54 protein-coding genes and 2 tRNA genes (2 of these 56 cut by a window edge) are annotated in these 55,430 nt (G+C 58.8%); 30 read left to right on the forward strand and 26 right to left on the reverse strand.

What is annotated here, in order from left to right; all coding sequences use genetic code 11:
* The 3 genes from PHT20_RS02560 to xdhC form a co-directional block, all read left to right on the forward strand.
* A protein-coding gene (locus tag PHT20_RS02560; RefSeq protein WP_301019291.1) for a UvrD-helicase domain-containing protein crosses the window boundary here: on the forward strand, positions 1 to 107 show its 3' end. It extends 2,302 nt beyond the left edge of the window; 107 of the gene's 2,409 nt are visible here — the last part of the coding sequence; its start codon lies beyond the left edge, outside the window; it ends in the stop codon at positions 105 to 107.
* Between the two features lie 121 nt (positions 108 to 228).
* Positions 229 to 1,284: an adenosine deaminase gene (locus PHT20_RS02565; RefSeq protein ID WP_301019292.1), complete on the forward strand. Its 1,056-nt coding sequence runs from the start codon at positions 229 to 231 to the stop codon at positions 1,282 to 1,284.
* Between the two features lie 81 nt (positions 1,285 to 1,365).
* Positions 1,366 to 2,193 carry a xanthine dehydrogenase accessory protein XdhC gene (gene xdhC, locus PHT20_RS02570; RefSeq protein WP_301019293.1) on the forward strand — a complete coding sequence of 276 codons (828 nt, stop codon included), beginning with the start codon at positions 1,366 to 1,368 and terminating at the stop codon, positions 2,191 to 2,193.
* Between the two features lie 72 nt (positions 2,194 to 2,265).
* Here xdhC and xdhB read toward each other — a convergent pair whose 3' ends face one another.
* Together xdhB and xdhA are read right to left on the reverse strand one after the other, a co-directional pair.
* Complete coding sequence (xdhB, locus tag PHT20_RS02575) at positions 2,266 to 4,575, reverse strand: xanthine dehydrogenase molybdopterin binding subunit (protein WP_301019294.1); 2,310 nt, start codon at positions 4,573 to 4,575, stop codon at positions 2,266 to 2,268.
* Positions 4,572 to 6,038 carry a xanthine dehydrogenase small subunit gene (gene xdhA / locus PHT20_RS02580; RefSeq protein WP_301019295.1) on the reverse strand — a complete coding sequence of 489 codons (1,467 nt, stop codon included), beginning with the start codon at positions 6,036 to 6,038 and terminating at the stop codon, positions 4,572 to 4,574. Before xdhA ends, xdhB begins: the two co-directional genes overlap by 4 nt.
* 93 nt (positions 6,039 to 6,131) lie before the next feature.
* Between xdhA and PHT20_RS02585 the strand changes: the two genes are divergently transcribed.
* The 5 genes from PHT20_RS02585 (at position 6,132) to PHT20_RS02605 (ending at position 11,900) form a co-directional block, all read left to right on the forward strand.
* A complete protein-coding gene (locus PHT20_RS02585; RefSeq protein WP_301019296.1) occupies positions 6,132 to 7,100 on the forward strand; it encodes a LysR family transcriptional regulator in 969 nt (322 codons plus the stop codon).
* Entirely contained in the window at positions 7,097 to 8,692 is a 1,596-nt protein-coding gene (locus PHT20_RS02590) for an ABC transporter ATP-binding protein (protein ID WP_301019297.1), read from the forward strand. Before PHT20_RS02585 ends, PHT20_RS02590 begins: the two co-directional genes overlap by 4 nt.
* Positions 8,679 to 9,746, forward strand: coding sequence for an ABC transporter permease (locus PHT20_RS02595; RefSeq protein WP_301019298.1), 1,068 nt, complete (start codon positions 8,679 to 8,681; stop codon positions 9,744 to 9,746). The genes PHT20_RS02590 and PHT20_RS02595 overlap by 14 nt, the downstream gene beginning before the upstream one ends.
* Positions 9,746 to 10,666, forward strand: a complete 921-nt coding sequence (locus PHT20_RS02600) for an ABC transporter permease (RefSeq protein WP_301019299.1) — start codon at positions 9,746 to 9,748, stop codon at positions 10,664 to 10,666. Before PHT20_RS02595 ends, PHT20_RS02600 begins: the two co-directional genes overlap by 1 nt.
* Before the next feature lie 64 nt (positions 10,667 to 10,730).
* Entirely contained in the window at positions 10,731 to 11,900 is a 1,170-nt protein-coding gene (locus tag PHT20_RS02605; RefSeq protein ID WP_301019300.1) for a BMP family ABC transporter substrate-binding protein, read from the forward strand.
* Between the two features lie 83 nt (positions 11,901 to 11,983).
* On the opposite strand, the gene PHT20_RS02610 is transcribed toward PHT20_RS02605, so the two are convergent.
* Complete coding sequence (locus tag PHT20_RS02610; protein ID WP_300082786.1) at positions 11,984 to 12,529, reverse strand: queuosine precursor transporter; 546 nt, start codon at positions 12,527 to 12,529, stop codon at positions 11,984 to 11,986.
* Positions 12,530 to 12,588: 59 nt separating this feature from the next.
* Between PHT20_RS02610 and guaD the strand changes: the two genes are divergently transcribed.
* From guaD to PHT20_RS02625, 3 genes are all read left to right on the forward strand, one after another.
* The gene (guaD, locus tag PHT20_RS02615; RefSeq protein ID WP_301019301.1) at positions 12,589 to 13,932 is read left to right on the forward strand and encodes a guanine deaminase; all 1,344 of its coding nucleotides are present in this window, start codon (positions 12,589 to 12,591) and stop codon (positions 13,930 to 13,932) included.
* Between the two features lie 121 nt (positions 13,933 to 14,053).
* Positions 14,054 to 14,623 carry a dCTP deaminase gene (gene dcd / locus PHT20_RS02620; protein ID WP_301019302.1) on the forward strand — a complete coding sequence of 190 codons (570 nt, stop codon included), beginning with the start codon at positions 14,054 to 14,056 and terminating at the stop codon, positions 14,621 to 14,623.
* Positions 14,624 to 14,787: 164 nt separating this feature from the next.
* Positions 14,788 to 16,281 (forward strand): DEAD/DEAH box helicase, encoded by a 1,494-nt coding sequence (locus PHT20_RS02625; protein ID WP_301019303.1) that lies wholly within the window; start codon positions 14,788 to 14,790, stop codon positions 16,279 to 16,281.
* A 58-nt stretch (positions 16,282 to 16,339) separates the two neighbouring features.
* On the opposite strand, the gene PHT20_RS02630 is transcribed toward PHT20_RS02625, so the two are convergent.
* Positions 16,340 to 17,185: a symmetrical bis(5'-nucleosyl)-tetraphosphatase gene (locus PHT20_RS02630; protein WP_301019304.1), complete on the reverse strand. Its 846-nt coding sequence runs from the start codon at positions 17,183 to 17,185 to the stop codon at positions 16,340 to 16,342.
* Between the two features lie 24 nt (positions 17,186 to 17,209).
* Here PHT20_RS02630 and PHT20_RS02635 point away from each other — a divergent pair, with 24 nt between their 5' ends.
* Positions 17,210 to 18,517 (forward strand): hemolysin family protein, encoded by a 1,308-nt coding sequence (locus tag PHT20_RS02635; protein ID WP_301019305.1) that lies wholly within the window; start codon positions 17,210 to 17,212, stop codon positions 18,515 to 18,517.
* Positions 18,518 to 18,527: 10 nt separating this feature from the next.
* Here the strand turns inward: PHT20_RS02635 and PHT20_RS02640 are convergent, their stop codons facing one another.
* Positions 18,528 to 19,298: a YdcF family protein gene (locus PHT20_RS02640; RefSeq protein WP_301019306.1), complete on the reverse strand. Its 771-nt coding sequence runs from the start codon at positions 19,296 to 19,298 to the stop codon at positions 18,528 to 18,530.
* Positions 19,299 to 19,316: 18 nt separating this feature from the next.
* Positions 19,317 to 20,063: a leucyl/phenylalanyl-tRNA--protein transferase gene (gene aat / locus PHT20_RS02645; RefSeq protein WP_301019307.1), complete on the reverse strand. Its 747-nt coding sequence runs from the start codon at positions 20,061 to 20,063 to the stop codon at positions 19,317 to 19,319.
* A 167-nt stretch (positions 20,064 to 20,230) separates the two neighbouring features.
* Between aat and PHT20_RS02650 the strand changes: the two genes are divergently transcribed.
* Positions 20,231 to 20,307: transfer RNA gene (locus tag PHT20_RS02650), tRNA-Pro, on the forward strand.
* A 17-nt stretch (positions 20,308 to 20,324) separates the two neighbouring features.
* Positions 20,325 to 20,401, forward strand: a tRNA-Arg gene (locus tag PHT20_RS02655).
* A gap of 51 nt (positions 20,402 to 20,452) precedes the next feature.
* Here PHT20_RS02655 and PHT20_RS02660 read toward each other — a convergent pair.
* Positions 20,453 to 21,100 (reverse strand): GntR family transcriptional regulator, encoded by a 648-nt coding sequence (locus PHT20_RS02660; RefSeq protein ID WP_301019308.1) that lies wholly within the window; start codon positions 21,098 to 21,100, stop codon positions 20,453 to 20,455.
* Positions 21,101 to 21,230: 130 nt separating this feature from the next.
* On the opposite strand from PHT20_RS02660, the gene scpA reads away from it, so the two are divergent.
* From scpA to PHT20_RS02705, 9 genes are all read left to right on the forward strand, one after another.
* Entirely contained in the window at positions 21,231 to 23,390 is a 2,160-nt protein-coding gene (gene scpA / locus PHT20_RS02665; protein ID WP_301019356.1) for a methylmalonyl-CoA mutase, read from the forward strand.
* 47 nt (positions 23,391 to 23,437) lie between these two features.
* Complete coding sequence (locus PHT20_RS02670) at positions 23,438 to 23,758, forward strand: CopG family transcriptional regulator (protein WP_301019309.1); 321 nt, start codon at positions 23,438 to 23,440, stop codon at positions 23,756 to 23,758.
* On the forward strand, positions 23,755 to 24,168 hold the full coding sequence (locus PHT20_RS02675; RefSeq protein WP_301019310.1) for a hypothetical protein: 414 nt from the start codon (positions 23,755 to 23,757) through the stop codon (positions 24,166 to 24,168). Before PHT20_RS02670 ends, PHT20_RS02675 begins: the two co-directional genes overlap by 4 nt.
* A gap of 105 nt (positions 24,169 to 24,273) precedes the next feature.
* On the forward strand, positions 24,274 to 24,582 hold the full coding sequence (gene vapB, locus PHT20_RS02680; protein ID WP_366520879.1) for a type II toxin-antitoxin system VapB family antitoxin: 309 nt from the start codon (positions 24,274 to 24,276) through the stop codon (positions 24,580 to 24,582).
* A gap of 8 nt (positions 24,583 to 24,590) precedes the next feature.
* Positions 24,591 to 24,995: a type II toxin-antitoxin system VapC family toxin gene (locus PHT20_RS02685; protein ID WP_300082752.1), complete on the forward strand. Its 405-nt coding sequence runs from the start codon at positions 24,591 to 24,593 to the stop codon at positions 24,993 to 24,995.
* A gap of 22 nt (positions 24,996 to 25,017) precedes the next feature.
* The gene (meaB, locus tag PHT20_RS02690) at positions 25,018 to 25,986 is read left to right on the forward strand and encodes a methylmalonyl Co-A mutase-associated GTPase MeaB (protein WP_301019358.1); all 969 of its coding nucleotides are present in this window, start codon (positions 25,018 to 25,020) and stop codon (positions 25,984 to 25,986) included.
* Between the two features lie 58 nt (positions 25,987 to 26,044).
* Positions 26,045 to 27,577: an acyl-CoA carboxylase subunit beta gene (locus PHT20_RS02695; RefSeq protein ID WP_301019311.1), complete on the forward strand. Its 1,533-nt coding sequence runs from the start codon at positions 26,045 to 26,047 to the stop codon at positions 27,575 to 27,577.
* Positions 27,578 to 27,647: 70 nt separating this feature from the next.
* Positions 27,648 to 29,696: an acetyl/propionyl/methylcrotonyl-CoA carboxylase subunit alpha gene (locus PHT20_RS02700; RefSeq protein WP_301019312.1), complete on the forward strand. Its 2,049-nt coding sequence runs from the start codon at positions 27,648 to 27,650 to the stop codon at positions 29,694 to 29,696.
* Positions 29,693 to 30,181: a VOC family protein gene (locus PHT20_RS02705; RefSeq protein WP_300082743.1), complete on the forward strand. Its 489-nt coding sequence runs from the start codon at positions 29,693 to 29,695 to the stop codon at positions 30,179 to 30,181. Before PHT20_RS02700 ends, PHT20_RS02705 begins: the two co-directional genes overlap by 4 nt.
* Before the next feature lie 12 nt (positions 30,182 to 30,193).
* Here the strand turns inward: PHT20_RS02705 and PHT20_RS02710 are convergent, their stop codons facing one another.
* Genes PHT20_RS02710 through PHT20_RS02725 form a run of 4 tightly spaced genes read right to left on the reverse strand, consistent with a single transcriptional unit; the run spans position 30,194 to position 33,940 of the window.
* A complete protein-coding gene (locus tag PHT20_RS02710) occupies positions 30,194 to 31,189 on the reverse strand; it encodes a PhzF family phenazine biosynthesis protein (RefSeq protein ID WP_301019313.1) in 996 nt (331 codons plus the stop codon).
* An 18-nt stretch (positions 31,190 to 31,207) separates the two neighbouring features.
* Positions 31,208 to 32,503: a PLP-dependent aminotransferase family protein gene (locus PHT20_RS02715; protein ID WP_301019314.1), complete on the reverse strand. Its 1,296-nt coding sequence runs from the start codon at positions 32,501 to 32,503 to the stop codon at positions 31,208 to 31,210.
* A 58-nt stretch (positions 32,504 to 32,561) separates the two neighbouring features.
* Entirely contained in the window at positions 32,562 to 33,275 is a 714-nt protein-coding gene (locus tag PHT20_RS02720) for an aspartate/glutamate racemase family protein (protein ID WP_301019315.1), read from the reverse strand.
* A 53-nt stretch (positions 33,276 to 33,328) separates the two neighbouring features.
* Positions 33,329 to 33,940: a LysE family translocator gene (locus PHT20_RS02725; RefSeq protein WP_301019316.1), complete on the reverse strand. Its 612-nt coding sequence runs from the start codon at positions 33,938 to 33,940 to the stop codon at positions 33,329 to 33,331.
* 181 nt (positions 33,941 to 34,121) lie between these two features.
* Between PHT20_RS02725 and PHT20_RS02730 the strand changes: the two genes are divergently transcribed.
* The gene (locus PHT20_RS02730; protein WP_301019317.1) at positions 34,122 to 35,612 is read left to right on the forward strand and encodes a PLP-dependent aminotransferase family protein; all 1,491 of its coding nucleotides are present in this window, start codon (positions 34,122 to 34,124) and stop codon (positions 35,610 to 35,612) included.
* Between the two features lie 19 nt (positions 35,613 to 35,631).
* Here the strand turns inward: PHT20_RS02730 and PHT20_RS02735 are convergent, their stop codons facing one another.
* Positions 35,632 to 36,891: an FAD-dependent oxidoreductase gene (locus PHT20_RS02735; RefSeq protein WP_301019318.1), complete on the reverse strand. Its 1,260-nt coding sequence runs from the start codon at positions 36,889 to 36,891 to the stop codon at positions 35,632 to 35,634.
* Positions 36,892 to 36,907: 16 nt separating this feature from the next.
* Positions 36,908 to 37,525 carry a hypothetical protein gene (locus PHT20_RS02740; protein WP_301019319.1) on the reverse strand — a complete coding sequence of 206 codons (618 nt, stop codon included), beginning with the start codon at positions 37,523 to 37,525 and terminating at the stop codon, positions 36,908 to 36,910.
* A 215-nt stretch (positions 37,526 to 37,740) separates the two neighbouring features.
* Here PHT20_RS02740 and PHT20_RS02745 point away from each other — a divergent pair, with 215 nt between their 5' ends.
* The 3 genes from PHT20_RS02745 to PHT20_RS02755 are packed head-to-tail and all read left to right on the forward strand — an operon-like array spanning position 37,741 to position 42,004.
* Positions 37,741 to 39,204, forward strand: a complete 1,464-nt coding sequence (locus PHT20_RS02745) for a pyridoxal-dependent decarboxylase (protein ID WP_301019320.1) — start codon at positions 37,741 to 37,743, stop codon at positions 39,202 to 39,204.
* 29 nt (positions 39,205 to 39,233) lie between these two features.
* Positions 39,234 to 40,439: a RimK family alpha-L-glutamate ligase gene (locus PHT20_RS02750; protein ID WP_301019321.1), complete on the forward strand. Its 1,206-nt coding sequence runs from the start codon at positions 39,234 to 39,236 to the stop codon at positions 40,437 to 40,439.
* Positions 40,440 to 40,453: 14 nt separating this feature from the next.
* Entirely contained in the window at positions 40,454 to 42,004 is a 1,551-nt protein-coding gene (locus PHT20_RS02755; protein WP_301019322.1) for a hypothetical protein, read from the forward strand.
* Between the two features lie 27 nt (positions 42,005 to 42,031).
* Here the strand turns inward: PHT20_RS02755 and PHT20_RS02760 are convergent, their stop codons facing one another.
* From PHT20_RS02760 to flgB, 12 genes are all read right to left on the reverse strand, one after another.
* Entirely contained in the window at positions 42,032 to 42,403 is a 372-nt protein-coding gene (locus PHT20_RS02760; protein WP_301019323.1) for a flagellar protein FlaG, read from the reverse strand.
* 185 nt (positions 42,404 to 42,588) lie between these two features.
* Entirely contained in the window at positions 42,589 to 43,869 is a 1,281-nt protein-coding gene (gene flgL, locus PHT20_RS02765) for a flagellar hook-associated protein FlgL (RefSeq protein ID WP_301019324.1), read from the reverse strand.
* A gap of 27 nt (positions 43,870 to 43,896) precedes the next feature.
* Positions 43,897 to 45,789 carry a flagellar hook-associated protein FlgK gene (gene flgK / locus PHT20_RS02770; RefSeq protein ID WP_301019325.1) on the reverse strand — a complete coding sequence of 631 codons (1,893 nt, stop codon included), beginning with the start codon at positions 45,787 to 45,789 and terminating at the stop codon, positions 43,897 to 43,899.
* The gene (gene flgJ / locus PHT20_RS02775; protein WP_301019326.1) at positions 45,786 to 46,700 is read right to left on the reverse strand and encodes a flagellar assembly peptidoglycan hydrolase FlgJ; all 915 of its coding nucleotides are present in this window, start codon (positions 46,698 to 46,700) and stop codon (positions 45,786 to 45,788) included. The genes flgK and flgJ overlap by 4 nt, the downstream gene beginning before the upstream one ends.
* Complete coding sequence (locus PHT20_RS02780; protein ID WP_301019359.1) at positions 46,700 to 47,788, reverse strand: flagellar basal body P-ring protein FlgI; 1,089 nt, start codon at positions 47,786 to 47,788, stop codon at positions 46,700 to 46,702. Before PHT20_RS02780 ends, flgJ begins: the two co-directional genes overlap by 1 nt.
* 103 nt (positions 47,789 to 47,891) lie before the next feature.
* A complete protein-coding gene (locus tag PHT20_RS02785; protein WP_301019327.1) occupies positions 47,892 to 48,617 on the reverse strand; it encodes a flagellar basal body L-ring protein FlgH in 726 nt (241 codons plus the stop codon).
* Between the two features lie 15 nt (positions 48,618 to 48,632).
* Complete coding sequence (flgG, locus tag PHT20_RS02790) at positions 48,633 to 49,415, reverse strand: flagellar basal-body rod protein FlgG (RefSeq protein WP_301019328.1); 783 nt, start codon at positions 49,413 to 49,415, stop codon at positions 48,633 to 48,635.
* Between the two features lie 18 nt (positions 49,416 to 49,433).
* Complete coding sequence (locus PHT20_RS02795) at positions 49,434 to 50,174, reverse strand: flagellar basal body rod protein FlgF (RefSeq protein ID WP_301019329.1); 741 nt, start codon at positions 50,172 to 50,174, stop codon at positions 49,434 to 49,436.
* 41 nt (positions 50,175 to 50,215) lie between these two features.
* On the reverse strand, positions 50,216 to 51,421 hold the full coding sequence (flgE, locus tag PHT20_RS02800; RefSeq protein WP_301019330.1) for a flagellar hook protein FlgE: 1,206 nt from the start codon (positions 51,419 to 51,421) through the stop codon (positions 50,216 to 50,218).
* Between the two features lie 29 nt (positions 51,422 to 51,450).
* Positions 51,451 to 52,110: a flagellar hook capping FlgD N-terminal domain-containing protein gene (locus PHT20_RS02805; protein ID WP_301019331.1), complete on the reverse strand. Its 660-nt coding sequence runs from the start codon at positions 52,108 to 52,110 to the stop codon at positions 51,451 to 51,453.
* A gap of 18 nt (positions 52,111 to 52,128) precedes the next feature.
* Positions 52,129 to 52,533 (reverse strand): flagellar basal body rod protein FlgC, encoded by a 405-nt coding sequence (gene flgC, locus PHT20_RS02810; RefSeq protein WP_301019332.1) that lies wholly within the window; start codon positions 52,531 to 52,533, stop codon positions 52,129 to 52,131.
* A gap of 1 nt (position 52,534) precedes the next feature.
* Complete coding sequence (gene flgB / locus PHT20_RS02815) at positions 52,535 to 52,993, reverse strand: flagellar basal body rod protein FlgB (protein WP_301019333.1); 459 nt, start codon at positions 52,991 to 52,993, stop codon at positions 52,535 to 52,537.
* Positions 52,994 to 53,173: 180 nt separating this feature from the next.
* On the opposite strand from flgB, the gene flgA reads away from it, so the two are divergent.
* From flgA to PHT20_RS02830, 3 genes are all read left to right on the forward strand, one after another.
* Positions 53,174 to 53,941 carry a flagellar basal body P-ring formation chaperone FlgA gene (flgA, locus tag PHT20_RS02820; protein ID WP_301019334.1) on the forward strand — a complete coding sequence of 256 codons (768 nt, stop codon included), beginning with the start codon at positions 53,174 to 53,176 and terminating at the stop codon, positions 53,939 to 53,941.
* A 96-nt stretch (positions 53,942 to 54,037) separates the two neighbouring features.
* Complete coding sequence (gene flgM, locus PHT20_RS02825) at positions 54,038 to 54,364, forward strand: flagellar biosynthesis anti-sigma factor FlgM (RefSeq protein WP_301019335.1); 327 nt, start codon at positions 54,038 to 54,040, stop codon at positions 54,362 to 54,364.
* A gap of 31 nt (positions 54,365 to 54,395) precedes the next feature.
* On the forward strand, positions 54,396 to 54,791 hold the full coding sequence (locus tag PHT20_RS02830) for a hypothetical protein (RefSeq protein ID WP_301019336.1): 396 nt from the start codon (positions 54,396 to 54,398) through the stop codon (positions 54,789 to 54,791).
* 108 nt (positions 54,792 to 54,899) lie between these two features.
* On the opposite strand, the gene PHT20_RS02835 is transcribed toward PHT20_RS02830, so the two are convergent.
* Positions 54,900 to 55,430, reverse strand: the 3' portion of a protein-coding gene (locus PHT20_RS02835; protein WP_300082675.1) for an RNA polymerase sigma factor FliA. The gene runs 186 nt beyond the window's last position; the window shows 531 of its 717 coding nt (coding positions 187-717); the start codon falls outside the window, past its right edge; its stop codon occupies positions 54,900 to 54,902.

Raw genomic sequence — 55,430 nt, forward strand, 5'->3', positions numbered from 1 at the left:
TGTTGAGCCTGGAAGGTGCGGGGGATGATGCCCGGGCTCAAATCAATTTTCCACGCCATGGCGTCAAGTGGCTGGCTTTGAGCGTGGCCAAACTCACGCCGTTGTGAGGCTATGAGGGGGGTGCAGTCGTTGTGATTTTTCGCAGATTGACAAGTCAAAATCGACCCCAAACCTGCATGACTATTGGGTTTGCATCAAATCAGAACCACATTTACCAGGCCGTCGAGAATGAAACTATTGAAACCTGTCTCTGTTGAACATTTGCCAGAGTTGCTCAGGCGCATGCCCAAGGCCGAATTGCACATGCACATTGAGGGTTCGCTGGAGCCTGAATTGATGTTTGCGCTGGCTGCTCGCAATGGCCTCACTGTGCCGTACCCCGATGTGGAATCACTTCGCCGCGCTTACGTGTTCAACAACCTGCAGGAGTTTCTGGACATTTACCACGCCGGCACCTTGGTGCTGAGAGTCGAGCAAGACTTTTACGACATGGCCTGGGCCTACCTGCAGCGCGCCGCAGCGGACAACGTGTTGCACACCGAGATTTTTTTCGACACCCAAACCCACACCGGCCATGGTGTGGCTGCCGATGTGGTCATCAACGGCCTGCACCGCGCCTGTGTTGATGCCCAGGCCAAACTGGGCTTGAGTGCTTCACTGATCCTGTGCTTCTTGCGCCATTTGAGCGAGGCGCAGGCTTTTGAAGCGCTGGAGCAAGCCCTGCCGCTGCGGGAAAAATTGGTTGGTATTGGCTTGGCATCGAGCGAGCTTGGGCACCCGCCCGAGAAATTCGCCAAGGTGTTTGCCAAAGCGCGTGCACTTGACTTCAGGCTGGTGGCGCATGCGGGTGAAGAGGGGCCGCCAGCCTACATCTGGAGTGCTCTGGATGTTTTGAGGGTTGAGCGCATTGACCATGGCGTGCAAGCCCTTCGCGACCCCGCCTTGATCCAGCGTTTGGTACGAGACAAGGTGCCGCTCACGGTGTGTCCGCTGTCCAACCTGAAGCTGCGTGTGTTCCCCACCTTGGCGCAGCACAACCTGGGTGGCATGCTGGATGCTGGGCTGGTGGCCACCGTCAATTCAGACGATCCGGCGTATTTTGGTGGTTACATCAATGAAAATTTCACCCAGACCTTTGCGGCGCTCGGGCTCACCGCCCAACACGCCTGGCAATTGGCGCACAACAGTTTTGAGGCCAGTTTCATTGACGCATCAGCCAAGCGGGTGTTGCATGACCGGTTGGAGGCGTTTTACGAGACCTTTGATCCTATTTTTCGCAGTTGACCGTTGGCGGATTCAATAGTGAGTGGCCTCAACACAGGCTCAGGTTTGGCTACAAGAGCATCTGTTGTTTTGAAAAGATAAATGTTTGTGAGCACTGAACCCCTGTTTCTGGCGCAGTTGCGCACGCAAGATGCCATCTTGGTCAGTGTGCACAGTCACCGCGGATCGGTACCGCGCGAAGCCGGCGCCTGGATGGCGGTGTTTGCCGAAAGCACCGTGGGCACGGTAGGCGGCGGGCATCTAGAGTGGCAGGCCATGGCCGAAGCCAGCGCGCGCTTGCGTGGCGCGCCGGGTGAACCTCTGGTGCGGTATGTGCTGGGGCCAACGCTGGGCCAGTGTTGCGGTGGAGAGGTGGTGCTGAAGTTCGAGCCGGTCAGCGCCGCAGACATGCCGCGCTTGCAGGCTGCTTTTGCCCAGATCCGTGCCGATTGGCCACACATTGCCCTGTTTGGCGGCGGCCACGTGTCGCGGGCGCTGGTGCACACGCTGGCACCCTTGCCATTGCGTGTGCGCTGGGTAGACAGTCGCGATGAAGTTTTTCCGACATCTTTGCCGACCAATGTGAGCGCCGAGCACGCTGACCCGGTGCAGTCAGCCGTGGCTGATGTGGCTCCGGGTGCGCTGGTGTTGGTGATGAGCTTTAGCCACGCTGAAGACCTTGACGTGGTGACCGCTTGTCTGGCGCGCCAGCGCGCGCAGGCCGATTTGTCTTTTATTGGCTTGATTGGCAGCCGCACCAAATGGGCCAGCTTCAGCCACCGCTTGCTGGCACGCAGCTATACGCCAGCAGAATTGGCGCAGGTGACCTGCCCGATTGGCCTGCCTGGCATCACCGGCAAAGCGCCGGAAGTGATCGCCGTAGCGGTGGCGGCCCAACTCTTGCAAGTCATTTCTCAAAGGACGTCATGATGGAAAGTGACTGGAAAGTGACGGATTGGATGGGTTGAATTTGCTGCTGCGCTGAGCCCATTTGGCGGCATTTTATTTTTTAAGTGCCCATAACACCCGCTCTGACGTGGCGGGTGCATTCAATGACACCGGTTTACCATCCCCACGCGCCTGCGCCACCGCATCACGCAAGGCCTCAAACACACTGATCGCCAGCATGAAAGGTGGCTCACCCACGGCTTTGGAGCCAAACACGTTGTCCTCGGTGTTGGGCTCTGGCCATAAATCAATCTTGAAATGCGCGGGCACATCACCCGAAGTAGGTATTTTGTAGGTGCTGGGGGCGTGGGTTGACGGCACACCCTGGGCGTTCCAGACCAGTTCTTCGGTGGTCAGCCAGCCCATGCCTTGGATAAATCCTCCCTCAATTTGCCCGATGTCAATGGCCGGGTTGATCGAGCGGCCCACGTCGTGCAGGATGTCAACCTTCAGCACCCGGCTTTCGCCGGTGAGGGTGTCAATGGCCACTTCGGTGCAGGCTGCACCATAGGCAAAGTAGTAAAACGGGCGCCCGGTGAGGGTGGTCTTGTCGTAATGGATTTTGGGTGTGCGGTAAAAGCCGTCGCTCCAGAGTTGGATGCGGTTAGCGTAGGCCAGCGCCACCACGGCTTCAAAGCTGCGCGTGGTTTTTGGGGTGATGACCTGTCCGCCTGCAAACTGCACCGCACCAGCGCCCACGCCGTCAAGGCCAGACACAAACGCGGCCAGGTTGTCCCGCACATGGCGTGCCGCAAACTGGGCGGCGCGGCCATTCAAGTCGGTGCCCGCTGAGGCGGCGGTGGCTGAGGCGTTGGGGATTTTGCCGGTGTCGCTGGCACTGGGCAACACCCGGTGCAAGGGCACGCCCAACTCATCGGCCACGATTTGTGCCACTTTGGTGTGCAGGCCTTGCCCCATCTCGGTGCCGCCGTGGTTCACCATGATGCTGCCGTCCAGGTACACATGCACCAAAGCCCCGGCCTGGTTGAACAGCGTGGCGGTGAAGCTGATGCCAAATTTGACTGGTGTGATGGCGATGCCGCGTTTCACTACCGGGTTTTCAGAGTTCCAAGTCAAAATGGCCTCTCGCCTTTTCTGGTAATGCGCAGACAGCTCCAATTTTGAGAGCAATGGGGCGAGGATGTTACCTTCTACCTGCATGCCATAGTGGGTGGTGTTGCGCTTGGAGTTGGCATTGGCATCCACCGGCTCCTCGCTGTACACGTTGCGCCGCCGCACCGCCAAGGGGTCGAGCCCGAGGTAGCGGGCAATGTCACCCAGAATGGCCTCGGTGACGATCATGCCCTGCGGCCCGCCAAAGCCGCGAAACGCGGTGTGGCTCTGGGTGTTGAGCTTGCAGCGGTACGAGGTGATGTCCACGTCTTGCAGAAAGTAGGCGTTGTCGGCGTGAAAAATCGCGCGGTCGGCCACCGGGCCGGACAAATCGGCGCTGAAGCCGCAGGCCACCAGCATGTCCAGACGCAGGCCGCACAGCCTGCCGGTGTCATCAAAACCCGCCGTGTAGTCATAGGTGAAGGGGTGGCGCTTGCCGGTGATCATGAAGTCATCGTCGCGGTCCAGCCGCAGTTTCACGGGTTTTTTGAGCTTGTGCGCGGCCACAGCGGCCCACACGGCCAGATGCCCCGCCTGGGTTTCCTTGCCGCCAAAACCACCGCCCATGCGTCGGCATTCGACCCGCACCGCGTGGTTGTCCAGCCCCAAGGCATGCGCCACCCAGTGTTGCACCTCGCCGGGGTGCTGGGTGCTGCTGTGGATGAGCCACTGGTTCTGTTCTTGCGGCAGGGCGTAGGCGATCTGGCCTTCCAGGTAAAAGTGCTCCTGGCCACCGACCTCCAGCGTGCCTTGCAAGCGGTGCGGCGCACGCGCCAATGCCTGGGCGGCATCACCCCGGCGCACCGTCACCGGCGGCAGCACAAAACTCTGCGCTGCCAGGGCCTGGCGCACGTCCAGCACGGCGGGCAAGGGTTCAATTTGCGCCGTCACATGGCTGGCGGCATGCAGCGCTTGCGCCATGCTGTCAGCCACCACTACGCCCAAAGCCTGGCCGACATACTGCACCGTGTCGATGGCAAACACCGGTTCGTCCCCGGCAAACGCGGCCAGCATCTTGTGGCCAGGCACGTCGGCGGCCAGCAGCACCGCCCGCACGCCGTGCCGGGCCAGAGTGGCCTGGGTGTCGATGCAGATCAATTTGCCGTGCGCCACCTTGGACAAGATGGGGGCGGCGTAGAGTGTGCCGCGCACCTCGGGCAGGTCGTCAATGTAGAGGGCCGCTCCGGCAATTTGGGCGGCGGCACTTTCGTGCGGGTGGGACTGGCCCGCTGCGGTCGTGGTCGATGTCATGGGGCATCTCCTTCCAGGCTCAGGTTCAGCAGGCTGGCTGATGTGGGGTCTTGAATCTCCTGCCAGAAGCGTTCCAGCAGATTGCCCAGCACCTGGGTGCGGTAAGCGGCGCTGGCCCGCATGTCAGAAATCGGCTGGAATTCACCGCGCAGGGTGGAGATGGCCTGGCTCAAGCTGGCATGCGCCCAGGGCTGGCCTTGTAACGCCGTCTCGGTTTGCCGGGCGCGTGCCGGGGTGGCCGCCACGCCGCCTGCGCCGATGCTGGCGTGCGCAATGTGGCCGTTCTGAATCTGCAAGTTGATCACCAGGCAGACGGCTGAAATGTCGTCCTCCATGCGCTTGGAGATTTTGTAAGCCCGCAGCTGTTCGCCAGCTTGCGGGCGGGGCACATGCACATAGGCCAGCACCTCATCGGCAGCCAGCAGGTTTTTGCGGTAACCGGTGTAGAAATCTTCCAGCGGCAGTTCTCTGCTGCCATGCACACTCATCAGCACCACGCTGGCACGCAAGGCAATCAGCAGCGGCATGCTGTCGCCAATCGGGGAGCCGTTGGCAATGTTGCCGACCAGCGTGCCAGAGTTGCGCACCGGCAGCCCGGCAAAGCGGCTGAAGAAGCTGTGCAACTGGGGCCGCTCGGCCTCCAGCGCTGCAAAGGCATCGGTCAAGCGCACCGCTGCGCCAATCACGGTGTGGCTGGTGGTGGCCTCGATCTGCCGCAGCTCTGCCACGCGGGTCACATCCAGCACCTGGGCAAAGTCCATGTGCAACTTGTTGACCCACAGGCCCACATCGGTACAGCCGGCCACGATCTGGGCTTGCGGGTGAGCGGCACGCTGGCTCAGCAAGTTTTCTAGTGTGAGTGGATTTTTATATGAAAAATTGGCCTCTAGACCAGGTGAATCATGCGCAAGAAGCTCTAATTGTTGTAGCAATTGAACTTCATTCAATGACTGCTTGGGCAAGTGCTGCATCTGTTGAGCGGCATCCAGAATGGGCCGGTAACCGGTGCAGCGGCACAGGTTGCCCGACAGCGCTTCTTGCGCCACGCTGCGGGTCACCGGCTGGTCATTCAGCACCTGGTTCTGGTACAGGCCAAACAAGCTCATGGCAAAACCTGGGGTGCAAAAGCCACACTGGCTGGCATGGCACTGGTGCAAGGCTTGTTGCACCGGGTGGGGTGTCTGGTCTGGCGAGCTCAGATCCGCCGCCGTCCACAAGGCCATGCCGTGAATCGAATGCGCCAGGCGGATGCAACTGTTGACTGCCAGATAGCGTATCTGGCCGCCCTGGTTTTCAGCCAGCACCACGGTGCAGGCCCCGCAGTCGCCCTCGTTGCAGCCCTCTTTGGTGGCGCTGTGGCCCAGGTCTTCGCGCAGCAACTGCAGCAGGGTGCGGGTGGGTGGTACATTGCGCAGCGAGACGATCTCGCCACGCCAGACAAACGTAAGTTCAGGGTGATTCATGGGCAGCAATCAGAGGCAGGATATCCACAAGGGTAAGACACACGCCTACCCGCAGCATAAGGTCAAGCATATGGCAGGTATTGGGCCAAGGGTATGAAAGAGCGCGATCTTTTCGGCAGCATTGACATTCATTTGATCAAGGTATTGCACACCGTGTTGTCTGAGCGTAGCGTATCGAAAGCCGCCATCCGTCTGGGCATGCACCAGCCGGCGGTGAGCAGTGCGCTCAAACGGCTGCGCGAGTTTTCGGGCGACCCGCTTTTGGTGCGTTCCGGGGCCTGCATGGTGCCCACCGAGGCCGGGCTGCGCATGCTCGACCCGGCGGCGCGGATTCTGCAAGCTGCCCAGGTGTTGTTCTCCGACGCACGGGGGTTCGATCCGGCGCAAGCCCGGCACACCTTTCGCATTGCCGCCAGTGATTACCTCGACCCGCATTTTTTGCCCCGCCTGATGGCGCAAATCAAGGCGCAGGCCCCGTTGTGCAACGTGGAAATCTGGCCGCTCTCGGCCGCCTCAGACTACCGCACCCAATTGGCGCAGGGCGATGTGGATGTGGTGATCGGCAACTGGGCCACCCCGCCGCAAGACCTGCACTTGGGCCGCCTGTTTGGTGACGACGTGGTGTGCCTGGTGGCCAATAACCACCCGGCGGTGCGCCGTGGCTGGGACAAAGAGGCCTGGCTGGCGGTGGATCACATTGCGCCGGCCGCCATGCATCCTGGAGCCAAGGGCGTGATTGATGACTTTTTGATCAGCCAGGGCTTGCAGCGGCACATTGCGGCGCGTTGCCCGTATTTCGGCTTGATTCCGGCCATGGTGGCATCGACCTTGCTAGTGTTGACCACCGGGCGACAATATTGCGAGCGGTTTGTGGATGTGTTGCCGGTGAAAATACTGCCCTGTCCGATCGAGTTTCCACGCATGATGTACTACCAGCTTTGGCATGAACGCAGCCACACCACCACGTCGGCCAAGTGGTTGCGTGAGCGCGTCAAGTCGGTGGCGGCAGCCCTGAAACGCGAAAAAATCACTCAACCTGCACCATCCGCAAAAACTGCATGAGTACCCCCAGACTTCAACTCACCGGCATCACCAAGCGTTACCCCAGTGTGGTGGCCAACAGCGAGGTGTCGCTGACGGTCATGCCGGGGCAAACCCACGCCGTGCTGGGCGAAAATGGTGCAGGCAAATCCACGCTGATGAAAATCATCTACGGTGCGGTCAAACCTGACGAGGGCACGGTGCTGTTCAACGGGCAGGCAGTGCACATCAAGAACCCGCAAGAGGCGCGGGCCTTGGGTATCAGCATGGTGTTTCAGCATTTCAGCCTGTTTGACACCCTCACCGTGGCCGAGAACGTCTGGCTGGGCCTCAGCAAAAGCCTGAGCCTGCAACAAGTCACCCAGCGCATTGCGGCCAAGGCCATTGAATATGGTTTGGACATTGACCCGCTGCGCCCGGTGCACACCTTGAGCGTGGGCGAAATGCAGCGGGTGGAAATCATCCGCGCCTTGCTGACCAATCCGCAATTGCTGATTCTGGACGAACCCACGTCGGTGCTGACGCCGCAGGCGGTTGAAAAACTCTTTGTGGTGCTGAAAAAGCTGGCCAGCGAGGGCTGCAGCATTTTGTACATCAGCCACAAGCTGCATGAAATCCGCGAACTTTGCAACGCCTGCACTGTGTTGCGTGGCGGCAAGGTCACTGGTGTGTGTGACCCGTCGCAGGAAAGCAATGCGTCCTTGTCCAAACTGATGATTGGCGCCGAGCCGCCGCAGTTGACGCACCGCGCCCAAAAACCCGGTGCCGCCGTGTTGACGCTGAACAAGCTGATCTTGCCGCGTGAAGACCAGTTTGGCGTGGACATTGAAGGCATCAGCCTGCAGGTGCGCACTGGTGAGGTGGTGGGCATTGCCGGGGTCTCGGGCAACGGGCAAAAAGAGCTGCTGTACGCGCTCTCGGGTGAAGACGTGCGGGCCAAGCCGGGCAGTATTTTTATGGGTGCGGTGGACGCCTCACGCCTGCACCCGGGGCAGCGGCGCAAGCTCGGCCTGCATTTTGTGCCTGAAGAACGCCTGGGGCGCGGTGCGGTGCCCACGCTCAGCCTGGCGCAAAACCTGCTGTTGACGCGCCAGGAGGCCATTGCTTTTCCCAAAGTGGGTGGTGGCTGGATTCGCGTCAAACAGCTTGAGCGCCACGCCGCCGACATCATGGCTCGTTTCAAGGTGAAGGCCGGTGGCCCGGGTTCGCTGGCCAGATCACTGTCGGGGGGCAACTTGCAAAAATTCATTGTGGGTCGTGAGATTGATGCCAACCCCAGGCTGTTCATCGTCTCGCAGCCCACCTGGGGTGTTGACGTGGGTGCGGCGGCACAAATCCGGGGGGCGATTCTGGCCCTGCGTGATGCCGGTTGTGCGGTGCTGGTGGTCAGCGAAGAGCTTGACGAATTGTTTGAAGTGTCTGATCGCCTGCATGTGATCTCACGCGGCCAGTTGTCGCCCTCGGTGCCCATTACCGAGGCCACGGTCGAGAAAATTGGCGAGTGGATGAGTGGGCTGTGGGACCAAGACGTGCAGCAGCACCTGGCCGAACTTGAGGGCATCGCCGTCGTCGGTGAGTCCGCCCAGTCAGGAGGCACACATGCTCAAGCTTGAGGCCCGCCCTGAGCCGTCCAAAATCTGGACGTACGGCTCGCCCGTGCTGGCGCTGCTGATCACCGTGCTGATTGGCACGGTGATGTTCACCGCGCTGGGCAAAGACCCCCTCAAGGGCCTGGAGATGTTTTTCTGGCAACCCATTCACAACGCCTACGCCTTGGGCGAATTGCTGGTCAAGGCGACGCCACTGCTGATCATTGCCTTGGGTCTGGCGGTGTGTTTCAGGTCCAACGTGTGGAACATCGGCGCCGAGGGGCAATACATCATCGGTGCCATTTTTGCTGGCGGTGTGGCGCTGCTGGCGGATGCGGGCAGTAGCCGCTGGATTGTGCTGCCCATCCTTCTGGCGGGCGTGCTGGGCGGCATGGTGTGGGCCAGCTTGACGGCGCTGCTGCGTGACCGTTTTCATGCCAATGAGATTCTGGTGAGCCTGATGTTGGTCTACGTGGCGGTGCAGGTGCTGAGCTACCTGGTGGGCGGCCCATGGAAAGATCCGATGGGTTTTAATTTTCCGCAAACCAAAACCTTTGAGGCGGCCACGCGTATTCCGCGTCTGTTTGAGGGCTCACGCGTGAGCATTGGCGCGCTGCTGGCGCTGGTCAGCGTGGCGGGCTTGTGGGTGTTTTTGTTTCGCACACGCGCCGGTTTTGCCTTGCAGGTGGGCGGGCTGGCCCCGGCCGCCGCACGTTACGCCGGGTTTTCATCGCGGCGGGCGCTGTGGACGGCGTTGCTGATCTCGGGCGGTGCAGCAGGCCTGGCCGGTGCGCTGGAGGTGGCCGGGCCGATTGGCCAGCTCACGCCTTACGTGCCGGCGGGTTATGGTTTTGCCGCCATCATCGTGGCCTTTGTCGGGCGGCTGCACCCGGTGGGCATGGTGTTTTCAGCCATTTTGATGAGCATGTTTTACATCGGCGGCGAAATGGCGCAGTCGCGCCTGGGGCTGACCAAGTCGCTCACCGGGGTGTTTCAGGGGCTGCTGTTGTTCAGCCTGCTGGCCTGTGACACGCTGGTCAATTACCGCCTGATGTGGCAAAAAAGGGGAGGGCGCTGATGGAGTCTTATGCACTGCTGCTGGCCGCCACGCTGAACGCGGGCACGGTGCTGGCCATTGCCTCGCTGGGCTTGCTGATCAATGAAAAGGTCGGCATTGTGAATCTGGGGGCCGAAGGCATGATGCTGTGCGCGGCCATTGCCGGTTTTGCCACGGTGGTCACCACTGGCAACGACTGGCTGGGTTTTGCCACCGGTATGGGCGTGGGCGCGTTGCTGGCGGCCATCTTTGGGGTGCTGGTGATCTGGCTCAACACCAACCAATACGCCACCGGCCTGGCGCTCACCCTGTTTGGCACGGGTTTTTCAGCCTTTGTGGGCACCTCTTTTGTGCAGGCCAAAATGCCTGAGCGCAGCAGCTTCGCCGTGCCCTATTTGTCGGACATACCCTGGTTTGGTTCGGCGTTGTTTCGTCATCACCCGCTGGTGTATCTCACCGTGCTGCTGGCGCTGGCGCTCATTTGGTTCATGTATCGCACCCGCAGCGGCCTGGTGCTGCGCAGCGTGGGTGAAAGCCCAGAGTCGGCCCATGCGCTGGGTTACCCGGTGCGCCGCATCCGGCTATTGGCGGTGGTGGCCGGGGGTGCGTTGTGTGGCCTGGCCGGGGCTTACCTGTCCGTCATCTACACGCCGCTGTGGGTCGAGGGCATGGTGGCGGGCAAGGGCTGGATTGCCTTGGCCTTGACGACTTTTGCCACCTGGCGACCGGCGCGGGTGCTGCTGGGGGCCTATTTGTTTGGCGGTGTCACCATGCTGCAGTTTCATTTGCAGGGCATGGGGGTGGATGTGCCTGCCCAGTTTTTGTCGATGCTGCCGTATGTGGCGACCATTGTGGTGCTGGCGCTGATCTCACGTAACCCGCAGTGGATTCGCATCAACATGCCCACCAGCCTGGGCAAGCCGTTTTACCCTGGAGCCTGATTTTTCGGGTTCATAATTCATTTCTCCCCCGTTGTCCAACCCGTTTCATTGATAAGGAATTGACATGACAGATTTGCAAAAACGCGCGCTGCTCAAAGTGGCCGCGCTCACCGCCGTGGCTTCCGCTGCGGTGGTGGGCTGCGGCAAAAAGGAAGAACCGGCACCTGCGCCGGCGCCCGCACCGGTGGCCTCTGCGCCCGCACCAGCGCCCAAACCCGAGCCCCTGAAAATTGCCTTTGCCTATGTCGGCCCGGTGGGTGATGGTGGCTGGACTTTTGCGCATGACAACGGCCGCAAAGCGCTTGAGAAAGAATTTGGCGACAAGATCGCCACGTCTTTTGTCGAAAACGTGCCTGAATCAGCAGATGCCGAACGCGTCCTGCGCGACATGGCAGGCCAGGGCAACAAGCTGATTTTTGGCACCACCTTTGGTTACATGGAACCCATGCTCAAAGTGGCTGCGGATAACGCAGGCGTCAAGTTTGAGCACGCCACTGGCTACAAACAAGCTGACAACATGCGCACCTACGACAGCCGCACCTACGAGGGCGCGTACATGGCCGGTGTGATTGCCGGTGCCATGACCAAGAGCAAAACGCTGGGTGTGGTGGCCTCCATTCCAATCCCTGAAGTGGTGCGCAACATCAACGCCTTCACACTCGGTGCGCAGTCCAGCAACCCCAAAATCAAAACCAAAGTGGTGTGGGTAAACGGCTGGTTTGACCCACCGAAAGAAACCGAAGCGGCCACCAGCCTGATCAATGGCGGCGCCGACGTGTTGTTCCAGAACACCGATTCTCCGGCGGTGTTGAAAACCGCCGAAGCCAAGGGCAAGCGCGCCTTTGGCTGGGATTCCGACATGACTGCCTATGGCCCCAAAGCCCACCTTGCATCAAGCGTGATCAACTGGGGCCCGTACTACATCAAGACTGTTAAAGAAGCGCTCGATGGCAGCTGGAAAGCTGGCGCTGGCACACACGCATGGTGGGGCGTGAAAGAAGGCGCGATTGACATTGTGTCGATTGCAGAAGACGTGCCGGCCGAGACCAAAGCCAAAGTGGAAGAGGTCAAAAAAGGCCTGACGGACGGCAGTTTTGTCATCTGGAAAGGCCCGATTACCGACAACGCTGGCAAGGTACAAGTGGCCAAAGATACGGCCGCTGACGACAAGTTTCTGGGTGGCCTGAACTTCTTTGTCAAGGGTGTTGAAGGCAAGGTGCCGGGTGCGAAATAGACGCAGCAACTCACTATGAAAAAAGCCGCCCAAGGGCGGCTTTTTTACACGTTGATGATGCAGTGCAGACGCATGGGGACGGATTAGTGTGCGGGTACCCACAGCTGCAAGCGTGGCAGCATGGCACGGTACGGCGCCAGCAACACCGCAGCCATCAGCCATTTGATACTGAGGTCGCCAGCGGCCAGCATCAGCCAGTTCATGTCAGAGCCGTAAAAGGCCAAAAAGAAAAAGATGCCGGTGTCTAGCACCGAAGCCACCACAGACCCAATCAATGGCGCTTTCCACCAGCTCATGGTGCGCAGCTTGTTGAACGCCACAATGTCCAGCAATTGCCCCACAATGAACGCCACCCCAGAGGCCACCGCAATGCGCCATGGCGCCAAAGCCAACGACACCAGCACAGCTATTGCAAAACCAGCCCAGGCCACGCGTCTGGCGGCTTGATTGCCCACGGCACGGTTGGTCAGGTCGGTGACCAAAAACGCCACTGGAAAGGTGAACGCACCCCAAGTCAACCAATCATTGATGGGGAATTGGACCAGATAGTTTGATGAAGTGATGACGATCAGCATGGCCAAAATCGGCCGCCACAAGGTCAGTAACGGGAGGGTTTGAGTGTTTTTCATGCCGCAATTATCGCAGGCCATCTGGCCATTTGAGCCCTGAGCTTGGTTAAGCTCTCACCATGAAAGCTTATCGTGCAGCCATTCTTTATTTTTCTGAAATCCCGTCGGCAAGCTCTGCAGCTATGCTTGAGTCTGATGGCTTGCTGGTGGTGGGTACCAATGCGCATGGACGCCAGGTGGTGCAAGCGGTGGGCGCTTACCGCGATTTACAGCCGCGCTTTGCCCATGTGCCCGTGACCCACTGGCCTGGCCGCATCATTGCCCCAGGGTTTGTCGATGTGCACAGCCACTACCCGCAAACGAATGTGATTGGCTCACCTGCCGCAGGCCTGTTGCCGTGGCTTGAAAACTACACTTTTCCAGAAGAAAAACGCTTTCTATCGCCCGAATATGCTGCGCAAGCAGCTAGATTTTTTATAGCAGAACTGTTGCGCCATGGGGTCACCACCGCGTTGACGTTTGCCACCTCGCACCCGGCATCGGTTGAGGCCATGTTTCAAGCGGCACAAGCGCAACACATGCGTTTGATCACTGGCTTGTGTCTGATGGATCGGCATGCGCCCGCTGACTTGCTCAACCAGCCCGCACAAGGTGGCAAGCCAGATGCCACCGCGCAAAGCCTGGTTGACTCAGAAGCCTTGCTGCGCCGTTGGCATGGCGTTGACCGGCTCGGCTATGCCATCACGCCACGCTTTGCACCCACCAGCAGTGATGCCCAGTTGCGCGGTGCAGGTGAACTGGCTGCCCGCTACCCAGCCGTGTGGATTCAATCGCATGTGGCAGAAAACCTGGCTGAAATCGCCTGGGCGCGGGCCTTGTTCCCCGCCTCGCGCAGTTACCTGTCCACCTATGCCGACTTTGGCTTGATGCGCGCGCGTGCGGTGTTTGCGCACTGCATTCATCTGGATGATGAAGACCGTGCCTTGATGCGCCAGACTGGTGCAGCGGCCGCTGTCTGCCCCACCAGCAATTTGTTTTTGGGCAGCGGTTTTTTTGACTATGCCAAGGCCGACGCGGCAGGCATGACCTATGGGTTGGCCAGTGACGTGGGTGGTGGCACCAGCTTCAGCCCGTTTCACACCATGCTGGCCGCCTACTTTGTGGGACGCGAGGGGCAAACCAAGGCAGGCTTGAGCTTAAGCCCGCAGCACTTGTGGTGGCAGCACACGGCCGGTGCGGCTCAGGCGCTGGGTTTAGACGGGGTGGTGGGCAACCTGTTGCCGGGTTGCGAGTCTGATTTTGTGGTGCTCAACCCGCAGGCCACGCCACTTCTGGCGCGCAAGACGGCGCTGGCCAACAGTCTCGATGAGCTGCTGTTTGCCATGATTGTGCTGGGCGATGATCGGCTGGTTGAGAAAACCATCATTTCTCAAGACATTTTGGCTTCTAGCGCCCATGAATAAAGCGTGAGTAGCTATGATTTTTATAATATAATCCCACGCATAATGTGGGCTGTGGGTGGCGGCTTTAGAGGCTCTTTCCCCGGCCTGCCAGGCACTTTTGTTTTTACCCAGGAATCACCCCATGACCATCAAAAGCGACAAATGGATCCGCCGCATGGCGGAGCAGCACGGCATGATCGAGCCCTTTGAGCCCGGACAAATTCGTCAAAACGCTGCTGGCCAAAAAATTGTCAGCTATGGCACCAGCAGCTACGGCTATGACATCCGCTGTGCGCCCGAATTCAAGGTGTTTACCAACATCCACAGCACGGTGGTGGACCCCAAAAACTTTGATGAAAAGAGTTTTGTGGATTTCAATGAAGACGTGTGCATCATCCCGCCCAACAGTTTTGCCCTGGCGCGCACGGTGGAGTACTTTCGCATTCCGCGCAATGTGTTGACCGTTTGCCTGGGCAAGAGCACTTATGCGCGCTGCGGCATCATCGTCAACGTGACCCCGTTCGAGCCTGAGTGGGAAGGTTATGTGACGCTGGAGTTTTCCAACACCACGCCGCTGCCGGCCAAAATCTACGCCGGTGAAGGCTGTGCCCAAGTGCTGTTTTTTGAGAGCGACGAAGTGTGTGAAACCAGTTACAAAGACCGCGGTGGCAAATACCAGGGGCAGCGTGGTGTGACCCTGCCCAAAACCTGAAGGTGCACATTTATTGCTGCAGAGCGGCGCGGCCGCCTGCGGCGGCTGGCTTTTTTAGGGCTTTGAGGTGAATCAACGATAATTGCATGTCTTTGCAAGACTTATGCCCTGATGTGCAGGGCGACACCAGCTATCGGCTTGATAGCAATTGAACCCGAGTTTCAATGACCGACCAGACCCCCGACACCGTTTCCGTATTGAATTCTGATACCCCCATCATGGCCTTTGCCCAGCTGCAATTGGCTGCCCCCTTGGCGCGGGCAGTGGCTGAAATGGGCTACGAGACCATGACTCCCATCCAGGCGCAGGCGATACCTGTGGTGTTGCAAGGCCGTGATGTGATGGGTGCCGCCCAAACTGGCACCGGCAAAACAGCCGCTTTTGCCTTGCCACTGATGCAGCGCATGCTCAAGCACGAAAACGCCTCAACGTCTCCCGCTCGTCACCCGGTGCGTGCGCTGGTGCTGCTGCCCACCCGTGAGTTGGCTGACCAAGTGGCAGAAAACATCAAGCTCTACGGCAAATACACGCATCTGCGCAGCGCGGTGGTGTTTGGCGGTATGGACATGAAGCCGCAAACCCTTGAGTTGAAAAAAGGCGTTGAAGTGCTGGTGGCTACGCCGGGGCGGCTGCTGGATCACATTGAAGCCAAAAACTGTGTGTTGAATCAGGTTGAATATGTGGTGCTGGACGAAGCTGACCGCATGCTCGACATTGGCTTTTTGCCAGACCTGCAACGCATCTTGAGCTATTTGCCCAAAGAGCGCACCACGCTGCTGTTTTCTGCCACGTTCTCACCCGAGATCAAGCGCCTGGCTAACAGCTATTTGCAAGACCCGGTGCTGGTAGAAGTGGCGCGCTCCAATGCCACGGCGTCCACCGTAGAGCAGCACTTTTACAGCGTGGAGGGTGACGACAAACGCCACGCTTTGCACCAAATCTTGAAAGACCGAGGCCTCAAACAAGCCTTTGTGTTTGTCAACAGCAAGCTCGGTTGCGCCCGTTTGGCGCGCTCGCTGGAGCATGAAGGCCTGAAAACCACCGCGCTCCATGGTGACAAAAGTCAAGATGAGCGCTTGAAAGCGCTGGAAGCTTTCAAGAGTGGTGAGGTCGATTTGTTGGTCTGCACGGATGTAGCAGCCCGTGGCTTGGACATCAAAGATGTGCCGGCTGTGTTCAACTTTGACATTCCGTTTCACAGTGAAGACTATGTGCACCGCATTGGCCGAACCGGCCGTGCCGGTGCGGCTGGGCTGGCGGTGACGTTTGTGTCGAAAAGCGATGCGCGGTTGGTGGCTGACGTGGAGCGCTTGCTCAAAATCAAGATCGAGTTGGAGCCGGTGCAGTTTGAAGAAGACTTGCCAGACATTCGCAAACAAGGCCACATCAATGATGGTCGCAGGCTTTACCAGCAAGACGCTGGCGACACCCGGCGAGAAGAGTTTGCCGCACGGGTGCCGCGTGCCCCGCGCAACGACTACCGGCGCGAACCCGCCCGATCGCAAGACCCGTTTTTCTCCAAACCCTATGAGTCACCGGTGTTGCCAGCTGGTGAAGTACCCAGCTGGGAAGCTGCGGCAGTGCGCCCGGGTGCGCGCAGTATTTCCAGCAACATCAAAGCCAAGCGCAAAGTGGCGGCCTTGTTCAAGTCAGTTTGATCCGCTGCTGGACGTCCAGCTGAACCGTTGGAGCAGCTCGGGCGCTGCTTCAGCGCATTTATTTGCCAGGTTTTTGTGCTTGCTCACAGGTCACCTGAATCAGTTCATGCTGACTGGCCTGCGCGCCCAATTTCAGAGCGCTCAAGCAGCCGCCCCAGACGCAGCCTGAATCCAGCGCCAACACATCTGGGCGATTGAGCCAACCTAGGGTTGACCAATGCCCAAAAGCCACCGTGACATCGGCTGTTTGGCGCCCAGGCACGTCAAACCAAGGCATGAAACCAGTGGGTGCGGAATCGGCGCCATCGCTGGTTTCAAACTCCATCTCGCCTTGTGCGGTGCAAAAGCGCAGCCGGGTCAGGGCATTCACAATCAAGCGCAGTCGTTCAGTGCCGCGCAAGCGGGCATCCCAGGCGTTGGGCTGGTTGGCATACATCTGGTGCAAAAAGTCAGGCAACTCCGGGCTTTTCAACAGCTGCTCAACTTCGCTGGCAAGCGCTATAGTTTGAATAGCTGTCCATGCAGGTAATACCCCAGCGTGAACCATTAAATACTGTTTTTTTTGATGTTCCAGATAGATCGCCAAACGCTGCTGGCGCAGCCAATGCAACAGGGCTTCGCGGTCAGGCGCCTGCAGCACGTTGGCCAACGTGTCTTTGCGGCTGGGCTTGCGTGCGCCTTCTGCGGCGGCCAGCAAATGCAAGTCGTGGTTGCCCAACAGGCATTGGGCCGAGGCACCATATCCCATCAGGCGCCGCAGCACGGCCGCTGAATCGGGACCGCGGTTGACCAGATCCCCCAGCATGTAAAGCGTGTCACGGCTGGGTGAGAAAGATATTTTGTTCAATAAACGTTGCAAAGCGCTGTCGCAGCCTTGCACGTCGCCAATCAAGTAAAGTGCCATGGTATTGATTGTCTAATGAGAAACATGGAATTCTTGCTGATTGTTTTTTTAACGTTGCTCAATGGCGTGTTTGCCATGTCTGAGCTGGCGCTGGCCGCCAGCCGCAAGTCGCGCCTGAACGCCATGGCCGATGAGGGCGACAAAGGCGCGCAAGCGGCGCTGCTGTTGCTGGACAACCCCAACCAGTTTTTGTCTACGGTGCAGGTCGGCATCACGTCTATTGGTGTGCTCAACGGCATTGTGGGCGAAGCTGCTTTCAGCGCGGGTTTGGCGGCCTGGTTGGTTGCATTTGGCGTGGCTGACAAAGCCGCTGCCATTTCAGCCACGGCTCTGGTGGTGACCATGATCACCTTCACCACCATCATTTTTGGTGAGCTGGTGCCCAAGCGCATTGGTCAGCTTTACCCTGAAGTGGTCTCACGGGTGGTGGCGCGACCCATGCTGTGGTTGGCCAAAGCGGCCGGCCCTTTTGTCAAATTGCTCTCTGGCGCCACGGCGGCGGTGCTTCAACTGATGCGCATTGACACCCAGGCCTCGCGTGCCATGACTGAAGAGGAAATTAGCGCCAGTCTGGAAGAAGGTGTGGATGCCGGGGTGATTGAAGAGCATGAGCACCAAATGGTGCAAAACGTGTTTGGCCTGGACGACCGGCCTTTGACATCGCTGATGGTGCCACGTGCCGAAGTCGATTGGCTTGACGCCAGCGCCACCGTGGCGCAGGGACTGCAAAAAGTGGCACTTGACGGCGCCTCTCAAGCACATTCTTGGTATCCGGTGTGCCGTGGGTCGCTCGACGAGGTGGTTGGCAAGATCAGCTTGGCGCACATGTTGGAACTGGGTGTAAATGCCACTGCGCAGCTTGAAGCGGTGGTCAGTCCGGTGGTGTTTGTGCCTGAAACCTTGAGTGGCATGGAGTTGCTGGAGCAGTTTCGCGCCAAAGTCGGGCGGTTGGTGTTGGTGGTGGATGAATACGGCGTGGTGCAGGGCATGCTGACCCCGCATGACTTGCTGGAAGCCATCACCGGCGAGCTGCAACCCAGCGTGACCTCTGAAGCCTGGGCTGTGCAGCGAGAAGACGGCAGCTGGCTGCTGGACGGCATGATGCCGGTGAGCGAGCTCAAGGCCAGGTTAGACCTGGATGACCTGCCGCTGGAGGAGCGCGGCCGCTACAACACGGTGGCAGGGCTGCTCATGGCGGTGAGTGGTCACTTGCCCGCTACCGGTGAAAAAATCAACTGCGAAGGCTGGTGTTTTGAGGTGCTTGACCTGGATGGCCGCCGGGTCGACAAGGTGTTAGCCAGCCAACTAGAGGCTGAATCAGACACGTTGTGACTGTCAGGCGTCAAAGCCGCCCTGACAAGCGGTAAGCCAACAACCCCAGCAGCTCGTGCAGCGCTGTTTTCCATTTTTTCACCCCTTGATCCATGGTGTATTGGCTCCATGGCGTGCTTTGACCGGTGCGAAAGTCCACTGGGTAAGCCGTGACCTGCCAGCCCAGGCTTTTGAAGGTGGCCATGGCTCTGGGCATGTGCCAGGCTGATGTCAGCAGCAGCCAAGGCTTGGCCGGGTTCACACCGGGTACAGATTTGCTCAGCAAAGCGTTCTCATACGTGGTGCGCGAGGCTGATTCAAATAAAAACGCATCTGCTGGGAGCCCCTGGCCAGTGAAAAACTGCTTGGCGCGCGCGGCCTCTGGTAAGTGGCTTGCAAACAATTCACCTTCGCCACCGGTGAACAGCACCCGCAGGCTGGGCTGCCTGCGCAGCAATGGCAGCACTTCAGTCATGCGCTCTGCCGCGTCATTGAGGGCGCTTTGCCCCGGCGCCGCCCACACATAACTGGGTTCCAAGGCGCCGCCTAGCACAATCACACCTTCATAGCCGTCAAGGCGTGTGCCAGAGGGTAGGGCAGGATAAACCGATTCAAGTTGGCGTAGCACTGCGTCTGGCAGTGGCTCCCAGCCCAGTGCCACCAGCAGGACAAAGGCCGATGTACCCAGCCATTGGCCACACCGGACGAAGCGCGCGGTGCAAAGACAGGAGCCCAGCACCAGCAAGGCCACCCAGGCCAGGGGTTGGGTGATAAATGCCAAAAATTTTGCAGCAAGGAACATGATGATGTTTGAAGTGGGTTACTGGCTGAGTTGTTGCCACATTGCAGGCTCAAACTGCCAAACTGGTGCAGGTTGAAGGCAAAGCGATTCAAGTTGAGCTGCAAACCTGTGCCTTGGCATCTCACGGGCACCCAGTGAAGCCAGATGGCGCGTGTTTTGTTGGCAATCTATCCAGGGCACATGGTGGGTACGACAAAACGCCACCAACGCCGCCAGGGCAATTTTGGAGGCATCAGTGGCGTGGTGAAACATCGACTCGCCAAACACTGCGTGGCCGATGTTGATGCAATACAGACCGCCCACCAATGCGCCGTTGATCCAGGTTTCTACGCTGTGTGCGTACCCGGCTTGGTGAAACTGGGTGTAGGCAGTCACCATCTCAGGCAATATCCAGGTGCCCGCTTGACCCTGTCTGGCGCTGCCGCTGCAGGCCTGAATCACAGCGCCAAAAGCATGGTCGAAACGGATTTCGCAGAGGGCTGACTGGCTGAATTTTTTAAGCGTTTTTTTCAACGAGGGGTGCAGTCGAAAGTCGTCCACCTGCAGCACCATGCGCGGGTCTGGACTCCACCACAGGGTGGGCTGGCCTTCGCTGTACCATGGAAAAATGCCTTGCGCATAGGCGGCGGCCAGGGTGTCGGCAGACAAGTGGTTACCAGCACACAACAACCCCGGTGCTGGGCTGTCCACACCCCAGGCTTGGGTCAACGGGGGAAAGGGTTCGCCCGGCTCAAGCCAGGTCAGGCGGGGTGAATCATTTGACATTCAAAAATAGCGATGGATTGGGTTGGATGAACTGGGTTGGCTGAATTGGGTTGGACATTGAAACATCTGCAGCTGTGCTGGATGAGCATCAAAAAGGTGCTGAAAAGGTACTAGACCTCACGGTACTGTGTCAAAAACGGGCTTTTCACCCATTACAATAGCAGAGTCGGGGCGTAGCGCAGCCTGGTAGCGCATCTGGTTTGGGACCAGAGGGTCGAAGGTTCGAATCCTTTCGCCCCGACCATTCAATTCTCGTGATCTCTGCCCGTAGCTCAGTTGGATAGAGCAACAGCCTTCTAAGCTGTGGGTCGGGGGTTCGATCCCCTCCGGGCAGACCAGCTTCTTGCCCCCACCCATCTCTTTGCCATCTCTCTATCTGCTTTGGAGCCTTAAACGGCAGCTTCAAGTCCGTTGGCAAAGTGCTCTTGCATGCGCTTTTGGCACATCTGGCTGTCTCTTGTCACCAACGCTTGTATCAGCGCCCGGTGTTCCTTCAAAGACTCTTGAATGCGGCCAGACTTCAGCAACGAGTTGTGGCGGTTGAGCTTCATCACTTTGCGCAAATCTGCCACCATTTGGTCGCGCCAGCGGTTGTTGGCTATTTCAAGCAGGCGCATGTGAAAGCGCTCATTGATCTCGAAAAAGCGTTCACGGTCTGGACTTTCTGACGAACCGGCCAGCTCTAGCTCTTGGTGTAGCTGCTGCAATTCACGCAACTGGCCCTCCGTGGCGGTGCTAGCCACCACACCTGCGGCATCTGACTCAAGCAGGCTAAGCAGGTGGTACACATCGGCCAAATCGCGCTCTGAAACTTCTGTGACATAGGCACCACGACGCACCTTCATGGTCACCAAACCTTCAGCGGCCAGCACTTTCAGTGCTTCACGCATGGGCGTGCGGCTGATGCCGTAGTCTTGCGCAATTTTGAGTTCATCAATCCAGCTCCCAGGCTCCAACTCGCGGTTGAAAATGCGCTGACGCAGCAGTTCTGCCACTTCTTCGTAAAGTGCGCGAGGGGCTAAGGAAAGGGCTGCCATGGTCAGGATTGTAAGCTGGAAGGAATTTTTTGCATCAATAATTATAAATAACGTAAACTCATTGACCTGTTCCGACATGACCCGTCACAAGCAAGTCATGCCCTTGTCCAACCCCATTTGCCGCGCCACCATGACTCAAAACACACCAGAATTTCAGCCCAGTACCCTTGAAGCTTGGGCCAAAGCCGCTGCCAAATCGGCACCAGGTGGCGATGTCAATGCGCTCAACTGGCAAACACCAGACGGGATCAGCGTCAAACCGCTGTACACGTCCGAAGATACCAAAGACCTAGCCTACACGGATACCTTGCCTGGTTTTGAGCCCTACCTGCGCGGCCCGCAGGCCACCATGTACGCCGTTCGCCCGTGGACGATTCGCCAATACGCCGGGTTCTCCACCGCTGAAGAATCCAACGCCTTCTACCGCAAGGCGCTCGCCGCAGGCGGGCAGGGCGTGAGCGTGGCGTTCGACTTGGCCACGCACCGTGGCTATGACAGCGACCACCCGCGCGTAACGGGTGACGTGGGTAAGGCCGGTGTGGCGATTGATTCGGTCGAAGACATGAAGATTCTGTTCAACGAGATCCCGCTGGACAAGGTGAGCGTTTCCATGACCATGAACGGCGCCGTGCTGCCGGTGCTGGCAGGTTACGTGATTGCGGCGGAAGAGCAGGGTGTTTCGCAAGACAAGCTCTCGGGAACGATTCAAAACGACATCCTCAAAGAGTTCATGGTGCGCAACACTTACATCTACCCGCCCGAGCCAAGCATGCGCATCATTGGCGACATCATCGAGTACACAGCCAAGAACATGCCAAAGTTCAACTCGATCAGCATTTCGGGTTACCACATGCAGGAAGCCGGTGCCAACCAGGCACTGGAACTGGCCTTTACCTTGGCCGACGGCAAGGAATACGTCAAAACCGCCATCGCCAAGGGCATGGATGTGGATGACTTTGCGGGCCGCCTGAGCTTTTTCTGGGCCATTGGCATGAACTTTTACCTGGAAGTGGCCAAAATGCGCGCTGCCCGGCTGCTCTGGTGCCGCATCATGAAAGGCTTCAATGCCAAAAAGCCCAAGAGTTTGATGCTGCGCACGCACTGCCAGACCAGTGGCTGGAGCCTGACAGAGCAAGACCCCTACAACAACGTGGTCCGCACCACCATCGAAGCCATGGCGGCGGTGTTTGGTGGCACGCAAAGCCTGCACACCAATTCATTTGACGAGGCCATTGCCTTGCCCACGGAATTCAGCTCGCGCATTGCCCGCAACACCCAGCTCATCATTCAGGAAGAAACCCACATCACCAATGTGATCGACCCCTGGGCGGGTTCGTACATGATGGAAAAGCTGACCCAGGACATGGCGGATGCGGCCTGGGCCATCATCGAAGAGGTTGAAGCCATGGGCGGCATGACCAAAGCCGTGGACAGCGGTTGGGCCAAGCTCAAGATTGAAGCAGCAGCAGCTGAAAAACAAGCTCGCATCGACAGCGGCAAAGATGTCATTGTGGGTGTGAACAAATACAAACTCAAAACCGAAGACACCATTGAAGCCCGCGACATTGACAACGTGGCCGTGCGCGACTCGCAAATTGCGCGACTCAATGCCATCAAGCAAAAACGTGATGCAGACCAGGTGCAGCAAGCGCTAGCAGCTATTGAAAATGCAGCAGAAAACGGCACCGGCAACCTGCTGGACTTGACCATCAAAGCGGTACGTGTGCGCGCCACTGTGGGTGAAATCAGCGATGCCATGGAAAAATCATTTGGTCGCCACCGTGCCGACACCCAAAAAGTGACGGGTGTCTACGCTGCCGCCTACGACAGCGCCGAAGGCTGGGACAAGCTCAAAGAAGAAATTGCCCAATTTGCCACCGACCAGGGTCGCCGCCCGCGGGTGATGATCAGTAAACTGGGTCAAGATGGCCACGACCGCGGAGCCAAAGTGGTGGCCACCGCCTTTGCTGACTTGGGCTTTGACGTGGACATGGGGCCGCTGTTCCAGACCCCTGAGGAATGCGCCCGCCAGGCGATTGAAAACGACGTGCACGCGGTGGGCGTCTCAACCCTTGCCGCCGGTCACAAAACCCTGGTGCCCGCCATCATTGCTGAACTCAAAAAGCAGGGCGCCGATGACATCATCGTGTTTGTGGGTGGCGTGATTCCGCGGCAAGACTACGACATGCTCTATGAAGCCGGTGTCAAAGGCATCTACGGCCCCGGCACGCCGATCCCGGCCAGCGCCAAAGATGTGCTGGAGCAGATCAAAAAAGCATTGGTAGTCTGATTTATTGATTGATATACTGTAATACCGTATTTCAATAGGAGATCAGCATGGCTGTATCAGTTCGCATGGATCCGCTCATGGAAAAAGAGCTGGAACAAGCCGCCAAACGGCGTGGCATCACCAAATCTCAATTCATCATTGAGGCGGTTGAGCGCGCTCTAGGTCGCAACAACCCCGGTGAGCTGTACCTCAAGGTGATGCAGGAAATGGCTGAGTACCGTGTCAGCCAGCCTGTTGAGGCCACTGCAGCGAGTGAACCGAACGCGCAAAAGTCCACTCTGCGCGCCAAATTGCGCGCCAAGCACGAGCAGGAAAGTGCAGGCTTCACGCAGGCGCTGGCCTTGCGTCAAACGGGGGGCGCGGCGTGATTGTTGCCCTGCTTGATGCCGGGCCCATGATTGCCTTGTTTGACCCAACGGACAAGCATCACGCGCATTTTCGGGATCAGATCACGCAGCCACAACTGCCGTGGCGCTTACACACCACCTGGCCGTGCGTGACAGAGGCCACACACATGCTGGGTGACCGTGAGCGGCTGGCATTGCTGCGTTGGATAGGCATTGGTGCGGTGCAAATTTACCCGTTTGACACTGAAGACCTGCTGGACATGGCTGACTGGATGAACGCCTACACCGATGCCCGCAGCGTAATGGACTTGGCCGATGCCAGCTTATATTGGGCGGCGCATGAAACCGGGGTCAGACACATCTTGACCCTGGATGTGCGTGACTTTTCACGCTACCGCCTGCCCGATGGGCGGGCGTTTGAGATTTTGTGAAACCCATGACCGAAGCTTTCGCCCCTGCTCTGCTCATTGGCGTTTTGCTTGTATTTTTTGATTTGATATGTATTATTGGTATGTATTAATTAATCGGAGGCTCTCATGACCGCCATCACCCAAATCACGAAACGCCCAGTGATGTCGACTCCAGGTGTTGCCAAAGTATTTACCACGGGTCGCAGCCAGGCGGTACGCCTGCCTAAAGCGTTTCGGTTTGACACCAAAGAGGTGACGATTGAGCGCAATGGCGATGCAGTGATCATGCGTCCCAAGCGCACGGAAGACGAATGGTGGACAGAGGTGGTGCAAGCCTTGCAAGGATTTGAGGGCATGGACTTTGTAGAGCGTGATCGCACCCCTCTGGTTGACGACATGCTGTCGTTCGATGACGCGCTCCCACCACAGAATTGAGGCTGCCTGTGCGCTATCTGCTCGACACAAATATCTGCATCTATGCCATGAAGCACCACCCTAGCGTGTTGCGCCGAATGCAACAGGCCAGGCATGATGGCTTGTGCGTCAGCGCCATTGTGGCCGCAGAGCTGGCTTTTGGTGTGGCTCGAAGTGCTGTGGTGCATCGTGAGAAAAATGAAGCCTCACTGAAACGGTTTTTAGCCGCCATTGCCGTGCAGCCTTGGCCGTCGGACGCGATCTGGGTTTACGGTGAACATCGACAAGCGCTCAAGCAAGCCGGAACGCCGATTGGGGAACTTGATTTGTTGATTGCCGCACACGCACAGTCGCTAGGTTTGACCTTGGTTACCAACAACACCCGCGAGTTTGAGCGTATCGAGGGTTTGAAGCTGGAGAACTGGGTTGTTTGACACGATTCTCAACGCCGAGCCGATGCGGCAACGCCGTGCCATGGCCAAAGCCATCACGTTGCTGGAATCCACCCGCGCCGACCACCGACTGCAAGCCGATGAGTTGCTGACAGCTTTGTTGCCGCACACCGGCAAGTCTTTCCGGCTGGGCATCAGCGGCGTGCCGGGAGTGGGCAAATCCACCTTCATTGAAGCGCTGGGGTTGTATCTGATCCAGCAAGGCCACCGGGTGGCGGTGCTGGCGGTTGACCCCAGCAGCACAGTGTCGGGCGGCTCCATCTTGGGTGATAAAACCCGCATGGAAATGCTCTCGGTGCATGAAAAAGCCTACATTCGCCCCAGCCCCAGCAGTGGCACCTTGGGTGGTGTGGCAGAGAAAACCCGCGAGGCCATGTTGGTCTGTGAGGCCGCTGGGTATGACGTGGTGATTGTTGAGACGGTGGGGGTGGGGCAGTCAGAAACTGCCGTGGCCAACATGACCGACATGTTTGTGCTGATGCAGTTGCCCAATGCAGGCGACGATTTGCAAGCCATCAAAAAAGGTGTGATGGAGCTGGCTGACCTGGTCGTCATCAACAAAGTTGACCTCGACCCTGATGCCGCCACCCGCGCCCGAGCCCAAATCACCTCCAGCTTGCGGCTGCTGGGCTTGCACGGCAACCCTGATCACATGCACCATGACACCGCCATTTGGCACCCGCAAGTGATTCAGCTCAGCGCCTTGCATGCCCAAGGGGTAGACAGTTTTTGGGCCAAAGTGCTTGAATTCAAAAACCTTCAGGCTACCAATGGCAAATGGGACACACGCCGCCAAAAGCAAGCGCTGGCCTGGATGTGGGAGCGCATTGATGCCGGTTTGAAACAAGCGTTTGCCCAGCACCCCGCGGTGAAAGACCTGCTGCCCAAATTGACCCAAGACGTGCTTGAAGGCCGCTTGGCTGCTTCTACTGCTGCAAGAAATATGCTTGCAGCACAGATGAATAAAGCGTAAGCCACTATTTTTTTCATAGTAAATTTAATTTTCAGTCGACCCGAGAAGGACACCTACCATGCATGACATCCTTGAACAACTAGACAAAAAGCGCCAGCTTGCCCGACTGGGCGGAGGCCAGAAGCGCATTGACGCACAGCACAAAAAAGGCAAGCTCACCGCCCGCGAGCGGCTTGAAGTGTTGCTGGACGAAGGCACTTTTGAAGAATGGGACATGTTTGTCGAGCACCGTTGCTCAGACTTTGGCATGCAAGACAACAAAATTCCAGGCGATGGCGTGGTCACTGGCTACGGCATGATCAACGGCCGCTTGGTGTTTGTGTTCAGCCAAGACTTCACTGTGTTTGGTGGTGCCTTGAGCGAAGCCCATGCCGAAAAAATTTGCAAAATCATGGATCAAGCCATGAAAGTGGGCGCCCCGGTGATTGGCCTGAACGACTCGGGTGGCGCACGCATTCAAGAAGGCGTGGCCTCGCTCGGTGGTTACGCTGACGTGTTTCAGCGCAACGTCATGGCCAGCGGCGTGGTGCCACAAATCAGCATGATCATGGGCCCGTCAGCCGGTGGCGCGGTCTACAGCCCAGCCATGACCGACTTCATTTTCATGGTTAAAGACAGCAGCTACATGTTTGTCACCGGGCCAGAGGTGGTGAAAACCGTGACGCATGAAGAGGTCACCGCTGAAGAGCTGGGCGGCGCCGTCAGCCACACCACCAAAAGCGGTGTGGCCGACTTGGCCTTTGAGAACGATGTGGAAGCGCTGTTGATGCTGCGCCGTCTCTACAACTACCTGCCCCTGAACAACCGCGAAAAAGCCCCAGTGCGCCAAAGTGGCGACCCCGCTGGCCGCCTGGATCGCAGTCTGGACACCCTGGTGCCAGACAACGCCAACAAGCCCTACGACATGAAGGAGCTGATTCTTAAAACCGTTGACGATGGCGACTTTTTTGAACTGCAACCCGAGTACGCCAAAAACATCCTGATCGGTTTCGCGCGCATGGACGGCCAAACCGTGGGCATTGTGGCGAACCAGCCGCTGGTGTTGGCTGGGTGCTTGGACATCAAGAGCAGCATCAAAGCCGCACGGTTTGTGCGCTTTTGCGACGCGTTCAACATCCCGGTGCTGACCTTTGTCGATGTGCCTGGCTTCATGCCCGGCACGGCGCAAGAATACGGCGGCATCATCAAACATGGCGCCAAGCTGCTTTATGCCTATGCCGAATGCACCGTGCCCAAAATCACCGTCATCACGCGCAAGGCCTATGGCGGTGCCTATGACGTGATGAGCTCCAAACACCTGCGCGGCGATGTGAACTTTGCCTGGCCCAACGCCGAAATCGCGGTGATGGGTGCCAAGGGCGCGGTGGAAATCATCTTCCGCGAAGACAAGGGCGACCCCGAAAAACTGGCCGCCAAAGAAGCTGAATACAAAGCCCGCTTTGCCAACCCGTTTGTGGCGGGTAGCCGTGGCTTCATTGACGACGTGATTCAGCCGCACGAAACCCGCAAACGCATTTGCCGCAGCCTGGTGATGCTCAAGGACAAAAAGCTTGAGAACCCCTGGCGCAAACACGGCAATATCCCTTTGTAAGTCATTGCGGGACAGACCGCAGTTACACGAAGTGAACCAGCTCTGTCCTCAACATTCTAGGAAAAACAACATGTTTAAAAAAATCCTGATCGCCAACCGTGGCGAGATCGCTTGCCGTGTCATCACCACGGCGAAAAAAATGGGTATCCAAACCGTGGCGGTGTATTCCGATGCCGACAAAGATGCCCGCTTTGTGCTGCTGGCCGACGAAGCTGTCAACATTGGCCCGGCCCCCAGCCGCGAAAGCTATTTGGTGGCTGACAAAATCATTGCTGCCTGCAAGCAGACCGGTGCCGAGGCACTGCACCCTGGCTACGGCTTTTTGAGCGAAAACGCCGATTTTGCCAAACGTGTGGAAGAAGAAGGCATTGTCTTCATCGGCCCCAAGCACTACTCCATGGCCGCCATGGGCGACAAGATCGAGTCCAAAAAACTCGCTGGCAGTGCCGGTGTCAATTGCATTCCCGGCGTCAACAGCGCCATTGAAACCGCTGAAAAAGCCGTGGAAATTGCCCAGGGCATTGGTTACCCGGTCATGATCAAAGCCAGCGCCGGCGGCGGTGGCAAGGGTTTGCGTGTGGCCTATAACGACAAAGAAGCGTTCGAGGGCTTCACCAGCTGCCGCAACGAAGCCCGCAACAGTTTTGGCGACGACCGCGTGTTTGTCGAAAAGTTTGTGGAAGAGCCCCGCCACATTGAGATTCAACTCATTGGCGACAGCTTTGGCAACGTGGTTTACCTCAATGAGCGGGAATGTTCCATTCAGCGCCGTCACCAAAAAGTGATTGAAGAAGCCCCCAGCCCGTTCATCAGCGATGCCACCCGCAAAGCCATGGGCGAGCAAGCCGTGGCGCTGGCCAAAGCGGTCAAGTACCAAAGCGCTGGCACGGTGGAGTTTGTGGTTGGCAAAGACCAGTCTTTCTACTTTCTGGAAATGAACACCCGCCTGCAGGTGGAGCACCCGGTCACTGAATGCATCACCGGGCTCGACTTGGTGGAGCTGATGATCCGTGTGGCGGCCGGCGAAAAACTGCCCATGACCCAAGCCGAGGTCAAACGCAACGGCTGGGCCATGGAGTGCCGCATCAACGCCGAAGACCCGTTTCGCAACTTCTTGCCCTCCACCGGTCGCCTGGTGCGTTTTGCCCCACCAGCACAAACCATGGCGCAAGCCAACACCACCGACTGGCTGGGGGTGCGGGTTGACACCGGCGTGCAAGACGGTGGCGAAATTCCGATGTATTACGACTCGATGATCGCCAAGCTGATCGTGCATGGCACCGACCGGTTGGACGCCATTGCCAAGATGCGCGAAGCGCTCAACGGTTTTGTCATTCGCGGCATCAGCAGCAACATCCCGTTCCAGGCAGCGTTGCTGGCGCACCCCAAGTTTGTGGCAGGCAACTTCAACACCGGGTTCATTGCCGAGCACTATGCCCACGGTTTCAAGGCTGAAGACGTGCCGCACGAAGACCCGCAGTTCATGCTGGCGCTGGCGGCTTTTGTGCGCCGCAAGTCACGCGAACGCGCTGCCAGCCTCACCGGGCAGTTGCCTGGTTATGCCGTCAACATTGGCAGCGACTATGTGGTGGTCTCTTTGGGCGAAAGCGGCACCAATGCCTACACCCCGGTGCATGTCGATGAATTTGCAGGCAAAACCGGCTTTGCGCGCATCAAAATAGGCGCAAGTAGCTATGAAATTTGTAGTGATTCACGGCTCAATGAGATTTGTATCACTGGCACGGTCAACGGTACGCCGTTCACTGCCCAAGTGGAGCGTGGCACGCCCAAAAACCCACTGGCGCTGCGCTTGCAGCACAACGGCACCCGCATAGACGTGCTGGTGGTGTCCAAACGCATGGCCGAGTTGCACACCTTGATGCCATTCAAAGCGCCGCCAGACATGAGCCGCTATGTGCTCTCGCCCATGCCGGGTTTGCTGGTAGACGTGGCGGTGCAAGTGGGGCAAAAAGTGCAGGCCGGTGAGCGCGTGGCCGTGATTGAAGCCATGAAGATGGAAAACGTGCTGTTTGCCGCCGCCGACGGCGTGGTGGGCAAGGTGCTCGCTGCCAAGGGCGAGAGCTTGACCGTAGACCAGCCGATTGTGGAGTTTGCATGAGCGGCGCTACCTTGCAACGCCCCTTCAAAGTGCTGGGCATCCAGCAAATTGCCATTGGCGGCACCAACAAGGCCAAGCTCAAAGAGCTGTGGGTCAACATGCTGGGGCTGGAAGTGACGGGCACCTTTCAAAGCGAGCGTGAAAATGTCGACGAAGACATTTGCGCCATGGGCGTTGGCCCTTTCAAGGTGGAAGTTGACTTGATGCAGCCTGTGGATGCCGACAAAAAACCAGCCGTGCACGCCACCCCGCTGAACCACGTGGGGCTGTGGATTGACGACCTGCCCCAAGCGGTGACCTGGCTCACAGCGCAAGGCGTGCGCTTTGCACCCGGCGGCATTCGCAAGGGTGCGGCTGGGTTTGACATCTGTTTTTTGCACCCCAAAGCCAATGACGAGTTTCCCATTGCAGGTGAAGGTGTGCTCATCGAGCTGGTGCAAGCCCCGCCCGAAGTGGTGGCGGCATTTGCCAGGCTGGCCGGCTGATTTTTGTAGCATTCATAAGCGCACGGTGCCATCGATGCAGGTGACACATTCGCCGCCTACCCAAACCTGCTCGGTGGCATCTTGGGTCAGGTGCACTTGCCCACAGCGGCCAAGCTGGCTGCCTTGGGTGGCTACATAGTGGGTTGGTGCCAGCCCGTCCGCCATCAGCCACTGCGCCAGGCTGGCGTTGAAACTGCCCGTCACCGGGTCTTCCAGCACCGAGACGCCGGTGTCAAAAAAGAAACGCACCGTCATACTGGGCGGCATGGCAAGGGGGTGGGGCTGATCAAGCGCAAGCCGTTCGACCTGAGCCGGTTCATCAAGTTCGGCGCGTTGACCAAAGGCGCGTGCTTCGCGGTTGGAGCGTTTGATCAATGCTCCGGTCGTCTGAGGGGCGTGGTGTGCTGCCACGCCAATGCCGCTGATGCCTGCGGCCAGCATGGCGGCACGCAACGCGTCAGGCTGGGGTGACAAGTTTTCAATTGCCTGAACGTTATCCAAAAGCATGCCAAAGTGGCGTGGACCGTTGGTCAGGTGCTGGGCGGCGACCACTTGGGTGGTGTTCAACCCCAACGCCGCCACCAGGTCAGCCAGTGTGTCAGGGTTGGGCTGGCTGCGGCTCAGAGCCGGCGCGGCAAACGCCAAGGGTTTGACGTTGTGACGAATGCGCACCAGCCCCACCGGACATTGCTGCACGATGAATTCAGGGTGTTTGGGTTGGCCTCCCGCTTCCAGCCAGGCGTGGCAGCTGCCCAGCGTGGGGTGCCCGGCAAACGGCATTTCATAGGCCGGAGTGAAGATGCGAACCTGGTAGTCAGCACCCGCTGCAACGGCTTGCGGTGTGGGCGGCAGCAAGAAAGTGGTTTCTGACAGGTTCGTCCAGTGGGCAAAGTGCTGCATGTCGTCCGTGTCCAGACCGGTGCCGTCCAGCACCACGGCCAGCGGGTTGCCCAGGTAGGGCGTGTCGGTGAAGACGTCGACTTGTTTGAAGGGGCGTGGTTTTGTCATGGATGTTTTCATCGAAACCTAACACTTTAAAGTTGCAGCATACGACTTCAGCGCCACTGCCAGCGCTGCCACTCCGCGGTGAATTTCTTCCACGCTGGGGGTCACAAAGCTCAGGCGCAGGGTGCGTTCATCCCCGTGGTCGGCGTAAAACGGCGCGCCAGGCACAAATGCCACGCCTTGTGCCACAGCAAACGGGAGCACATCTACCGCATTCATGCCACGAGGCAGGCGCGCCCACAAAAACATGCCACCGGCCGGGGTGTTCCAGGTCAGGCGCTGGTCAAGAGCCGTGGCGTTGTTTTCAGCAGCTGAGGGCATGGCGCCAAAGTGTGTGGCCAGCGCCGCCAGCATGGCATCGCGCTGCGACTTGTACAGGGCGCGAATGGTGGGCACGTGGCGCTCCAGAAAACCGTCTTTCATCACCTCTGAAACCATGCGCTGGTTGAAACCGGGGCTGTGCAGGTCGGCGGCTTGTTTGGCTTGCAGCAGTTTGGGGTATACCGCTTGGGGTGCCACCACAAACCCCAGCCGCAGGCCGGGCGCCAGCACTTTGGAAAACGAGCCCAGGTAGATGCAGCCCTCGGGGTTGCGGGCGGTCAGCGGCGCAGGGGGCGGTGCATCAAACCACAGGTCGCCATAAGGATTGTCTTCAATCAGCGGCAGGCCACGCTCAAGAGCCAGGGCGCTCAACGCCGCGCGGCGCGCTTCGGTCATGGTGTGGCCGGTGGGGTTCTGAAAGTTGGGCAGCACGTACAAAAACCGGGGTAAATTGGGGTCAGATTCCAATATCTGCGAAGCAGAATTTGGACTCAGCCCCCTATCTGACCCGGCCAGCAGCGCTTGCTGCAGGTCGTCAATCACCACGCCATGCTCGTCACTGGCCACGCTGACCACGTTGGGTTCCATTGGCATGAACGCCATCACCGCGCCCAGGTAGGTGGGCGATTCAACCAAAATTTTGCTCTCTGCATCCACCAACACCTTGGCCACCAGGTCCAGACCCTGCTGGCTGCCAGTGGTGATCAGCACCTGCGCCGGGTCAACCGGCCAGGGCAGCATGGCCGCCACCTGCTCGCGCAACGGGCCAAAGCCCTCGCTGGCGGCGTATTGCAGGGCACCCGCCGGGTCGTCCCTCAAGACTTTGGCGCAGGCGGCCTCAAACTCGGCCACCGGAAAAGTTTTGGGTGAGGGCAGGCCACCGGCAAAACTGATGATGCCGGGGCGTTCAGTGACCTTGAGAATTTCGCGGATCACCGACGGGTTCATGCGCGCGGCGCGGCGTGCCAGCTGCCAGGGGGAGGTGGGGGTGTTCATGGGTTTCCTTTGGTGTTCGAACGCAAGCCTGGGTGGGGGAAGTTAAACGCTTACAGGTTCACGCCATGGCCCAGCGTGCAGCATGTGTGGCATGCAATGTGGTGGTGTCAAACAGCGGCACGGCGCAATCTTGTGGACGAACCAGCATGGCGATTTCGGTGCAGCCCAGAATGACAGCTTGCGCACCTTGCGCTTGCAGGTTGGCGATGATCTGTTGGTACGCGTGGCGGGAGGCGTCTTGCACTTTGCCCAAGCACAGCTCGTCAAAAATGATGCGGTGCACAGCGTCGCGCTCAGGCTGGGGTGGCGTCAACACCGTCAGGCCATGGGTGTTTTCCAGCCGGCTGCGGTAAAAGTCTTGCTCCATGGTGAAGCGGGTGCCCAGCAGCCCCACGGTGTGAAACCCAGCCGCCTTGATGGCCTGTGCGGTGGGGTCGGCAATGTGCAGCAACGGGATGGGGATGCCGGCTTGGACTTCATCGGCCAGCTTGTGCATGGTGTTGGTGCAAATCACCAGCGCCTGCGCGCCAGCATGGGCCAGGTTTTGCGCGATGGTGGTGAGCTGCACGGCGGCTTTGTCCCACTGGTTGCTGCGTTGAAGCTCGGCTATGTCGGCAAAGTCCACGCTGTGTAACAGCAGCTTGGCCGAGTGCAGCCCGCCCAGTTTGGCTTGGATGGTGCGGTTGATGATTTGGTAATAGGGCACGGTTGATTCCCAGCTCATGCCGCCGATCAAGCCCAGGGTTTTGAGGTAGAGTGCATTGTTTTTCATAGCTTTTCACGCTTTATTGATAAGGGCTAGAGGCCAATTTGTTATGTAAAAAGTCAAAGGGTGGCCATCCAAAGTGCCGTGACCAGCAGCACCAGTGCCATGCTGCGGTTAAACCACAGCAGCCTGCGCCCGCCGTGTTGCGCGTCTGCCAGCCAGTTGCGCAAGCCGGTACCCACCAGTGCATAAGTCAGGTTGCTGGCCAGGGCAAAACCCAGCAGCAGCGGCAGCACCACGGCAAACCGCGCACCCATGTCAGTGCGCCCAGCCAGCCAACCTGCCACCACGGTGAGTGCCAGCATCCAGGCCTTGATGTTCAAAAACTGCAGCAGTACGCCTTGCCAAAACGTCACGTTGAGTTGGCGGTTACTGGCCTGAGCCAGCGTGTGTGCGTGCCACAACTGCCAAGCCAGCCAGAGCAAATAGCCCACGCCCAACAGCTTGACGCCCCAGCGCAGCGCAGGCACGCCCACCACCAGCGCCCCCACACCGCTGGCACACAGCGAGAGCAGCAGCCCCCAGCCCACCGGCACTGCCAGCACAAAGTGCAGGGCGCGGCGCAACCCTAAGTTGGCAGCCAATGCGGTTGACAGCGTGGTGTTGGGCCCCGGCGTAAAGCTCACCGCAGTGCACAGCATCAGGAGTGCTGAGAGTTCGCTGGTGTTCATGGGCGTGATGTAGCAGTTACGTTGTTCATGTCACACACTGTAGCCAAAATACCAATACACTGACAGTACAGTTTTGTGAACAATTTTCTAAACTGTATGGTGTGTGTGGGTGATACAGATGCGATTGGGTGCAAAGCCGCCACGCGGCTAGCGATAGGGCAGCATTGCCCGGGAGAACTTGATGACTTTGGTGAAATCTGCGGCGCAGCCGCTGGCACAACAACTGGCTGAGCGGTTTGCCCAGCGCATTCGCTCGCGCTTGCTGGCACCTGGCACGCGCTTGCCCTCGGTACGCCAGTGCGCGCAGCAGCAGGGTGTGAGCCCCAGCACGGTGGTGGCAGCCTATGACCGCTTGCTGGCGCAAGGGCTGATCGAGGCGCAGAAAAACCGTGGGTTTTATACAAGAAATCAGGCTCTACCGCCCGTCGTACAAGCGCTAGCAGCTATTGAAAACGAAGCAAGTGGGCTTATCTCTGCAGCGCAACACAGCGCAGTGGGTGCGTTGCCACTGGACTTGCCCCCTGTTTTGCCCCATGTGCCCGTGGACGCTGCAGCGCTGATTCGTGGCATGTTCTACGCACCAGGTGGGCGTGCGCAACCTGGCATGGGGGCGTTTCCGTCAGAGTGGCTGGCGTCGAACTTCATGGCGGCGGCATTGCGGCGCTTTTGCACAACTTCTGCGCTCAACGCCGCATCGTTGCACTATGGTGAGCCAGCGGGTGATGTGAGCTTGCGTGAGGCCGTGGCGGCGCGGCTGAACACCCTTGGCATTGCGGCGGGTGCGGGTCAGGTCATCACCACGCTGGGCGCCACGCATGCGCTGGACATCATCAGCCGCACGCTGCTGCGCCCGGGCGACTGTGTGATGGTCGAAGAACCCGGCTGGGCGGTTGAATTTGCCCGGTTGGATGCCTTGGGCATGCGCATCTTGCCTGTGCCGCGGGGTGTTGAGGGGCCTGACCTGGAGGTGATGGCGCGCATGTGTGAGCTGCACCAGCCCAAACTGTTTGTCAGCGTGAGTGTGTTTCACAACCCCACCGGCTATTGCTTGAGTGCAGCGCATGCGCACCGGGTGTTGCAACTGGCGCACCGTTATGCGTTTGAGGTGGTGGAGGATGACACTTACAGCCACATTGCCCCAGACCACGCCACCCGGGTGTGCGCGTTGGATGGTCTGGAGCGCAGCATTTATGTCAGCGGGTTTGCCAAAATTTTGGCACCTGGCTGGCGCGTGGGCTACCTGGCCGCGCCACCGCGGCTGGTCGAGCGCTTGCTTGACACCAAGCTGCTGGGCACCCTGACTACCCCGGCCTTGTTTGAGAAAGCACTGGCCTGGTGCATGACCCAAGGCCAACTGCGCCGCCACGCCTTGCAACTGCGCACCCGGCTAGACCTGGCGCGCAGCCGCAGTGTGGCGCTGGCGCTGCAGGCGGGTTGCCAGTTTGCCTCACCCCCAGCGGGTTTGTTTGGTTGGGTTGACACCGGCGTGGATACTGACAAATTGGCGCTGCGCATGCTGGATGTGGGCTACTTGCTGGCTCCTGGCGCTTTGTTTCATGCCAACCACGCCCCCAGCACGCTGATGCGTATCAACTTTTGCACCACGCAAGATGCGCAGTTTTGGCAGGTGTTTGAAGCAGCGCGTGCCGAGCTGGCGCGTAAGGGCTTGTAAAGCCCTAAGAGGGTGTGAGTCAGCTCGACATTTCAGTCAAGATATTTTTCACCCAGCTGGCGCGGTAGAGCGACTCGGCCTCTGACGGCTGCGTGGAGGCGCCGCCCACGTTGGGTACAGCCACCAGTTTGTCGTCCTGGGGGGTGTAGTGGCCAATCTGGCTGATGGCTTGGCTGGCGTTGACTTGGCTGAAGCTGGTGTCCAGGGCGGTTGAGGTCATGACTTCTTTGCCGTTCATCAGTGCCACCAGGTTCAGGGCGCAAATTTTGGCCTGGCTGTTGGCGGCAAAGCCCGACTTGGGCATGTCGCCCGCTTGGCAGGCGTCGCCAATGACGTGAATGCCTGGGTGAACCACCGACTCAAAGGTATTGGCATGCACCGGGCACCAGGCTTTGTTGGCACCGGCCAAGCCAGTGATCAGCGCAATCCTGGCGGCGCGCTGGGGCGGGATCAGGTTGACCACGGCGCCTTTGATGACCTCGCCGCCGTTGAGGGTGAGGCTGCGATCAGCATCATTGACGGCAGAGATGGTTTGGCCACCACGGTACTCCAGCACATTGGCAAACTGCTTTTCCCAGATGGTTTTGAACAACGCGCTGTGCGCCAGCGGCTCGGGGTTGGCATCGAGCACGATGAGCTTGGACTTGGGCTTGGCTTGCTGCAAATACAACGCGATCATGCAGGCACGCTCATAGGCCCCTACGGGGTAGCGCAGCGGCGGCAGCGGAATGCTCAGCAGCACCGTGCCGCCGTCGGGCATGGCCTGCAGCTGCTGGCGCAGCAGCTCGGTTTGGGCGCCATCGGTCCAGGCGTGAGGCATGGTTTTGGGCGTACTGGCAGGGTTGTAACCGGGCAAACCATCCAGGCGCAGCCCTACCCCTGGCGACAAAATCAGACGGTCGTAATGGAGGGTTTTGCCGGTGAGTTTGAGTGCTTTGATGTCAGGCTGAATGCTGCTCACCGTGTCATGAATCAGCTTGATGCCGTGCTGGCTGGCCAAGCTGTTGTAGCGCAAGGTCAGCGGGCGCAGGTCAGGCAGCAAGCCCGCCAGGTAGAGGTTGGCGGAGGGGAAGGCCACATATTGCTCGTGAGGCTCGATCAGCATCACCTCCAGGCTGGGGTCTTGCAGGCGCAAGGTTTTGGCCGCCAGCGTGCCACCAAAACCACCACCCACCACCACCACCCGGCGGCTGGGCGTGCTTTGTGCCCACGTGGAAACACCAGCCAAGGCGCTGCTGGCACCGGCCCATTGAATGAATTGTCTGCGTTGGATGTTCATGGCAAAAGCTGCTGGGTTACTTGATGAGTGCCGGGTTTTGGCTGGCGTAATAGCTCAAGATGGCATCTAACTCCGGGGGTGCCAGGTTTTGCACTTTGGCCGCCATGCGCAGGGGCATCTTGCGCGCGCGTTCGGTGTACAACTTCATTTGCAGCTGCAAAAAACCCAGCCATTGCCCAGACAGCACGGGCGGATCATCTGACGCGCGGCGGCCTTGGGTGATGTGGCATTCGGCACAGTTCTTTTCTACCAACGTGGCACCCAAAGCGACTTTGGTGGCATCAAGCTGTTGGGCATGGGGCTGTGGTTTTTGGGCGCTGAAAAAATCAGCCATGACCCCAAAATCTGCGTCGCTATAACCTTGAGCAATGCGCCCCATCAGGCTTGAGGCGCGGTCACCGGCTTTGAACTCTTGCATGGCATCCAGAATGATCTGTTTGGGTGTGCCCGCCAGGTTGGGCAACGTCAAGCCCGCGCTGTTGCCAACGGTGCCGTGGCAGGAAAAGCAGGCATTGACCAACATCTCTGCGCTGGCAGGTGCGGCCGAAGCTGCGGGCGACAGCGCACAGACGGCAGTCAACACAGTCAAACAACGAATCAAGCGCTTGAAACGCTTGTTTTTAAGAAGCATCATGAACGACTCCCTGATGGTGATGCAAAAAAATTAATTGGATTATGAAAGCATCTTAAGCTTGCTTCATGCCTTTTGAATTCTGGTTTGTACGTAGGTGGCGGTGGTGCCAAACCCAAGCTGCAAAAAGGCAGGCTTTTGCCGCCTTGTTTGCGCCCAAGCCAACGGCCAGAGTCGGTAAGCTGCATAGACAATACCGGTTTTTTGATTGAACCCCCATGCACGCTACCTTGGCGGCTCTTGAGCCGTGTTCACTTGACCCGCAAGACTGGGCTGAACTGCGCCAGCAGGGTCACCGCATGCTTGATGACATGCTGGACTACATTGCACACATTCGCCAGCGCCCGGTGTGGCAACCCATTCCCGATGCGGTGCGGGGCGCGTTTTCTGAGCCCCTTCCCCAACACGCCATCAGCCTGTCCGATGCCCACCACCGGTTCATGACGCAGGTGTTGCCCTATGCCGGGGGCAATGCGCACCCGGCTTTCATGGGTTGGGTGCAAGGCGGTGGCACGCCGGTGGGCATGTTGGCCGAGATGCTGGCAGCTGGCCTGAATGCCAATCTGGGCGGGCGCGACCAAATGCCACTGGAAGTGGAGCGCCAAATTGGCCTGTGGATGCGTGAGCTGTTTGGCTTCCCGGCCAGCGCCAATGGCTTGTTTGTCACCGGCTCGTCAACCGCCAATTTGCTGGGGGTGTTGGTGGCGCGCACGCATGCGCTGGGAGTCGCCTCGCGCACCAGCGGGGTTGCGGGGCAAGGCGCACAGCTGGTGGCCTATGCCGCCAGCAGCGCCCACAGTTGCATTACCAAAGCGATGGAAATCAGTGGCTTAGGCACCCAGGCGCTGCGCACTGTGCCTGTTGATGCCCTTGGGCAAATGGATGTGGCCGCCTTGGCGGCGTTGATTGCGGCTGACCGCGCCGCTGGCTTGCAGCCGTTTTTTGTGGCGGCTTCTGCTGGCACGGTGAACACCGGCGCCATTGACCCCTTGGCACAAGTGGCAGACCTGGCCGAGCGTGAGCAACTCTGGTTTCATGTGGACGGCGCACTGGGTGCACTGGCGGTGCTGTCACCGGCGCAAGCGCCCAAGTTCAAAGGCATTGAACGCGCTGATTCGCTGGCGCTGGATTTTCACAAGTGGGGTCAGGTGCCCTATGACGCGGGCTATTTTTTGGTGCGCAACGGCGCTGACCAGCTCGATACCTTTGCCACACCTGCAGCTTATTTGGCGCGTCACACCCGCGGCTTGGCTGCGGGCTCGCCCTGGCCATGCGATTTTGGGCCGGATTTGTCGCGCGGTTTTCGGGCGTTGAAGACCTGGTTCACCTTCATGTGCCACGGCACTGAGCAGCTGGGTGCGGTGGTGGACCACTGCTGCGCATTGGCGCAACACCTGAAAACACTGGTGCTGGCCACGCCCGAGCTGGAGTTGATGGCACCGGTGGCGCTGAACGTGGTGTGTTTCAGATACCGTGGCGAGCACCCCAATGACCTGAACAACGAGATTGTGGTGCGCCTGCACGAGTCAGGCCTGGCCGTGCCGTCGGCCAGCACCATTGATGGCCACGTGGTGATTCGCGCGGCCATTGTGAACCACCGCACCCAGGCCCAAGACATCGCTGTGCTGCTGGCCACCACGCTGGCGTTGGGTTGGCAACTGTCAGCCCCCACGCCCCAATAACGCCCTTATCACTTACCGAGAACACGCAAATGACTCCTTCACATCCGCCTTTGATGGGTTTGGCACGCCTGATGCGCATGGCGTTCGATGGCAACAGCTTGATGCCGCTGGCCGAAACCTTCAAGGCGCGCGCCGAGGCCGACCCACAAGACGCCAACGCGTTGATGGACTTGTCGATTGCACTGCAGCTGCATGGCCTGCGCGAGCAGGGGCTGGCGGTGTTGACCTTGGCGCTGGCCAGCAGCCGCGTCTATGAATTGCCAGCGCAGCGGCTAGCCACTGTGCGCTTGCTGGCCATCATGGGGCCAGGTGACTTGATGGCCAATGCGCCGTTGGCGTTTTTGCTGGAAGACGCAGACATTTCACTCACCTTGTTTTACCTGCTGCCGGGCGAGCCCATGCCAACGCAGTTGCCCGAGCATGATGTGGTGATGATTGCCATGTCGGAGACGCGCCAAAATCACCCGCTATTGGTGCAGCTCACGGAAGCGGTGAAGTCTTGGCTCAAGCCGCTGGTGGTGCGCCCCGAGGCCATTTTGCGCACCTCACGCGAGAGCGCTTACACCTTGCTCAAAGACCTGCCGGGGGTGTATGTACCACCCACCAAGCAAGCCACTCGTGCGGCACTGCAAGCCTTATGCAATGGGCAGCACGCGCTGCAAGAGGTGCTGCCACAGGGGGCGTTCCCCCTCATCATTCGCCCGCTGGATTCGCATGCTGGGCATGGGCTTGAAAAAGTGGCCGATCTGGCAGCCCTGCAGCAGTACCTGGCTGGCAGCTCAGATGATACGTTTTTCATAGCATCTTATGCAGACTACGCAAGCGCTGACGGCCTGTTTCGCAAATACCGGGTGGTGCTGGTGGACGGCGTGCCATTTGCCGGGCACATGGGGGTGTCGAGCCACTGGATGATTCATTACCTCAACGCTGGCATGGTTGACAGTGCTGAAAAACGTGCTGAAGAAGCCGCCTTTATGCGTGATTTTGAGACTGATTTTGCCCGCCGCCATGCGCAGGCGCTCAGCCAGGTGCACGCGCGGTTGGGGCTGGACTATGCGGTGATGGACTGCGCTGAAACGGCTGCGGGCGACTTGTTTGTGTTTGAAGTGGACTCTGGTGCGGTGGTGCACTCCATGGACCCCGTAGACCTGTTTCCCTACAAAGTGCCTGCCATGAACAAAGTGTTTGAGGCATTTCAAGCCATGCTCAAACGCCGTGCTGGGGGGCTGCGTTGAAGGTGTGGTCTGCCATGCCCGCCAAACCCAGGCGTGCCTTGCACCCGCTGGCACAGCGCGAGCGGGTGCTGGCGCGCTTGTCTTGCAACAGCGATTTTGAAGCTGCCACCACACGCCTGCTCACCCAAGGCGGCGACCCCCGCATTGCCTTGAATGCCCAAGGCCGCAATGCCTATGGCTGCACCCCACGGCCAGACCCGGCGCTGCTGCAGCTGGGCTCGTCCACCGGGTCAGTCATCTCCCATGAAGGCTTTCAAGCTGCCGTGGCACTGTTTCGACGGCTGTATGGCGCATCTGGGAGTTACCACCAAGAGCTGGCGCGGCAACGGCAGGAATTGAGTGAATGTGCGGGCGCTGCGCGCTGCCCCGGCACCGAGCTGGTGTTTGCCGCCTCTGGCACTGATCTTCATGCCATTGCGGTTCATTTGGCGGCGCACCTTACGCCCGGGCGAACGCAGGCGGTGATGGTGGCACCCAGTGAAACCGGCAGTGGTGTGCCAGACGCCTTGGCCGCCTTGCACTTTGCTGCTCACACTGCGCAGGGTGTTCAGGTCACGCGGGGTGCGCCCCTGGGCGCGGCGGCTATGGCGGCACCGGTGGGGGTGAGCTTGCGCCAGCCAGATGGCAGTTTGCGCAGTCAAGCTGAGGTGGATGCTGAATTTGCCCAGCACGTGGCGCGCCAGATGCACGCCGCAGGCGGCTGTTTGCTGGTGCTGGCCGATGTGTCCAAAACGGGGTTGCAAGCGCCTTCAGCCGCCTGTGCCGCGCAACTGCGCCAGCAGTATGGCGAGCGCTTGAGTGTGTTGGTGGATGCCTGCCAGTGGCGCATGTCTGCGGACACGCTGCAGGGCTATTTGGCGCAAGACTTCATGGTGGCCATCACGGGGTCTAAATTTGTGGGTGGTCCAGCGTTTTGTGGCGCACTTTTGCTGCCGCCCGGTGTGGCACAGCGTGCGCGAAGCGTGCCACTGACTGCCCTGGTGGACTACTGTGCCCGATCAGACTGGCCAGTGGGTTGGCTGCCGGCACGGGCATTGGCAGCGTCGGCCAATGTGGGGCTGCTGTTGCGCTGGGAAGCGGCTTTGGCTGAACTGCGCTTGTTCACAGCGTTGCCAGCGGCGCAGGTTTTTCAGCGCCTCCAGACCTGGGGGCAAGCGGTGCAGCAGCGCCTGAGCAGCGACGCCTCTTTTGCTGTGTTACCTGTGCCGCCCTTGAGTCGGTCGGGTGAGATGGGGTGGGACAGTGTGCAAACCATTTTTCCGTTTCAAGTGTTCCAACCCAGCGCGAGCAGGCCAGAGCGCGCTTTGACTGTGCAAGAGCTGCGCCAGCTGTGTGAGCAACTGCGGCAAGGGCAGGGCGCTGGCGCCGCAGTCAGGGTGCTGCTGGGGCAGCCGGTTGAGTGTGGGGTTCAAGCTGACGAGCCGATGGCCGCCTTGCGGCTGTGCTGCGGTGCCCGCATGGTCACTGAGGCCGCGCGCTTGCGCCAACCCTGGACGTTGATCATTGAGCAGACCATGCAGGCGCTAGACTTGGTGGCTGAGCTGGCGAAAGGGTGTGGAGATTGAACATGTCCCGTGGGGGGCAAGTGCCACTTAGGCCTTGCGCTGAACCAGTGCGCCCGTGGCTTGGTCAATGCTTTTGGCAATTTGCAGCATGGCTTCGGACGGAAATTGAAGAATGGTTTCGCCCGACAGGCGGTTCATCAACTTCACCACCTTGAGGCTGGTGTCTTTGTCAATGGTGAATTGCAACTCGTTAGAGGTTTTGCTGGCCAACACTTTGTTGGTTGATTCGACCGCCTGTTCAAGCGTGGCAGTGTCTGGTTTTTTGAGGGTTTGATCTGACTGCGGGGTGCTTTCAGACGGCGCGGTGCGGGCTTGGCGCGTGCTTGCATGAGCCACAGGTTCGGGCGCGTTGCTTGGCTGAACCGAGGCTCTGACAGAGGGGATTGAACTGATTTCCATGGCTAACTCCTTGTGTTTTTGCGGAGGTTAAGCTGTGAATCGCTGGCAACCCTTTGCAAAAATGAAGGTACTGGTTGGACAAAAACGCAGCACGTAGCTTGGTTATCGGCAAAAGTGCGGACGACTTAAGGCTTTTTGACCGGCTGCGGGTCAGCCCACCGCGTCAGCCATTGAATGCCAAGACCTCAACCAATGAAGTTGAATAACGACAGTTTTTGAATTTGGGCGTAGGTTTGCAGCGCGGCCTGGTAGCCGGTTTGCTGGTTATTGAAGTCTGAAATGCCTTTGATCATGTCCAGGTCTTCGGCGCGAGAGCGGTCGGCCTCCAACTGTACAGAGCGCTTGTCTTGGTTGCTGGTGATGCGGTCAGCGCGGGTCAACAAGTCGCCGGCTTGGCCGCGCACCCCCGAGATGCGTTGCATGCCAATGTCGATGTTATTGAGCGCTTGCGCCACGGCTTGGCTGGCCGCATTGTGCGTGGTGGCTGTGCCAATGTCTTTGATGGCGTCATCGAGCACGCTGAAAAGGCTGGGGCTGGCACTCACGCTCACGGTATCACCCAGCGTGGGTGTGCCGCTGATGGACATACTCAATCCTGGTATGGCGGTCACAGTCAAGGCTTGGTTGCTGGGGTATGACACCGTCACTGGCCCCAACGCACCCGAAACAGCTGGATTTTCTGTGACGGTGTAGGTGGCTGTGGTTGTGCCTGGTACCGAGGTGTCTACGGCGGTGAAAGCTAACGTGTAGTCTGGAAAGCTGTTGGGTCTGCCCGTGGCTGCGAGGGTGGCTGCTTCTGTGGCAGACACCGTGGCGGTATTGGAAACTGTGATGCCCGAGGTGGACAAGGTGCTGCTGGCGTTGACCACCGCATTGAACGCTTGGTCTCGGGTGGGGTGCAGCATGAAGGCACTGTCGCCATCGAGTGCAATGGGGATGCTGATGCCGGTGCTGGCTTGTTGCCCTGGCAAACCGTTGAAGGTGTAGTCGGGGGAAGTGGCTTGCGGGCCAGAGATCAGCGTGGTTGAGCTGCCCATGGCGCCAAACAAGGGTTGACCATTGGTGTCTTTCAAATTGGCGGCAGCCACAATGCTGTCACGCAGCCCGGAGAGCTGGAAGGCAATGGCTTGGCGCTCTGCGCTGCTGTGCCCACCGTTACCCGCACTGACCACCAATTCACGGAACGATTGCAGGTTGTCGGTGATGTCACCCAGCGTGGATTCGGCCAGTGCAATGGCGTTGCGTTGCGACTCCAGCGCGCGCTGGTCTGCGGCAATGCGGCTGATGCGCGTCAAAGAGCGCTCGGCAATGGCTGCGCTGGTGGGGTCGTCGCTGGTGCGCACCACGCGCTTGCCCGAGGTCAGGTTTTCTTGCAAATTGGACAGGTTGGACTGGCGCATGCCGATGTTGCGCACAGAGTTGTCATACGCATTGGCGGTGCTCAGACGAGAGTAAACATTGCTCATGGTGAAGGCTCCTGTGGGCTGAAAGCGTTAACGCCCCAAGGTTTGAATCAAAGTGTCAAAAATGCTGCTGGCCACCTGGATCATCTTGGCGGATGCTTGGTAAGCCTGCTGGTATTGCAGCAACTTGGAGGCTTCTTCGTCCAGGTTGACCCCAGACACACCGGTGCGCTCTTTCTCAGCGGTCAACGCAATGGCGTTGGACACATTGGCTGAGTAGTCAGCGCTCATGGCACGAATGCCGATTTGGGCAATCAAACTGGCATAGCCATCGGTCACGGCGGCACCATCAAACATGGGCAGGTCGCGCACATTCATCATGGCACTGGCGTTGCCTGAGTTGAGGTTGCGGTAAGCGGCGGGCTGCTGTTTGACGGTGAAGGTGTCCAGGGCGTTGGGCGTGCCTTTCAGTGTCAAAGACCACTCGATAGGGGTGCCCCCGGTGATGGCTTGCCCTGGCACATAGGCAAAACTGCCAGCGATGTCGCTGCGTGTGTAGGTGCTGTTGCTGGTGAAGGTAAGCACCACGTCAGTGGCCGAAATGCTGCTGCTCTTGGCACTCAGGTTGGCCAGCTGCAAGCTGCCGGTGTTGCTGCTGCCCATCATCCCAGCCACCGGGCTGGCCACAGCCAAAGCTCGGGGCGTGGAAAACTCAGTGGCGATGGTGCTGGCCGCGGTGCTGAAGGGCTTGATCAAAAAGCGGTCGCCATTGAGCGCCCCAGCCGTGACACTGATGGACAGCCCATCGACCACGATGGGTACCGCAGAGAACGCTGTCACCACGCCATCTGAGCGGCGGGTCACCGTGCCAGCTGCTGCACCTGTGAAGTTGATTTCGTAGTCTGAGGCGGCAAACTGGCTGGCATCGGTGATGCTCAACCCCAGCGTGGCCGCACCTGTGTTGCTGGAGTCTGGCCAGATGTTGAGGTTACCCAGCGTGGCCGGTGTGAACAAATTGCCACCGGTATTGCCATCCAGATCAAGCCCCAGCTTGTGCTGATCATTCAGACTGGTGCTTAACGCCAGGGTATAACGGCCCAACAGGTTGCGGGCTTCGTTCATGTCACCGTTTTGAAAGCGCAGCAGCCCTGAGACTTCACCGCCACCGAGCAAATCCTCGTTCATGGTGATGGTTGCCCCGGCTCGCGTGAGGGTGAGCTTGGTTTTGTTGGGGTCGCCAAATTCGTCTTTGCTCAACGCCACGGTGGCCGCTGTGATGCCCATCACCAGCGCTTGCGAGCCGCCAATGAACACACTGGTGGTGCCGTCGGTGGCTTGCACGCTGGAGGTTTGGACATACTGGTTGAGCTCTCGCACCAATTGGTCGCGCTGGTCAAGCAAGTCGTTCGGGGGCTGCCCATTGCCTGTGGCGCGGGCAATTTTGTCGTTCACACTGGCAATACTGGTGGCCAGGGTGTTGATGGCCGTTGTCTTTTGGTCAAGTTCAAGTTTCACGCCTTGTTGCAAGTCGTCCAGCAGGGTGGATGTGTTGCGCAGGCGGTTGGCCATTTCATTGGTTTTGGTCAAGGCCACGGTACGGGCGGTCAAGTCAGTGGGGGCGCTCGCCACATCTGAGAAGGCGTTGAGCATGTCGCTGACAGCTGCACCGATGCCCATGGTACCGGCCGGGAACAGGCTTTCAAGCTGTTTGAGCTTTTCTGCACGGGTGGTGTCGCCCGCGCTGGTGGCGCCTGCCAAGGCCGCCTGGCGGGTTAAAAACTCGCTGTAGCTGCGGGTGATGGTGGCCACATTCACCCCTTTGCCAATGTAACCTGAGCCAGAGTACTGGCTCTCTACCGTTTGCAATTGCACGGTTTGGCGCGAATAGCCCGGCGTGTTGACGTTGGCAATGTTGTTGCCCGTGGTTTGCAACACGGTTTGGTTGGCCATCAAGGCCCGGGCACCGACGTTGAGCAGGCTCATAAGCTTTGCGACGCCACCTGCGTGCGGGCTTGCAGGCGTTGGGTCGTCTCAATGGCGCGGCTGAGTTTGGCCGCATAGTGGGGGTCGGTAGCGTAGCCGGCTTTTTGCAGGCCGCTGGCAAAGGCAAAGGCCGAGCTGGTTTGCGTCTTGGCTTGGGCATAGCGTGGCGAGGTGGTGATGAGCCGGGCATAGTCACGAAACGATTCATCGTAAGAGTCATATGCCCGAAACTTGGCCACTTGCTTGTGAGCCACGCCCCCCACGTATTCGGTGGTGGTGACTTCCGCCACCTTGCCTTTCCAGTTGGCATCGGCTTTGATGCCAAACAGGTTGAAAGACGGTTTGCCGCCGCGCAGTTTGATCTCGTGCTGACCCCAACCGGTTTCATGACCCGCCTGACCCACCATGTAGCTGGCCGGAATACCGGTTTCTTTTTCAATGCGAATGGCGGCTTGGGTGTGTTTTTCAACAAAACCAGTTTGCCCCAGGGTCGGGCGCGGCGCCTGTTTGCCGTAGGCCGCCAGGGACGAGGCGCGTTGCAGTGCACTGGTGGTAGAAGCGGGTAGGGTGGCGTCACCTTTGGTGTTGGGTGTTGCCACGCCCATTTGCCTGGAGAGCTGTGCCGCAATCAAATCAGACAAGCCACCAGGCTGGCCAGACATGTTGACCGCCAGCTGCTGGTCAAGCAAATCTGTGCCCAGGTTGGAGCCCGGGTTGTCCAACATGCCGGATTTCATGGTGGCTTCGCGCATGCTTTTGATCAGCTCGCGCATGAACAGCGACTCAAATTGTTTGGCGGTTTCCTTGATGGCCTTTGGGCTGCTTTGCCCCGCTTGCAATTTGAGCTTGTTCAATGAGCTGGCATCGGCGGCCAGCCCATTGGCCATAGAGGTGGAGGTACTTAAGCTCATCAGATCACCTCCAGCTCGGCATTCAAAGCACCGGCCGCCTTGATGGCTTGCAAAATAGCCAACAGGTCTTGCGGCGTGGCACCGAGTGAGTTCAGGGCGCGCACCACATCGGCCAGTTGCGGTGCAGCGGGCAGCTGGATCAGCATGCCAGGCTCGTTTTTGATTTGAATGTCGGTCTTTTCGGTCACTGCGGTTTGCCCGCCTGAGAGCGCGTTGGGCTGGCTGACATTGGGCGTGCTGCTGATGCTGATGGACAAGTTGCCATGGGCAATGGCGCACGGCCCCAGGGTCACGGCTTGGTTCAGCACGATCGAGCCGGTGCGGGAGTTGATCACCACTTTGGCAGCAGCTACCGAGGCTTCCAGGGGCAGCTCTTCGAGTTCGGCCATGAAGGTCACGCGGGCATCAGGCTCCATCGGCGCGGCGACGCGGATGGTGCGGCCATCCAATGCTTGTGCCACGCCAGCGCCAAACTTGGTGTTGATGGCTTGTGCCACTTTGCGGGCGGTTTGAAAGTCGGTGGCTTCCAGCCCCAAAATCAGGCTGCTTCCCTCTTGCAAGGGGGTGGGCACACTGCGCTCCACTTGGGCGCCACTGGGAATGCGCCCAGCGCTCAAATGGTTCACCTGCACTTTGGAGCCGCCAGCGGCTGCCCCCGCACCCGCCACCACCAGGTTGCCTTGGGCAATGGCATAAATCTCGCCATCTGCGCCTTTGAGCGGGGTCGAGATCAACATGCCGCCTTTGAGTGACTTGGAGTTGCCCAGCGACGACACATTCACATCAATGGCCTGGCCGGGGCGGGCAAAGGCCGGCAGTTGCGCCGTGACCAGCACGGCTGCCACGTTTTTCATTTGCAATTGCGAGGCCTGTGCCGTGGGCAGGGTGATGCCCAGTTGCTGCAAATAGTTGGCCATGCCCTGCGAGGTGTAGGGCATTTGGGTGGTTTGGTCACCGGTGCCGTCCAGCCCCACCACCAGGCCAAAGCCGCTGAGCTGATTGCTGCGCACACCTTCCACGGCCGCCACTTCCTTGATGCGGGCGGCATGGGCGGGTGCGCTGAACATGGCAGCCAGCAGCGCCAGCATGGCTGCCAGCAGCCATGCCGTGGCGGGTGCGGTGCGGCTGGTTTTGGGTGTGATGAAAAAATTGTGCATTTGGTTTTACCCCTCGGCACAATTTTGCGTAACTTTAGAACGGTAAAAAGCTGAAAAAGAACCGTGTTAACCAGCCAACTGTTTGCGCTTCGGCCTGCGCACCGCGACCTTTGGACTCCATGCGGGCATTGGCCACCTGGGTGGAGTTGATCAAATTGCCGGGTTGAATCAGGCGCGGGTCAACCGTGCCGCTGAACCGCATCACGTCCACGTTTTGGTTCACGCCAATTTGTTTGTCACCGGCCACCAGCAAATGGCCATTGGGCAGCACCTCCACCACGGTGGCGGTGATGGTGCCGTAAAAGGTGTTGGCGCTTTCGGTGCCACCTTTGCCAGAAAAGTCACTGGCCGAGCCGGAGGTAATGCCTGCTTTGAGGTTGGCCAAGTCCAGCGGTGACTGAATCGGAAAGGCGCTGATGCTGGCCGAGCCTGAGGTGGTGCGGTTGGCGGTGGATTTGGAAACCTGGCTGGCGGTGACTTTCTCCACGATGTTGATGGTGATGTTGTCTCCCACGGTGCGGGCGCGCGGGTCTTCAAAAGCCGGGCGGTAGCTGGCTTTTTGGTACAAGCTGCCGGTGCTGGGCACTGGCGCGGCAGGTGCTGCAGCTACAGGCCTGGCATGGGTGGTTTCAGGAAAGTCGACCGCCACCGTTTGCGGCAGCGAATTGCAGCCTGTCAGACTACCAAATGCTATTAAATAAATAGCTGTTTGCGCATATTTTATAAGCGCTAGAGGCCTATTTCTTATATAAGTTTTCATGATTTTGCGCCAGCCTCAAAGCTGGCCGAGTTTTTGCAACATCTGGTCAGAGGTTTGGATGGCCTTGGAATTCATCTCGTAGGCGCGCTGGGTCTGGATCATGGTCACCAGCTCTTGCACCACGTTCACGTTAGAGGTTTCCACAAAGCCCTGCATCAGCGCCCCCATGCCGTCAGCGCCGGGGGTGCCGGCGTTGGGTTGGCCGCTGGCAGCGCTCTCGGTGTACAAATTGCCGCCCATGGGGGTGAGACCTGCTGGGTTGATAAAGCGAGCCGTGGCAATGGTACCAATGCCTTGAGCCGCCGCAGTGCCGGGAATGGTGGCCGACACCGTGCCGTCACCGGCGATGGTGATGCTGGTGGCGTTGGCTGGCACCGTGACCCCATTGGCCACGGCCAAACCGGTGGCGGTGACCAGGGCACCGGCGGCATTGATCTGGAACGAGCCATCGCGGGTGTAGCCCGTGGTGCCGTCGGGCAGGGTGACTTGAAAGAAACCGTCGCCCTGAATGGCTACATCGAGCTTGTTGCCGGTTTGCTGCAAACTGCCTTGAGAAAACGAGCGGCTGGTGGCCACGGTGCGCACGCCCAAGCCAATTTGCAGGCCGGTGGGCAGCTGAGACTGCTCGGTGCTGTTGGCACCCACCTGACGCAGGTTTTGGTACATCAGGTCTTCAAACACGGCGGTGGAGCGCTTGAAGCCATTGGTGGAGACGTTGGCCAAGTTGTTGGAAATCACGTCCAGCTGGGTTTGCTGGGCTTCCATGCCGGTTTTGGAAATCCACAGGGAGTTGATCATGACAATGTCCTTTAAAAATCAGCCTTGCATGCTGAGCAACTGGGCGGCCGAGCGGTCATCTGCTTCGGCGGTGGTCATCATTTTGGTTTGCGCATCAAACTGGCGTGCGGCCTGGATCATGCTGACCATGGTTTCAATGGCGTTGACGTTGGAGCCTTCGATCACGCCCAACTGCACCCGTGCATTGACATCGTTGGCGATGGGGTCGCCCGAGGTGGTGCGAAACAGCCCGTCGGCACTGCGCTTGAGCGGGTCTTCGGCGCTAGGTGTGGCCAGTTTCAGCCGCCCCACGCCGGCTGAGGGTTGGTTGCCCAGTTTGGCGGTGAGCGTGCCGTCAACACCCAGTGTGACCTCGGCACCGGGTGGCACGGTGATGGGGGCGCCGCCGTCACTGAGCACAGTCAGACCGGTATTGGTTTTGACCAAGCCTGTGGCATCGACTTCAAATGAACCGTTGCGGGTGTAGGCCTCCGTGCCATCAAGCCCTTGCACCGCAAACCAGGCGTTGCCGGTGGTCATGGCATCCATGGCACGCCCAGTGCGCTGGGGAGAACCAGGAATGTCCAGAAACCCTGGTGTGGCCTCCAGCCCCATGACCCGTGTGGTGGCGCCGTCGCCACGCACCGGCACTGAGCGGTAGGTGTAGAGCTCGGCACGGAACCCGTTGGTTGACACATTGGCCAGGTTGTTGGCCAAAATGGCTTGCCGATGCTCGGCCGCATTGGCGCCCGTCATGGCGGTGTAGATCAGGCGATCCATGGCGTCTGCTCCAGGTTATGGGGGTGGTTTCAGGTCAACGCTTAGCGCAAGTTGACCAGGGTTGACATGATCTGGTCTTGCGTTTTGATGGTTTGGGCGTTGGCCTGGTAAGAGCGCTGAGCCGTCATCATGTTGACCAGCTCGGCGGTCAAGTCGACATTGGATTCCTCCAGGGCACCGCTGCGAATGGCGCCCATGCGCCCTACACCGGGTGAGCCGACCAACGCATTACCAGATGCAAAAGTGGCCGACCAGGCGTTACCGCCCAAGGGTTGCAAGCCTTGCACATTGCGGAAATCTGCCAAGGCAAGCTGGCCGTTGTATTGGGTTTGACCGTTGGAATAGCGGGCGGTGATGACGCCACTCTCATTGATGTTGAGACCGGTGAGCTCACCCGGGGCATAGCCATTTTGGGTCAGGTTGGACACAGCAAACGATGAGCCGTATTGGGTGGCCTTGCTGAAGTCGATGGTGGCGGTAATGTCACCGGCCACTGTGTGCGGGTTGGTCACAGTGAATGACACGGGTGCCGCAGGGGTGGTCAAAGTGCCATCGGCACCAAAGCTCAATGAGGCAATGAGAGTGCCGCCGGTGGGGGCGTCATAGACGTCCCAGTTGTCGGTGGTGGTGGTGGCAACACGCTCAAAATACATGCTCAACGGCACCTCAGAGCCTTGCGAGTCGTACAGCGTGATGGCGGTGCCCTCAGTGCGCACCGCACCGGCGGTGGCCACTGCGGCACGCGCATCGAGATTGAACTCGGCACCAATCAGCGTGGTGGCGCTGGCCGCAATCGGGGCGGTGGTGGGGAGTTGGCGCTTGGTTGCAGTGGTGCTGGTGGGTTTGCCAGTGAGGTCGGTGTCGAACCCCATCACAAAGGCACCGGTGTTGGTTTTGATGTAACCGTCTTTGTCGAGTTTGAATGAGCCGTCACGGGTGTAGGCGGTCGAACCGTCAGACTGGGTGAGCTGAAAAAAACCGCCCCCATTGATGGCGACATCGAGGTTGTTGCCGGTGATGGTGATGTTGCCTTGGGTGAATTGCTGGGCAATCGCACCGACGGCCACGCCAATGCCGCCTTGGGTGCCACTGCCCCCACCAATGCCCAGCGAGCTGGCTATCAGGTCGTTGAATTCAGCGCGAGACGATTTCATGCCCGTGGTGTTGGCGTTGGCAATGTTGTTGCCAATGACATCGAGGCTGCGGCTGGAGGCGTTGAGCCCAGCAAGTCCGGTTTGGAAAGACATGATGGTTTCCTTTGTGGTCTGAAAATAAGTTAAAGAATGGCTTTGACGCTGCTGTAGGCCACATCCGGGCGACCTTGCAGCTGGACTTTCATGCCGGTGGCGTCGCTGCTGACTGAAGACACGGTGGCGCGTGCCATGGCGGTGTTGGCAATGGTTTGGCCGCCCAAGGTGGCCGTGACGCGGTAACTGGGGTTGCCGCTGTAGTTGTAGGCCGAGGCATCCCAGTTGAAGTTGTTGCGACCAGCCTCCAGCGCGCCCAGGTTGAGCGTGTCGATGACTTGGCCGCTGGGCGACAAAATGTCAACCTTCACGCTTTCAGCACGCCCGGCCAGATCAATTGCGCCACTGGCTGTGTTGTTGTTCACGGTCAGGGTGTTGCCATCAATCAGCACGTCATGCCCGACCATGCTGGAGCCTTGCAGCACCTGCATGGCGGTAAATTGCTCGGCCATGCTTTTCAGGGTGTCGTTGACTTGTTGAATGCCGGTGACGGTGTTGATTTGCGCCATTTGGCTGGTCATTTGGGCGTTGTCGACCGGGTTCATCGGGTCTTGGTTGTTCAACTGCGCCACCAGCAGTTTCAAAAAACGGTCTTGCGCGGCGTTCATGTCGGCCGCGCTGTTGCTGGCGGTTGCGGCGCTGCTGGTGGCAGCGGCGCTTGCTGTGGAGGAGGTGGTAGGTGTCAACATGGTGATGGCCGGTGATGTTTATTGACCCATTTGCAGCGTTTTAAGCAGCAAGGTTTTGGCAGTGTTCATGACTTCAATGTTGTTTTGGTAGGAGCGCGAGGCTGAAATCATGTTGACCATTTCTTCCACTGGGTTCACGTTGGAATAGTTCACATACCCTTCAGCGTCGGCTGAGGGGTGGTTGGGGTCGTGAATGCGTTTGAACGGCACATTGCTCTCGGTGATGCCACTGACCTTGACCCCGGCGGTGGCGTCGGTGCCCATGGGCACGGTTTGAAAGACCACGTTGCGGCTTTTGTAAGCCTGGCCATCTGGACCAGCCACCGCGTCCACGTTGGCCAGGTTGCTGGCCACCACGTTGAGGCGTTGCGATTGGGCACTGACGGCGCTGCCCGAGACGTTGAAAATGGAAAACATTGACATGTTATTGCCCCTGGATGGCGCTCAAAATGGTCTTGGACTGGCCATTGATGAAGCGCAGGGTAGATTCATAGCGCACTGAGTTGTCCACGAAGCTGGCACGTTCACGATCCATGTCCACGCTGTTGCCGTCCACACTGGGTTGGCTTTGCATGGCATAGGCCAGCGTGGGGTTGCCCCCAAGTTGCCCTTGGCTGAGGCCGCCCAGCGCCATGTGATTGACATGGGTGGTGTTGCCTGCCGATTGGCTGGCAGCGCCACTGGGTGTCATGCTCAAAGGGGGCAAGCTGCGGCTGCTTTGCCCGGTCATTTGTGCCAAGGCGTCTTTGAAGTTGAAGTCTCGCGCCACATAGCCCGGCGTGTCGGCATTGGCCATGTTGCTGGCCAGAATGCGTTGGCGTTCGGCACGCAGCACCAAGGCTTTGGCATGAATATCCAATCCTTGGGTCATTTGAGCAAACATGCAACACCTCGACTTTCTTGAAACTGCCCCACGCCATGTCTGGCGGTGGCTGTGTGTGGTTTGATTATGAAAATGCAGCCAGATTTCTAAACTGCAATAAAAGGGTTAAAGCTGCGCTACTTTATGGCTTTGGTTTTCTGGCTGCGGCCTAAAGTCAACGTCGTTATGGAGAGTTTTGCCATGTTGACTGCCTTCACCCGTTTGATTCAAACCCAATGTGTTCATGTGGGCAAACTGCCATGTGCTGTATTGGGGGTGCTGAGCCTGTTGAGCTTAGGTGGCGCGGCACAGACGCAAACCACGATTGAAGCGGTGGACACCTCTGCCTTGTACGCTAATGCCCAGCAATGGGTCGACAGCACACTGGTCAACCAATCCGCAAGTTTGCCCCTGCGCATGGAAGTCAGTGTGGGGCAGCTTGATCCGCGTCTGAAGTTGGCGCCCTGTAGTCAAGTCCAGCCCTATTTGCCGCCCAACACTCGGCTGTGGGGTAAGACGCGCGTAGGGTTGCGCTGCGTGGCGGGTGTGAGCAAGTGGAATGTGTTTTTGCCCATCACCGTCAGAGCCTTTGGCCCTGCCTGGGTGATCAAAGGACAAGTGTCTCAGGGGGTGGCGTTGTCTGAAGACGATGCCATGCAAGTCGAGGTGGATTGGGCCGAGCTGGGCAGCCCAGTGATTGCCAATGCCTCAGATTGGGTGGGGCAAACCGCCACCCGTGCCTTGTTCACCGGTCAGGCCTTGCGGCAAGACATGGTGAAAGCGGCGCAAGTGTTTCAGGCCGGCGCTCAAGTCAGGGTGCTGGCGCGCGGTGTGGGCTTTGAAATTGCCACCAGCGGCCAGGCTGTGTCTGTGGGTGTGATGGGGCAAAGCGCCAAGGTGCGCATGGACAATGGCCGCGTCATGACCGGTCAAGTGGTTGACAGCCGCACCATCAGGCTTGAATTATGAAATCCGTGGGTGTTTTCAAAATAAGGCTAAAGTTCGGCCGTTTATTGCCGAAAGTCTTCTTACGAGGCTACAACCATCGTAGTTTTGGAGAACACCATGAAAATCAGTCCACCCCTAGACAATTCGCTTGCTTTGAGCAACAGCACTGCCGCATTGGCCGCCAAGACCGCGCCAACTGCCAGCACGACAGCGAAAACATCTGCCAGCAAAAGCACGCAGTCTGCGGGGGTTGCTGTCACCATGTCGAGCATGGCGAAGTCTCTGGAAGCTGCCACCAAAGGCCAGGCGCCAGAGGTAGACATGGCCAAAGTCAATGCGGTGCGCAGTGCCATTGCACAAGGCACGTATGTGGTCAATCCCGAAGCCATTGCCGACAAACTGTTATCCAACGCCCAGGAAATGCTCACGCGCAGCCGCGTTTAAGTCGCTTTTTTCTGGTTTTTAAGGAAAAACCATGAACACCATGAAATTTGAAGGCCAGTTAGGACAATTTGAGTCTCAACTGGCTTTGTTGTCTGCAGCGCTGGTTCAAAACAACCCCAATGAATTGGTGGCTGCGTCGGCAGAACTGCAAAGCATGCTGGTGCGGTTTTCCAAAGAACTCATGCCTTTTGCCAAAGGCATCCAAGGCAACACACGGGCGCAGTGGCGGGTCAAAAAAATAGCTGTTGCGTTAAGCGCTGTGCGCCAAGGGTTGTTGCGTCAAAGTGTGCAGGTGGAGCGTGCCTTGGTCACCTTGATGCCCACCAGCCAAAACAACACTTACGCGCCAAGCTCTGGCACTTACGGCCGCCAACCTTATGGCAGCGCAGGCCGACAAAGCGGCGAATTCAGAGCCTTGTCAGCTTAGCAAACCCAACCTACCACCAGCTGTAGGGCTCTCTTGTCTGATGTAGGGCGGACTTCAGTCCACCGTGGTCGTTTGAAGTCGCACCTACAAAATACCTTCAAACAAATCTCAGTGGCTGCGCATTTTGGCGCGCAGGCGGGCAATCGATTGGCTGTGAAGTTGGCACACGCGTGACTCGGTCACATCTAATACCGCCGCAATTTCTTTCAAATTCATGTCCTCTTCGTAGTACATGCTCATGATGTACTGCTCGCGCTCGGGCAGGTTTTTGATGGCTGCCACCAATGCCGTGCGCATGCGCTGGTCGCTGAGCATGTTCAGCGGGTCAGCTTGGGTATCACCCAGATGGCGATCCAGAAAACTGTCTTCTTCATCTGGGTTGTGGGTCATGTCTTCCAGGTAAACCAGCTGGGTTCCGCGTACCTTGTTCAACAAGCTTTGGTATTCCACCAGGCTCACCCCCAACTCTTTGGCGATTTCGCTCTCTATCGGGCTGCGTCCCAAACGGTGTTCGAGTTTGCGCATGGCTTCTTCAATGTCTTTTTGGCTCTTGCGGGTGCCGCGTGAAGCCCAGTCGTTTTCGCGCAGTTCATCTAGCATGGCACCGCGAATGCGTTGGGTGGCAAAGGTTTCAAACTG

Origin of the sequence: Rhodoferax sp. (assembly GCF_028715765.1) — a bacterium.
In the GTDB taxonomy this organism is placed as follows: Bacteria; Pseudomonadota; Gammaproteobacteria; order Burkholderiales; family Burkholderiaceae_C; genus Rhodoferax.

Bases quoted from the DNA above. Each gene is read 5' to 3' on its own strand.
- PHT20_RS02565 (WP_301019292.1), top strand. From the start codon at position 229: ATGAAACTATTGAAACCTGTCTCTGTTGAACATTTGCCAGAGTTGCTC.
- xdhC (WP_301019293.1), top strand. From the start codon at position 1,366: ATGTTTGTGAGCACTGAACCCCTGTTTCTGGCGCAGTTGCGCACGCAA.
- xdhB (WP_301019294.1), bottom strand. From the start codon at position 4,575: ATGACATCGACCACGACCGCAGCGGGCCAGTCCCACCCGCACGAAAGT.
- xdhA (WP_301019295.1), bottom strand. From the start codon at position 6,038: ATGAATCACCCTGAACTTACGTTTGTCTGGCGTGGCGAGATCGTCTCG.
- PHT20_RS02585 (WP_301019296.1), top strand. From the start codon at position 6,132: ATGAAAGAGCGCGATCTTTTCGGCAGCATTGACATTCATTTGATCAAG.
- PHT20_RS02590 (WP_301019297.1), top strand. From the start codon at position 7,097: ATGAGTACCCCCAGACTTCAACTCACCGGCATCACCAAGCGTTACCCC.
- PHT20_RS02595 (WP_301019298.1), top strand. From the start codon at position 8,679: ATGCTCAAGCTTGAGGCCCGCCCTGAGCCGTCCAAAATCTGGACGTAC.
- PHT20_RS02600 (WP_301019299.1), top strand. From the start codon at position 9,746: ATGGAGTCTTATGCACTGCTGCTGGCCGCCACGCTGAACGCGGGCACG.
- PHT20_RS02605 (WP_301019300.1), top strand. From the start codon at position 10,731: ATGACAGATTTGCAAAAACGCGCGCTGCTCAAAGTGGCCGCGCTCACC.
- PHT20_RS02610 (WP_300082786.1), bottom strand. From the start codon at position 12,529: ATGAAAAACACTCAAACCCTCCCGTTACTGACCTTGTGGCGGCCGATT.
- guaD (WP_301019301.1), top strand. From the start codon at position 12,589: ATGAAAGCTTATCGTGCAGCCATTCTTTATTTTTCTGAAATCCCGTCG.
- dcd (WP_301019302.1), top strand. From the start codon at position 14,054: ATGACCATCAAAAGCGACAAATGGATCCGCCGCATGGCGGAGCAGCAC.
- PHT20_RS02625 (WP_301019303.1), top strand. From the start codon at position 14,788: ATGACCGACCAGACCCCCGACACCGTTTCCGTATTGAATTCTGATACC.
- PHT20_RS02630 (WP_301019304.1), bottom strand. From the start codon at position 17,185: ATGGCACTTTACTTGATTGGCGACGTGCAAGGCTGCGACAGCGCTTTG.
- PHT20_RS02635 (WP_301019305.1), top strand. From the start codon at position 17,210: ATGGAATTCTTGCTGATTGTTTTTTTAACGTTGCTCAATGGCGTGTTT.
- PHT20_RS02640 (WP_301019306.1), bottom strand. From the start codon at position 19,298: ATGTTCCTTGCTGCAAAATTTTTGGCATTTATCACCCAACCCCTGGCC.
- aat (WP_301019307.1), bottom strand. From the start codon at position 20,063: ATGTCAAATGATTCACCCCGCCTGACCTGGCTTGAGCCGGGCGAACCC.
- PHT20_RS02660 (WP_301019308.1), bottom strand. From the start codon at position 21,100: ATGGCAGCCCTTTCCTTAGCCCCTCGCGCACTTTACGAAGAAGTGGCA.
- scpA (WP_301019356.1), top strand. From the start codon at position 21,231: ATGACTCAAAACACACCAGAATTTCAGCCCAGTACCCTTGAAGCTTGG.
- PHT20_RS02670 (WP_301019309.1), top strand. From the start codon at position 23,438: ATGGCTGTATCAGTTCGCATGGATCCGCTCATGGAAAAAGAGCTGGAA.
- vapB (WP_366520879.1), top strand. From the start codon at position 24,274: ATGACCGCCATCACCCAAATCACGAAACGCCCAGTGATGTCGACTCCA.
- meaB (WP_301019358.1), top strand. From the start codon at position 25,018: ATGCGGCAACGCCGTGCCATGGCCAAAGCCATCACGTTGCTGGAATCC.
- PHT20_RS02695 (WP_301019311.1), top strand. From the start codon at position 26,045: ATGCATGACATCCTTGAACAACTAGACAAAAAGCGCCAGCTTGCCCGA.
- PHT20_RS02700 (WP_301019312.1), top strand. From the start codon at position 27,648: ATGTTTAAAAAAATCCTGATCGCCAACCGTGGCGAGATCGCTTGCCGT.
- PHT20_RS02705 (WP_300082743.1), top strand. From the start codon at position 29,693: ATGAGCGGCGCTACCTTGCAACGCCCCTTCAAAGTGCTGGGCATCCAG.
- PHT20_RS02710 (WP_301019313.1), bottom strand. From the start codon at position 31,189: ATGACAAAACCACGCCCCTTCAAACAAGTCGACGTCTTCACCGACACG.
- PHT20_RS02715 (WP_301019314.1), bottom strand. From the start codon at position 32,503: ATGAACACCCCCACCTCCCCCTGGCAGCTGGCACGCCGCGCCGCGCGC.
- PHT20_RS02720 (WP_301019315.1), bottom strand. From the start codon at position 33,275: ATGAAAAACAATGCACTCTACCTCAAAACCCTGGGCTTGATCGGCGGC.
- PHT20_RS02725 (WP_301019316.1), bottom strand. From the start codon at position 33,940: ATGAACACCAGCGAACTCTCAGCACTCCTGATGCTGTGCACTGCGGTG.
- PHT20_RS02730 (WP_301019317.1), top strand. From the start codon at position 34,122: ATGACTTTGGTGAAATCTGCGGCGCAGCCGCTGGCACAACAACTGGCT.
- PHT20_RS02735 (WP_301019318.1), bottom strand. From the start codon at position 36,891: ATGAACATCCAACGCAGACAATTCATTCAATGGGCCGGTGCCAGCAGC.
- PHT20_RS02740 (WP_301019319.1), bottom strand. From the start codon at position 37,525: ATGATGCTTCTTAAAAACAAGCGTTTCAAGCGCTTGATTCGTTGTTTG.
- PHT20_RS02745 (WP_301019320.1), top strand. From the start codon at position 37,741: ATGCACGCTACCTTGGCGGCTCTTGAGCCGTGTTCACTTGACCCGCAA.
- PHT20_RS02750 (WP_301019321.1), top strand. From the start codon at position 39,234: ATGACTCCTTCACATCCGCCTTTGATGGGTTTGGCACGCCTGATGCGC.
- PHT20_RS02755 (WP_301019322.1), top strand. From the start codon at position 40,454: ATGCCCGCCAAACCCAGGCGTGCCTTGCACCCGCTGGCACAGCGCGAG.
- PHT20_RS02760 (WP_301019323.1), bottom strand. From the start codon at position 42,403: ATGGAAATCAGTTCAATCCCCTCTGTCAGAGCCTCGGTTCAGCCAAGC.
- flgL (WP_301019324.1), bottom strand. From the start codon at position 43,869: ATGAGCAATGTTTACTCTCGTCTGAGCACCGCCAATGCGTATGACAAC.
- flgK (WP_301019325.1), bottom strand. From the start codon at position 45,789: ATGAGCCTGCTCAACGTCGGTGCCCGGGCCTTGATGGCCAACCAAACC.
- flgJ (WP_301019326.1), bottom strand. From the start codon at position 46,700: ATGAGCTTAAGTACCTCCACCTCTATGGCCAATGGGCTGGCCGCCGAT.
- PHT20_RS02780 (WP_301019359.1), bottom strand. From the start codon at position 47,788: ATGCTGGCGCTGCTGGCTGCCATGTTCAGCGCACCCGCCCATGCCGCC.
- PHT20_RS02785 (WP_301019327.1), bottom strand. From the start codon at position 48,617: ATGAAAACTTATATAAGAAATAGGCCTCTAGCGCTTATAAAATATGCG.
- flgG (WP_301019328.1), bottom strand. From the start codon at position 49,415: ATGATCAACTCCCTGTGGATTTCCAAAACCGGCATGGAAGCCCAGCAA.
- PHT20_RS02795 (WP_301019329.1), bottom strand. From the start codon at position 50,174: ATGGATCGCCTGATCTACACCGCCATGACGGGCGCCAATGCGGCCGAG.
- flgE (WP_301019330.1), bottom strand. From the start codon at position 51,421: ATGTCTTTCCAAACCGGACTTGCTGGGCTCAACGCCTCCAGCCGCAGC.
- PHT20_RS02805 (WP_301019331.1), bottom strand. From the start codon at position 52,110: ATGTTGACACCTACCACCTCCTCCACAGCAAGCGCCGCTGCCACCAGC.
- flgC (WP_301019332.1), bottom strand. From the start codon at position 52,533: ATGTCAATGTTTTCCATTTTCAACGTCTCGGGCAGCGCCGTCAGTGCC.
- flgB (WP_301019333.1), bottom strand. From the start codon at position 52,993: ATGTTTGCTCAAATGACCCAAGGATTGGATATTCATGCCAAAGCCTTG.
- flgA (WP_301019334.1), top strand. From the start codon at position 53,174: ATGTTGACTGCCTTCACCCGTTTGATTCAAACCCAATGTGTTCATGTG.
- flgM (WP_301019335.1), top strand. From the start codon at position 54,038: ATGAAAATCAGTCCACCCCTAGACAATTCGCTTGCTTTGAGCAACAGC.
- PHT20_RS02830 (WP_301019336.1), top strand. From the start codon at position 54,396: ATGAACACCATGAAATTTGAAGGCCAGTTAGGACAATTTGAGTCTCAA.